The organism is Pontibacter fetidus, from assembly GCF_010119545.1.
Lineage (GTDB): Bacteria > Bacteroidota > Bacteroidia > Cytophagales > Hymenobacteraceae > Pontibacter > Pontibacter fetidus.
The window spans coordinates 114,086-171,756 of the sequence record NZ_JAAEAA010000004.1; the positions used below are offsets into that span (position 1 = coordinate 114,086).

At 45.7% G+C, this 57,671-nt stretch carries 44 protein-coding genes and 1 tRNA gene (1 of these 45 cut by a window edge); 13 read left to right on the forward strand and 32 right to left on the reverse strand.

Going from position 1 to position 57,671, the window contains the following annotated elements; genetic code table 11:
• Positions 1–451: 451 nt before the first annotated feature.
• The 3 genes from GWO68_RS04170 to mutL form a co-directional block, all read right to left on the reverse strand.
• On the reverse strand, positions 452–1,354 hold the full coding sequence (locus GWO68_RS04170) for a rhomboid family protein (RefSeq protein WP_162345163.1): 903 nt from the start codon (positions 1,352–1,354) through the stop codon (positions 452–454).
• Between the two features lie 106 nt (positions 1,355–1,460).
• A complete protein-coding gene (locus GWO68_RS04175; RefSeq protein ID WP_235941926.1) occupies positions 1,461–2,219 on the reverse strand; it encodes a rhomboid family intramembrane serine protease in 759 nt (252 codons plus the stop codon).
• A 123-nt stretch (positions 2,220–2,342) separates the two neighbouring features.
• Positions 2,343–4,169, reverse strand: a complete 1,827-nt coding sequence (mutL, locus tag GWO68_RS04180) for a DNA mismatch repair endonuclease MutL (protein ID WP_162345165.1) — start codon at positions 4,167–4,169, stop codon at positions 2,343–2,345.
• A gap of 429 nt (positions 4,170–4,598) precedes the next feature.
• Here mutL and GWO68_RS04185 point away from each other — a divergent pair, with 429 nt between their 5' ends.
• Both GWO68_RS04185 and bshA read left to right on the forward strand, forming a co-directional pair.
• Positions 4,599–7,550, forward strand: a complete 2,952-nt coding sequence (locus GWO68_RS04185) for a glycoside hydrolase family 3 N-terminal domain-containing protein (RefSeq protein WP_235941927.1) — start codon at positions 4,599–4,601, stop codon at positions 7,548–7,550.
• Between the two features lie 73 nt (positions 7,551–7,623).
• Complete coding sequence (gene bshA / locus GWO68_RS04190) at positions 7,624–8,766, forward strand: N-acetyl-alpha-D-glucosaminyl L-malate synthase BshA (RefSeq protein ID WP_162345166.1); 1,143 nt, start codon at positions 7,624–7,626, stop codon at positions 8,764–8,766.
• Positions 8,767–8,965: 199 nt separating this feature from the next.
• Here bshA and GWO68_RS04195 read toward each other — a convergent pair whose 3' ends face one another.
• Complete coding sequence (locus GWO68_RS04195; protein ID WP_162345167.1) at positions 8,966–9,487, reverse strand: DUF7935 family protein; 522 nt, start codon at positions 9,485–9,487, stop codon at positions 8,966–8,968.
• Positions 9,488–9,643: 156 nt separating this feature from the next.
• On the opposite strand from GWO68_RS04195, the gene GWO68_RS04200 reads away from it, so the two are divergent.
• Complete coding sequence (locus tag GWO68_RS04200; RefSeq protein WP_162345168.1) at positions 9,644–9,991, forward strand: HesB/IscA family protein; 348 nt, start codon at positions 9,644–9,646, stop codon at positions 9,989–9,991.
• 77 nt (positions 9,992–10,068) lie between these two features.
• On the opposite strand, the gene GWO68_RS04205 is transcribed toward GWO68_RS04200, so the two are convergent.
• From GWO68_RS04205 to GWO68_RS04250, 10 genes are all read right to left on the reverse strand, one after another.
• Positions 10,069–10,947, reverse strand: a complete 879-nt coding sequence (locus GWO68_RS04205) for a ChaN family lipoprotein (protein WP_162345169.1) — start codon at positions 10,945–10,947, stop codon at positions 10,069–10,071.
• A gap of 114 nt (positions 10,948–11,061) precedes the next feature.
• Positions 11,062–12,423 carry an ABC transporter permease gene (locus GWO68_RS04210; protein WP_162345170.1) on the reverse strand — a complete coding sequence of 454 codons (1,362 nt, stop codon included), beginning with the start codon at positions 12,421–12,423 and terminating at the stop codon, positions 11,062–11,064.
• A complete protein-coding gene (locus GWO68_RS04215; RefSeq protein WP_162345171.1) occupies positions 12,416–13,327 on the reverse strand; it encodes an ABC transporter ATP-binding protein in 912 nt (303 codons plus the stop codon). Before GWO68_RS04215 ends, GWO68_RS04210 begins: the two co-directional genes overlap by 8 nt.
• Positions 13,328–13,515: 188 nt before the next feature.
• Positions 13,516–14,664 (reverse strand): molecular chaperone DnaJ, encoded by a 1,149-nt coding sequence (dnaJ, locus tag GWO68_RS04220; RefSeq protein ID WP_162345172.1) that lies wholly within the window; start codon positions 14,662–14,664, stop codon positions 13,516–13,518.
• Positions 14,665–14,668: 4 nt separating this feature from the next.
• Positions 14,669–15,238 (reverse strand): nucleotide exchange factor GrpE, encoded by a 570-nt coding sequence (locus GWO68_RS04225; protein WP_162345173.1) that lies wholly within the window; start codon positions 15,236–15,238, stop codon positions 14,669–14,671.
• Between the two features lie 247 nt (positions 15,239–15,485).
• Positions 15,486–16,478 (reverse strand): GTPase ObgE, encoded by a 993-nt coding sequence (gene obgE, locus GWO68_RS04230; RefSeq protein WP_162345174.1) that lies wholly within the window; start codon positions 16,476–16,478, stop codon positions 15,486–15,488.
• Between the two features lie 36 nt (positions 16,479–16,514).
• Positions 16,515–17,120, reverse strand: a complete 606-nt coding sequence (locus GWO68_RS04235; protein WP_162345175.1) for an adenylate kinase — start codon at positions 17,118–17,120, stop codon at positions 16,515–16,517.
• Between the two features lie 114 nt (positions 17,121–17,234).
• Positions 17,235–17,777 carry a hypoxanthine phosphoribosyltransferase gene (gene hpt / locus GWO68_RS04240; protein WP_162345176.1) on the reverse strand — a complete coding sequence of 181 codons (543 nt, stop codon included), beginning with the start codon at positions 17,775–17,777 and terminating at the stop codon, positions 17,235–17,237.
• 106 nt (positions 17,778–17,883) lie between these two features.
• Positions 17,884–20,130 (reverse strand): sodium-translocating pyrophosphatase, encoded by a 2,247-nt coding sequence (locus tag GWO68_RS04245; RefSeq protein ID WP_162345177.1) that lies wholly within the window; start codon positions 20,128–20,130, stop codon positions 17,884–17,886.
• 306 nt (positions 20,131–20,436) lie between these two features.
• Positions 20,437–21,351: a M20/M25/M40 family metallo-hydrolase gene (locus GWO68_RS04250; RefSeq protein ID WP_162345178.1), complete on the reverse strand. Its 915-nt coding sequence runs from the start codon at positions 21,349–21,351 to the stop codon at positions 20,437–20,439.
• A 111-nt stretch (positions 21,352–21,462) separates the two neighbouring features.
• On the opposite strand from GWO68_RS04250, the gene GWO68_RS04255 reads away from it, so the two are divergent.
• Positions 21,463–22,713 (forward strand): tetratricopeptide repeat protein, encoded by a 1,251-nt coding sequence (locus tag GWO68_RS04255; RefSeq protein ID WP_162345179.1) that lies wholly within the window; start codon positions 21,463–21,465, stop codon positions 22,711–22,713.
• On the opposite strand, the gene GWO68_RS04260 is transcribed toward GWO68_RS04255, so the two are convergent.
• From GWO68_RS04260 to GWO68_RS04270, 3 genes are all read right to left on the reverse strand, one after another.
• Positions 22,706–23,770, reverse strand: coding sequence for a glycosyltransferase family protein (locus tag GWO68_RS04260; RefSeq protein ID WP_162345180.1), 1,065 nt, complete (start codon positions 23,768–23,770; stop codon positions 22,706–22,708). The two genes, GWO68_RS04255 and GWO68_RS04260, sit on opposite strands and share 8 nt — an antisense overlap.
• The gene (locus GWO68_RS04265; protein ID WP_235941928.1) at positions 23,767–24,888 is read right to left on the reverse strand and encodes a glycosyltransferase; all 1,122 of its coding nucleotides are present in this window, start codon (positions 24,886–24,888) and stop codon (positions 23,767–23,769) included. Before GWO68_RS04265 ends, GWO68_RS04260 begins: the two co-directional genes overlap by 4 nt.
• A 93-nt stretch (positions 24,889–24,981) precedes the next feature.
• Complete coding sequence (locus GWO68_RS04270) at positions 24,982–26,052, reverse strand: glycosyltransferase (RefSeq protein ID WP_162345182.1); 1,071 nt, start codon at positions 26,050–26,052, stop codon at positions 24,982–24,984.
• A gap of 47 nt (positions 26,053–26,099) precedes the next feature.
• On the opposite strand from GWO68_RS04270, the gene GWO68_RS04275 reads away from it, so the two are divergent.
• A complete protein-coding gene (locus GWO68_RS04275) occupies positions 26,100–27,317 on the forward strand; it encodes a polysialyltransferase family glycosyltransferase (protein ID WP_162345183.1) in 1,218 nt (405 codons plus the stop codon).
• A gap of 55 nt (positions 27,318–27,372) precedes the next feature.
• Here GWO68_RS04275 and GWO68_RS04280 read toward each other — a convergent pair whose 3' ends face one another.
• The 3 genes from GWO68_RS04280 to asnB all read right to left on the reverse strand — a co-directional run bounded on the left by GWO68_RS04280 (position 27,373) and on the right by asnB (position 31,677).
• Positions 27,373–28,329, reverse strand: a complete 957-nt coding sequence (locus GWO68_RS04280) for a UDP-glucuronic acid decarboxylase family protein (protein ID WP_162345184.1) — start codon at positions 28,327–28,329, stop codon at positions 27,373–27,375.
• A gap of 2 nt (positions 28,330–28,331) precedes the next feature.
• Entirely contained in the window at positions 28,332–29,678 is a 1,347-nt protein-coding gene (locus GWO68_RS04285) for a UDP-glucose dehydrogenase family protein (protein ID WP_162345185.1), read from the reverse strand.
• Between the two features lie 85 nt (positions 29,679–29,763).
• Positions 29,764–31,677, reverse strand: coding sequence for an asparagine synthase (glutamine-hydrolyzing) (gene asnB / locus GWO68_RS04290; protein WP_162345186.1), 1,914 nt, complete (start codon positions 31,675–31,677; stop codon positions 29,764–29,766).
• 143 nt (positions 31,678–31,820) lie between these two features.
• On the opposite strand from asnB, the gene GWO68_RS04295 reads away from it, so the two are divergent.
• Positions 31,821–32,711 carry an alpha/beta fold hydrolase gene (locus GWO68_RS04295; RefSeq protein WP_162345187.1) on the forward strand — a complete coding sequence of 297 codons (891 nt, stop codon included), beginning with the start codon at positions 31,821–31,823 and terminating at the stop codon, positions 32,709–32,711.
• A gap of 24 nt (positions 32,712–32,735) precedes the next feature.
• The gene (locus GWO68_RS04300) at positions 32,736–32,978 is read left to right on the forward strand and encodes a hypothetical protein (protein ID WP_162345188.1); all 243 of its coding nucleotides are present in this window, start codon (positions 32,736–32,738) and stop codon (positions 32,976–32,978) included.
• Between the two features lie 679 nt (positions 32,979–33,657).
• Here the strand turns inward: GWO68_RS04300 and GWO68_RS04305 are convergent.
• Positions 33,658–35,064 carry an FAD-binding oxidoreductase gene (locus tag GWO68_RS04305; protein ID WP_162345189.1) on the reverse strand — a complete coding sequence of 469 codons (1,407 nt, stop codon included), beginning with the start codon at positions 35,062–35,064 and terminating at the stop codon, positions 33,658–33,660.
• A 74-nt stretch (positions 35,065–35,138) separates the two neighbouring features.
• Here GWO68_RS04305 and GWO68_RS04310 point away from each other — a divergent pair, with 74 nt between their 5' ends.
• Both GWO68_RS04310 and GWO68_RS04315 read left to right on the forward strand, forming a co-directional pair.
• Positions 35,139–35,771, forward strand: a complete 633-nt coding sequence (locus GWO68_RS04310) for a C40 family peptidase (RefSeq protein ID WP_235941929.1) — start codon at positions 35,139–35,141, stop codon at positions 35,769–35,771.
• A gap of 154 nt (positions 35,772–35,925) precedes the next feature.
• Positions 35,926–39,048, forward strand: a complete 3,123-nt coding sequence (locus GWO68_RS04315) for a TonB-dependent receptor (RefSeq protein ID WP_162345190.1) — start codon at positions 35,926–35,928, stop codon at positions 39,046–39,048.
• A 75-nt stretch (positions 39,049–39,123) separates the two neighbouring features.
• Here the strand turns inward: GWO68_RS04315 and GWO68_RS04320 are convergent, their stop codons facing one another.
• Together GWO68_RS04320 and GWO68_RS04325 are read right to left on the reverse strand one after the other, a co-directional pair.
• Entirely contained in the window at positions 39,124–40,359 is a 1,236-nt protein-coding gene (locus GWO68_RS04320) for a hypothetical protein (protein WP_162345191.1), read from the reverse strand.
• A gap of 11 nt (positions 40,360–40,370) precedes the next feature.
• Positions 40,371–42,941 (reverse strand): TonB-dependent receptor, encoded by a 2,571-nt coding sequence (locus GWO68_RS04325; protein WP_162345192.1) that lies wholly within the window; start codon positions 42,939–42,941, stop codon positions 40,371–40,373.
• A gap of 639 nt (positions 42,942–43,580) precedes the next feature.
• Between GWO68_RS04325 and GWO68_RS04330 the strand changes: the two genes are divergently transcribed.
• From GWO68_RS04330 to GWO68_RS04340, 3 genes are all read left to right on the forward strand, one after another.
• On the forward strand, positions 43,581–46,853 hold the full coding sequence (locus GWO68_RS04330) for a TonB-dependent receptor (RefSeq protein ID WP_162345193.1): 3,273 nt from the start codon (positions 43,581–43,583) through the stop codon (positions 46,851–46,853).
• 117 nt (positions 46,854–46,970) lie between these two features.
• A tRNA-Ala gene (locus GWO68_RS04335) sits at positions 46,971–47,044 on the forward strand.
• Positions 47,045–47,085: 41 nt separating this feature from the next.
• The gene (locus GWO68_RS04340) at positions 47,086–47,337 is read left to right on the forward strand and encodes a GIY-YIG nuclease family protein (RefSeq protein ID WP_162345194.1); all 252 of its coding nucleotides are present in this window, start codon (positions 47,086–47,088) and stop codon (positions 47,335–47,337) included.
• 162 nt (positions 47,338–47,499) lie between these two features.
• Here the strand turns inward: GWO68_RS04340 and cysK are convergent, their stop codons facing one another.
• The 8 genes from cysK to GWO68_RS04380 all read right to left on the reverse strand — a co-directional run bounded on the left by cysK (position 47,500) and on the right by GWO68_RS04380 (position 55,422).
• Positions 47,500–48,414, reverse strand: a complete 915-nt coding sequence (gene cysK, locus GWO68_RS04345; protein WP_162345195.1) for a cysteine synthase A — start codon at positions 48,412–48,414, stop codon at positions 47,500–47,502.
• Positions 48,415–48,431: 17 nt separating this feature from the next.
• On the reverse strand, positions 48,432–49,265 hold the full coding sequence (locus tag GWO68_RS04350) for a serine O-acetyltransferase (RefSeq protein WP_162345196.1): 834 nt from the start codon (positions 49,263–49,265) through the stop codon (positions 48,432–48,434).
• A gap of 114 nt (positions 49,266–49,379) precedes the next feature.
• Positions 49,380–50,432, reverse strand: a complete 1,053-nt coding sequence (locus tag GWO68_RS04355) for a hypothetical protein (RefSeq protein ID WP_162345197.1) — start codon at positions 50,430–50,432, stop codon at positions 49,380–49,382.
• A gap of 301 nt (positions 50,433–50,733) precedes the next feature.
• Complete coding sequence (locus GWO68_RS04360) at positions 50,734–51,438, reverse strand: hypothetical protein (RefSeq protein ID WP_162345198.1); 705 nt, start codon at positions 51,436–51,438, stop codon at positions 50,734–50,736.
• Between the two features lie 424 nt (positions 51,439–51,862).
• Positions 51,863–52,915: a hypothetical protein gene (locus GWO68_RS04365; protein ID WP_162345199.1), complete on the reverse strand. Its 1,053-nt coding sequence runs from the start codon at positions 52,913–52,915 to the stop codon at positions 51,863–51,865.
• A gap of 242 nt (positions 52,916–53,157) precedes the next feature.
• A complete protein-coding gene (locus GWO68_RS04370) occupies positions 53,158–54,333 on the reverse strand; it encodes an MFS transporter (RefSeq protein ID WP_162345200.1) in 1,176 nt (391 codons plus the stop codon).
• A 106-nt stretch (positions 54,334–54,439) separates the two neighbouring features.
• Positions 54,440–54,934, reverse strand: coding sequence for a hypothetical protein (locus GWO68_RS04375; protein ID WP_162345201.1), 495 nt, complete (start codon positions 54,932–54,934; stop codon positions 54,440–54,442).
• Entirely contained in the window at positions 54,934–55,422 is a 489-nt protein-coding gene (locus GWO68_RS04380) for a hypothetical protein (protein WP_162345202.1), read from the reverse strand. The genes GWO68_RS04375 and GWO68_RS04380 overlap by 1 nt, the downstream gene beginning before the upstream one ends.
• A gap of 130 nt (positions 55,423–55,552) precedes the next feature.
• Between GWO68_RS04380 and GWO68_RS04385 the strand changes: the two genes are divergently transcribed.
• Positions 55,553–57,514 carry a peptidylprolyl isomerase gene (locus GWO68_RS04385; RefSeq protein WP_162345203.1) on the forward strand — a complete coding sequence of 654 codons (1,962 nt, stop codon included), beginning with the start codon at positions 55,553–55,555 and terminating at the stop codon, positions 57,512–57,514.
• A 103-nt stretch (positions 57,515–57,617) separates the two neighbouring features.
• On the opposite strand, the gene GWO68_RS04390 is transcribed toward GWO68_RS04385, so the two are convergent.
• A protein-coding gene (locus GWO68_RS04390; RefSeq protein ID WP_162345204.1) for a thioredoxin family protein crosses the window boundary here: on the reverse strand, positions 57,618–57,671 show its end. The gene runs 588 nt beyond the window's last position; only the last 54 of its 642 coding nucleotides appear in the window; its start codon lies beyond the right edge, outside the window; the stop codon is at positions 57,618–57,620.

Here is a 57,671-nt window from a genome sequence, read left to right on the forward strand (position 1 = left end):
TAGTGCGGACAGGTCGCGACCTGTCCCTACGAAAATACTAACACGATAAAGCTATACAACTATAGCTACTCATTCTAACTATAGCAGAAGCTATCGAGAGATCACAGTCTTTGGGTTGAGCGCCTTGTGAATATCTGGTGCCGCAGGCATTGCGACGAAGGAGCAAAAGAGATTCGCGCAGCGCGATGCCCGAAGACGAGGCCTCCCGGCCATGAGGGAGCCAAACTAACTATAGAACTGTAGGTAAGTAAAGCTCCCAGGGTTAAAGGTAACTATAGAAGGTTAGCTGGGTGTGAGTAAGTATAGCCTTCAACCATAGGCACATAAGATCCCTCGACTTCGCTCGGGATGACAAAAGAAAAACTATAGCAATAGACGCTAGCAGGAGCTGCGCACGCTGCCAGGTCTGGAAAACCAATTTCTCAATTTCGCTCGAAATGACAACCTTACCCTACTCTTTCTGACTTGCCTGAAACAACTTCTGCTTCTCTTCTTTAGATAAACTTTCGTAACCGGAGCTGGAAATTTTATCCAGTATCAGATCTATCTCTTTCTGGCTTGGCTTACCTGGAGTGGTAGTTGTTTTACCGTTTGTTTTGCCCGCAAATGTAGTAGTACGATGGGTTACTTTTAGCTTAGGCTTGCGGGTAAATAATCCGGTAACAAAATCAAAGAAAGCATGTAGTGGGCGGCCCATATCGTTGCCGCGTTGTAGTTGCTTAATAAATAGCCATCCCATTAAAGCACCGCCTAAGTGGGCAATGTTACCACCGGCATTATCACCAACAGCGCCCGAAATAGAAAGTATAACCAAAAACAGCGCAATGTATTTGATGCGCACCGGCCCTATCAGCAGTAGATTGAAAGTATAGTTTGGCAACAACGTGGCAGCAGCTACTACTATAGCCAACACACTGGCCGATGCCCCGATCATGACAGAATTGTAAGCGCGATCAGCAAAGTATGGGATAAAGTTGTAGCTCAGCATGTAGAGCACGCCACCGGCAATACCACCGATCACATACAAGCTCAGCAGCTTTTTATCACCCAGGTACTCGCGTACCAGTTGCCCGAACCAGTACAGGTTAAGCATGTTAAAGATGATATGCAGAAACCCCTGGTGTGTAAAGAAATAGGTAATTAATGTCCAGGGGCGGGTGATGAATTTGCCAAGGTCGGAGTGCAGCGCGATAAAGCTCATGGCTACATCGTACACCCCCGAACTACTTAACAGGTGTAGCAGCGTCCGTACCACGATCAGTACCACAAACACGATCACGTTGATCAGAATAAGTTGCTTCAGCGTGTTGTTGGGTTGCCGGAAAGTGTCTTTTATATCTTGAAGTATACTCATGTATCTGGTTACTCTGAAAGCGGTTTATAAAACACAGATGCTATCAGTTATCTATAAATTAACGAAGTATAAAGTTCAGTAGCTGTTGTATTGCAGGGTTCTATACTTAATACTCGCGGTAATCGTTTCGCCCCCACATTTTTATGAGTATATACGCAAACAGCATTCCGCCGAGGTGCGCAAAATGGGCTACGTTATCGCCGGCTACCCGGTTAAAACCGGTATATAGTTCATAAGCTCCATACATTAACACAAAATATTTCGCCTTGATAGGAAAAGGAATGAAGAGCAGCATCAGCTCCAGGTTCGGGAAGAGCATTCCAAAAGCCATCAATATGCCAAAAACGGCTCCGGATGCACCCAGCATCGGACTGTTAAAGATGGTATCGTATACTTCGCGTACTACATCTTTGCTTTCCTTTACATATTCAGGCCTGTCCGGATTTTGCTTCATGGCTATGGCCAACTCACGACCGGAACCTGGTTTCAGGTGCTCATCCATATAGTTATTGAAAGCAACCGGGCTTGGGTTCTCGATGTAAGCTACCGTACTCTGTCTTAACTCTGATAATTCGTAAGCGCGCACACCGGAGTATAATACACTTGCCCCTAAGCCTGTGATCAGATAAAATGCCAGGAAACGCTGTGAACCCCAGAACCGCTCCAGCATAGGCCCAAAAATAAACAAACTAAACATGTTACTGAACAAATGTCCCCAGTCACCATGCAAGAACATATGCGTCAGAAACTGCACAGGATTAAAATAATCGGAGCCGAAGTGGTAAAGCGCAAACTGCCGGGCATCAAACAAATTACCTTGAAGTATAAATACCACCACGTTTATGATCAGGAGGTTCCTGACCATAGGACTTATATTGAACATGTTTTATTTCGTTTTGAAGTATAAATCCAGCTTACGTAAACAGCCAGGAATCTATACTATAGTTGATGCCAGGTTAAAAACTATCAACAATGTAACAATCAGCAATTAATTCTTCTGGAAAAGCTCGTGCAGTTGGTTAAGCTCCATTATCACAAGCGTCTTCTGCCCGGCCGGCGTATAGTTTGGCACCTGGCAGGCAAAGAGTTTATCTACCAACGAATTCATTTCCAGTTCCGACATACGGGTCTGCAACCTGCTGGCCAGTCGTTTAGCCATAGCGCGCGCAAGGTTCTCCCTTCTGTCTAACTTCAGGGTGGCCATATTGTTTTTATACTGCTCTATCAGTTCTTCCAGCAGTTCCTTTTCGTTGGCCGCCTGCACATCGGCAGGTATAGCATTCAGAATAATCGTATTTCCACCAAAATCTTCGAACTGGAAACCCAATTCCAGGAACTCCGCTCTAAGCTCTTTTACAAGTGCTGCATCTGCCGGCGAGAGGTCTATAGTTTGCGGAAAAAGCAAGGCCTGTGAAATAACAGCTTTCTTTTGTAACGACGCCACATACTTTTCATACAGGATCCGCTCCTGGGCTGCGTGTTGGTCTATCACCATAATACCGGACTTTACCTGCACCAACAGGTACTTCTGATGCACCTGCAGTGTTTTGTTAGAAGTAGCCGGGCTATCAGCGAAAGCATCATCCAACAGGTTTATACTTACTGATGACGAAATGCGCTCTTCACCGGTTGGCTGGTTACGGATAGGTTCGTATAGTTGCTCCCACCCCGCTGAGCTCATTCGTTTAGGGGTTGGCGCCGAGAAACCCGAGGAATAGGCAGTTGTGGTACGCTCCTGCTCAAAAGCTTCTTCGTTTTGCTGTATACGGATAGGCTGTAAAGGCGCAAAGTTCACGTCCCCGTCAAAATCCAGCGATGGGGCAATGTTGTGGGTGCCCAGTGATTTACGGACAGCCGAATGAACTATAGCATACACCGTTTTTTCGTCGTCAAACTTGATCTCAGTCTTGGTCGGGTGTACGTTGATGTCGATCTTATCCGGTTCAATATCAATAAAGAGCACATAAAACGGGTAACTCTCTTTTGGTAGCAAGCCTTCAAAAGCCGTCATCACGGCATGGTTCAGGTAGCCGCTTTTTATGAAACGGTTGTTTACGAAGAAGAACTGCTCGCCGCGGGTTTTCTTAGCAAACTCAGGTTTACCGATATAGCCACGTACGCTCAAAAACGGTGTCTCTTCGTCGCAAAGCGCCATCTGCTCTTTATAGTTGTTCCCGAAAATACCAATAATACGCTGGCTCAGCTTAGCCGACGGCAGGTTAAACACTTCCACATCGTTATGGTACAGCGAGAAAGCGATCTCGGGGTAAGCCAGGGCCACACGCTGGAACTCATCCAGGATATGGCGCATCTCCACGGCATTGGTCTTCAGGAAATTGCGGCGGGCCGGTACATTATAAAACAGGTTCTTAACGCATATACTTGTACCTGATGGCGTAACTACAGGCTCCTGAGTAACAACAGCTGAACCTTCCACGAGCAGTTTTGTGCCGGTATCGGCGCCGTGTGGCTTGGTCTTCATCTCAACTTGTGCCACCGCACCTATCGAGGCCATGGCCTCACCCCGAAACCCCATTGTACGTATACGGAATAGGTCTTCGGTATTTTTTATTTTAGAGGTAGCGTGGCGCTCAAAGCACATGCGGGCATCGGTCTCGCTCATGCCAATACCGTTATCCACTACTTGTATTAATTGCTTGCCTGCCTCCTTCACGATCAGCTGCACACTGGTAGCTTTCGCGTCTATGGCGTTCTCCAGTAACTCTTTTACTACAGAAGCTGGCCGTTGCACCACCTCACCGGCAGCTATCTGGTTTGCTAAGTAGTCTGGCAGTAAATTTATAATATCAGGCATCCGCTATCGGGCTAATTAAATCAAACGATTTGCACAAAATCTGAGCAGCTACAAAAAGCGGCCGGATTTTTGACTTTTACTAATTTGTGAAAACAGAACTAATTCTGATTAAAATTTATTACTAATTTACAGACCGATTAAGAAAAGGCATCCGGAAACTTAAACGAAGACCGATTGCTTTTATCCTTAAATTTGCAAAATCAGCATGTACGGATTTGGGGTGTTGGGTCGTTAACGAACAAAAGGCAAAGGCTATTTTTATACTTATGTGCAAAGCAAAGTATAGCCGCCCACTCAGTTCCTCTGAGGTTTCGGGTTGTCTTCCCGAAGTCAATTTGACTCACCGGATTAACCCCCGTTTCCCATAACCGCCTTTTGCAAAAATAGGCTTAATTTCGACTTGTTCCAATTATATAATACCTGCTTAGGATGTTGAAGAGTTTTAGTTTAGGATTGCTTATACTTATTTTTCTCGGGATGGGGCCACTGATGTCTTTAAAGCCATCAGAAGAAATTGTGGTGGGCATTAAAGAGAGAAACTGGGTAGATAGCGTCTTCAATTCTTTATCTCCTGATCAGCGCATCGGGCAGCTGTTTATGGTGGCCGCCTACTCCAACAAAAACGAAAAGCACTTCCGTGAGATAGATACGCTTGTAATGCGCTATGGCATTGGCGGTTTAATGTTTATGCAGGGCGGCCCGGAGCGCCAGGCTCGCCTGAACAACCGTTTCCAGGGCGAAGCAAAAGTACCGATGCTTATTGCGATGGATGCGGAGTGGGGCCTAAGCATGCGTCTGGACAGCAGTATGAATTTTGCCAAGCAAATGACACTTGGCGCCATGAACGACGAAAAGTATGTGTACATGATGGGCCGCGAAATAGCCCTGAAAATGAAACGCCTGGGCGTAAACGTCAGCTTCTCGCCGGTAATGGACGTGAACGTGAACCCTGCCAACCCGGTAATCGGTAACCGCTCGTTCGGCGAATCAAAAGAAGAAGTAACCAAGCGTGGTATAGCTTATATCAAAGGCTTACAGGACCACGGCGTAATGGCTGTAGCCAAGCACTTCCCGGGCCACGGCGACACAGATACTGACTCACACCTTGCTTTGCCTGTTATCAAACACGATATGAAGCGCCTGACAGAGGTGGAGCTCTACCCTTTCAAGAAATCGTTTGAAGCTGGCGTTATGGGCGTTATGGTAGCGCACCTATACATCCCAGGCATCGACAGCACTAAAAACCAGGCTACTACTCTATCCAAGCCACTGGTTACCGGGCTGCTGAAAGATAAAATGAAATATAAGGGACTGGTGTTTACAGATGCCCTGAACATGAAAGGTGTTGCCAGTTTCTATAAGCCCGGCGAAGTTGATTTAAAGGCTCTGATGGCTGGTAACGATGTGTTGCTTTTCCCGGAAGATGTACCTACGGCTGTTGCTAAGATAAAGGAGGCGATTGCAGCAGGCCAGATTGATACGGTAGAGCTTAACCAGCGTGTGCGTAAAATTTTACACGCAAAATACTGGGTTGGCCTGAACAACTATAAGCCGGTGCAACTGGCTAACCTGAAACAGGATATGGCGCGTCCGTTAGCCACTGTTGTGCAGGAGCAACTATACGAGCAGGCTGTAACTGTAGTAGAGAACAAAAACAACCTGTTGCCTTTCCGTAACCTCGATACCTTAAGTATAGCTTCGGTAGCAGTGGGCGTTGCTCCGGATAACAAGTTCCAGGAGATACTGGGCAACTATGCGCCTGTAGCCAAATTCTCAATCTCTGACCGCTTCGCCCCGGATTCTGTTTTCACGAACATCATTCCGCAGCTCGAAGGCCATGACGTGGTGCTGGTAAGTATCCATAACATGAACAGCACACCGGCCAAAGATTTTGGTATTGGTGTAGCAACACGCGCTTTTATACAGTACCTGCAGGACCGCACCGATAAAAAAGTGATCGTGACAGTGATGGGTAATGCCTATAGTTTAAAGTTCTTTGAAAATGTTAGCTGGCTGACCTGTGGCTACGAGGATAACCCGGTTTCGCAGTCGCTGATGGCGCAGGCCTTGTTTGGGGCACGTGCTGCCAAAGGCAAACTTCCTGTAACAGCTTCGGCAAAGTATAAATCCGGCACAGGCATCGAAACACCATCTTTAAACCGTCTGAAGTATGGCGTACCGGAAAGTGTAGGCATGGACTCTAAAGTGCTGGCCCAGATCGATAACATTGCCCTGGAAGCAATTGCTTACGCAGCAACTCCGGGTGCACAGGTAATGGTGGTAAAAGACGGTACCGTTGTGTTCAACAAATCATACGGGTACTATACTTACGACAAAACTAAGCCGGTAACAAGCAACACAGTTTACGATATCGCATCCATCACCAAAGTAGCTGCTACGCTGCAGGCGGTCATGTTCCTGAAAGACCAGGGCAAGATCAACCTGGATGGAAAGATATCAACGTACTTACCGGAGCTAAAAGGCACTAACAAAGAAGGGCTTATACTTCGCGATATCCTTACGCACCAGGCGGGTTTGCAGGCTACGTTGCCGCACTGGCAGAAAACGCTGGACAACCGTACTTTAGCACAAACTTATTATGCCAGCACCCAGACAGATGTATTCCCGAACGAGGTAACACCGGGTATTTATTCTATCAAATCGATGGAGGATTCGTTGTGGGCCTGGACGGTAAGCTCTAAATTGCTGCCCAAGAAAAAGGATACCAAAAGCTACGAGTATAAGTATAGCGACCTTGGCTTTTATATTATGAAGCGTATGGCCGAGCACATGCTTAACCAGCCGATCGATGAGTTTCTGGAGCAGAATATTTACGCGCCACTGGGCATGAGCACTTTAACCTATAACCCGTTACTGAAACACCCGCGCGAAGTAATTGCCCCAACCGAGGATGACAATTATTTCCGGAAGACGCTGGTTTGGGGAACAGTACATGACCAGGGAGCTGCCATGCTGGGTGGTGTTGGTGGCCACGCCGGTTTATTCTCTAACGCCAATGACCTGGCTAAACTAATGCAAATGAACCTGCAGAACGGTGAGTATGGTGGGCACAAGTTCTTTAATACCCACGTGGTTACTGAGTTTGCCAAAAAGCAGTACAAAGAAAGCCGCCGCGGCCTGGGCTGGGATAAGCCTGCCCCTGATGGCAATGGCCCGACCTCCAATATGGCTTCTCCTTCTACTTTTGGCCATACTGGTTTTACAGGTACAGCCGCCTGGGTCGATCCTGAAAACAACCTGATCTACATCTTCTTGTCAAACAGAGTATACCCGGATGCAGGAAATACAAAGCTCGTTAAGTATAATATCCGGACACGTATTCATGATGTGATCTATAAGGCGATTGTTCCTAAAACATAAAATTTACGTAATTTGGCAAGTGCAGCAACAAAAGTAGGCTGCACTTGTTGTTTACAGCAAATCAAAGCAACTTATGAAGATCGGCATCGTCTGTTATCCTACCTTTGGTGGTAGTGGTGTAGTAGCCACAGAACTTGGTAAAGCCCTGGCTCTGAAGGGGCACCAGGTACATTTTATTACCTATAGCCAACCCGCCCGCCTCGACTTTTTTAACGAGAACCTGTTCTACCACGAAGTATATATCCCCTCGTACCCGCTGTTTCAGTATCCGCCTTACGAGCTGGCCTTATCCAGTAAGATGGTAGATATTGTGCAGTTCGAAAAACTGGATCTGCTGCACGTACACTATGCTATTCCGCACGCGTCGGCAGCATACATGGCTAAGCAGATCCTGAAAACGAAAGGTATAAACATCCCGGTTATTACCACGCTGCACGGCACCGATATTACGCTGGTTGGTAAAGATGCTTCATTTGAGCCTGTGGTAACGTTCAGTATCAACCAGTCGGATGGTGTAACAGCGGTATCAGAGAGTTTGCGTACCGAAACGTACGAATTTTTCCCGATAGAGCGCGACATTGAAGTAATTCCTAACTTTATAAATCTCGAGAAATTCCGTCGACAGAAAAAAGAGCACTTCCGCACAGCTATCAGCCCGAATAACGAAAAACTGCTGGTGCATACGTCCAACTTCCGCTCAGTAAAACGTGTGGAAGACGTGATCCAGATATTCAGTAGAGTGCACGACCATATACCAAGCAAACTATTATTGGTAGGTGACGGACCGGAGCGCCCTAAAATGGAGAAGCTTTGCCGCGACCTGGGAATCTACCATGATGTGCGCTTCTTAGGAAAACTTGAAGCCGTAGAGGAAGTACTTTCTATAGCTGATGTTTTCCTGATGCCATCTGAAAAGGAAAGCTTTGGTTTGGCTGCCCTGGAAGCTATGGCCTGCGAAGTGCCCGTGATCTCGACGGATGCCGGCGGTATACCCGAGCTGAACCTGAATGGTGTAACCGGTTTTGTAAGTGCCGTAGGCGACGTAGAAAATATGGTGCAAAATGCGCTGTATGTCCTGGACGATGAGCGCCTGCCGACCTTTAAAGCAAATGCCCTGGCCCGCGCCCACGATTTCGACATCGAAAAGATCGTTCCGCTTTATGAGAACTTTTACCAGAAAACTATAGCTGCGCAGTTAGCTGAAGTGAATAGATAGTATTTTCTTTTCTTTCTGAATCAGAATTTGAAGACCTTGTAGTGTCCGACGGCCCTACGAGTGTATTGCTACGTAGCGAAGGTGCATGTTGTAGACGCTCCGAGGTTTTCCAAACACTCAGAGGTCGTTTTCGGCCTTAGCTATAGTAAAGGTTACAGTTTTATAGTTAGCGATTGACCCGAGGGCTTAAGTTCCTCTTCTAGAACACTTGCGCTATTTCCTGTTTCACAAATGTAATAGCGCGGGCGGTTGGGTCTGTTTCGGTGGCAAGTATAGATTCGAGGACTTTCTTGGCAAGGTCGGTGCCTTTCGATTTGTCGGGCATTTCCTGGTAGGTTCTGTTGATCAGGTTTACCACTTCTTCGCGGGCATGTTTTACCTGCTGCCAGGCCTGCTCGCTCATGTATACCTGCTGTGACATATTATGGCTGAATTCATTACGTATCTCACTCAAAAGCATGCGGTGGTAATCGGAAGCGGTGTGGCCGGAGCCGCTAACGCGCAGTAGCAGGTTACTTGGCGTAATGCGCTCCAGCAACAACACAATGCGCTCATATGCCTGCAACCGGATAGGTATAACCACTTCGCCATTCTTTTGCTTTAGCTCCATCAGGCGTAGCTTATAGTCGCGCTCGGTCTGGTTCTTTACCAGTTGGTACATGGCTATGGCAACTATAAGGCCCGGTATCGTAATTTTCAGAATATCTATGATCAGCTCCATATTATCAGTTTTTAAAATCTAAATATCGTAAAAAATTAATTTAGTATCTCTGAAATCATTTTTACCACTTTACTGTTAGCATAGTAACACACGGTGGTAGTACGAATATATCTCTGGAAATACGTAACTTTGCTACCTATTAGAAACAAAACAACTATGGCAACAGAAGTAAGAATAGCCCCTATAACTATAACAGACAGAGCATTAGCTGAAGTTAAAAATATACTGGCAGAGAAAAATGTACCGGCAGAGTACGGTTTGCGCATTGGCGTGCAGGGTGGTGGTTGCTCTGGTATGTCTTACCTGCTTGGCTTCGATAAGCCGAAAGAATCTGATGAAACGTTCCAACTGGATGGTGTAACCCTGATTATGGACAAGAAGCACGGCATGTATGTAATGGGCATGGAAGTTGATTTCCAGGATGGCCTGAACGCACGTGGCTTTGTATTTAATAACCCACAGGCTAAGAGCACCTGCGGTTGCGGAAGCTCATTTTCCGCTTAAGTAGTTACCTTTTTTCTCTTTATATAGCAAAAGCCCGGCTCACCCGCCGGGCTTTTGCATTTTTATACTTTGTCGGTTTAGTAAGTTTTGGTCATGGAGGCCGGTACCACAAGTATAAAATCAGCCTTTTTCTTATTCTCGTCGGTCAGCTTTTCTAAGCTCTCTTGAGTAACAGTGGTTATAGTTGCTATTTTTAAGTTGGGCTGCTTTTGTTTCAGGTACCAGCCAATGCCTTCGTAATTATCAGAGTGGTAAGAACCGTTTAGGTGGAGCACTTTGTTTTGTTTTGCTAATTGCCTAAGTATAAAATGCGCCATGGTGGCATCTTTCAGGGCCTGGGCCTGCACAATGTTTTCGCCTTTGGTATTGCCGTGGGTACTGCTGCCAAACATAGCCAGCATGTTTTTATAACCCGGCAGGTTCATATCTACAACTATAGGCAGCGGCGCCATAAACTTTTTTGCATCCGGGCTTACGTTGTCCAGTGCTTTTAAACTTCCTGCAGCAACTATAGCGGCATAGCGGCGTGGCACATTAGTAGCTATAAACGGTATACCCGCTTCCTTTGTAAAAGTAACTACGGGTTTATAGTCAGTTTTATAGTTGTTCCATGGCCGCGACTCCTGTTCAAAGTTATTCTCTGCTACCTTTCCGCTCAGGTATTCATCAAGCACCAGTTGCACATCCGCTTCAAACATCTCGGCACCTATACTTAGCTTTTGCCCATGAGCTTTATGCAGGTCTTTGGCCACTTCCAGTTGCAGCCAGTGCGCGATCGGGTCGTTGTGCTGTTCGCCGAAGAGGACCACATCAGCCTTTTTAAGCTCGTCCAGCATTTTGCTATACTTTACATCTTTGCCATTGGCAGTAAAAAGCTGGTAAGCCGGTTTGTCCTGGGCCATAGCAGTTATAGTTAGAAGTATAAAAAAGCAGAGTAGGCGTATTGTCTTTTCCATGTTCGGGATTTATGAGGGACAAGTATAGATTTAAAAGTCTTCTATGTTTGCTAACTAAATATACAAAAAGAGCCGGCACTTTGCAGCACCGGCTCTTATACTTTTAACTATAGTTTACACTCTATAAAACAACCACTTAGAGAGCTCCTTATAGTTTATCTTTTTGCCATACATCAGTATGCCTACACGGTAAATGCGTGCTGCAATCCAGGTGGTAAATATGAAACCAAGTATAAGCAGGCCCATCGATAATAGCAGCTCCCAGGCAGGCACACCAAACGGCACACGCACCATCATAACTATAGGCGACGTGAATGGAATGATCGACATCCAGAACGCTACTGCCCCATCAGGGTTTTTAAGCACTACCGAGTACGACATGATAAAGGAGATAACCAGCGGAATCGTGATCGGCATCATGAACTGCTGGGTATCGGTTTCGTTATCTACCGCTGCCCCAATGGCGCCGAAAAGCGAACCATACAACAGGTAACCGCCCAGGAAGTAGAACAGGAAGCAACCAAAAATCAGCAGCAAGGGCAGGTTGGCAAAGCTTTGTTTTACATCCTTAATAGTGTTCGCAAATTCGTCGCTGTTGGCAGCAGCCTGCTCAGGTGCTTCATCGTCCTGGCTAGCTATACTTTCGCCTTCTGCTGCCACTTTACCGGCCTGGTATTGCTCCATCGGCGAAGGCGCGGCATCTATCCCAAACGCAGCCGAAACTGCCGTTACAGCCACAAACGAAAGGATGATCCAAAGCAGGAACTGCGTTAAACCTACCGCGGCTATACCTATAATCTTGCCCATCATCAGCTGAAAAGGCTTCACCGACGAGATAATGACTTCTACAATCCTGTTCGTCTTTTCTTCAATAACGCCGCGCATGATTTGTACTCCATACAAAAAGATAAAGAAATAGATGATAACCGCTGCGGCCACACCGGCTGCAGAAGTTATAACAGCATTGTTATCTTTTTCGCCTTCTTCGCTCAGGTTAATGGTGTTCAGCTTTACGTTGGCTTCTATTTTATCTAAAGTCGCTCTGTCCAGACCGGATGCTATAAAACGCTGATTCTCTATCTCTTTCTCCAGGGCTTCTTCCAGTCGAATCTGAGTTTGCAGGCTGGTGTTTTTCTTCCCGTAAACGGTTATACCTTTCGGGTCATCAATCGAAATCTTCGGGATATAAAGCAGGGCTGTGTTGTCGGTTTCCTGGTAAACAGTTTTAGCCTGCTCCAGGCTACCGGCCAGGGGCACGAATTTCAGGTCCTTTTTATTTTCCAGCTTATCAGCAAACAGGCCGCTCTCGTCCAGCACCATTATCGTTTCTTCGTCGCCAGACATTGTTATCAGCAAGCCGGGCAAAATCATGAACGTAGCCAGCAACAATGGTGTCAGCAAGGTCATGATGATAAAGCTCTTTTTGCGAACACGGGTCAGGTACTCGCGCTGTATGATCAACCAGATTTTATGCATGGTGTGTTTCGGTTACTTTACGGATGAAAATGTCGTTTATACTTGGTACCAGCTCTACAAAAGAGTGTACCTCTACCCGCTCAATCAGGTAACGCAGCAGGTTATTTGGCGTAGCACCATTCAGTAGCTTCACGTTTGCCCGGAACACGCCATGGTTCTCGTGCTGCTCCAACACTTCAAAATCCGGAGATGTGATAAGCAGATGCCCATTCCCGATAACCTGGTACGTATCTGTTTTATAAGCATTCCGGATTTCGCGCACCGGGCCGTCCAATACTTTTTTAGAGCGATTGATGAGGGCAATATTATCGCAAAGCTCTTCCACAGACTCCATGCGGTGCGTAGAGAAAATGATAGTTGCTCCGTTATCGCGCAGGCGCAGTATCTCGTCTTTTATAAGGTTGGCATTGATCGGGTCAAAGCCAGAGAAAGGCTCATCCAGGATGATGAGCGATGGCTCGTGCAGCACAGTTGCAATAAACTGTACTTTCTGCTGCATCCCTTTCGAGAGGTCTTCGATGTTCTTTCCCAGCCAGTCGCGTATTTCCAGTCGGTCTATCCAACCTTTTATACGAGCCGTGGCATCAGGTTTAGAAAGTCCTTTTAGTTGCGCCAAGTATAGCAACTGCTCCCCTACTTTCATTTTTTTGTAAAGCCCACGTTCTTCGGGCAGGTAACCCATATCCTTTATGTGGTGTGGCTTCAGGCGTTCGCCCCGGAAGTATATTTCACCTTCGTCGGCACCTGTTATCTGGGTAATAATTCGGATAAGCGATGTTTTACCGGCTCCGTTGGGGCCAAGCAAGCCAAAAATGCAGCCTGTAGGTATGGTAAAACTTACATTATCAAGGGCGGTGTGGCTGGCATAACGTTTAGTAACGCTATCAATCTTTAGAATACTCAATGCTGAAATCCATTTGATGTAATCAAAAATAGCTTTATCTCTTCAAAACGACAACTTTATATCAGCTTTATACTATACTTTTCGACAAACTATAGCTATAGTCTGATAAAGCAGTTCTACTTACGGATAAAAGCAAAAAGAGCCGGCCCTTGTAACAAGAACCGGCTCTTTTTATAGATTATACTTCCTTATTGAAAGTAGTCTTTCACTTTCTCGAAGAAGCCTTTATCGTTTTTGCCTGGGTGCGGCGCAAAGTTATCCGAATCGCGCAGGCGCTCTAACGTAGCTCTTTCTTCTGAGCTCAGGTGCTTTGGTGTCCAGACGTTGATATGGATCAGCTGATCGCCCTTGCCATAGCCGTTAATGTCTTTTATACCTTTGCCACGCAGCCTGAAAATCTCGCCGCTTTGCGTACCTGGTTTAATGTTGATCTTTACTTTACCACCTATAGTTGGCACTTCAATATCAGCACCAAGCGCAGCATCCATAAAGCTGATGTACTGATCAAAAATAACATTATTGCCATCACGCTTAAGGGTTGGGTGCGCTTCCTCCTCAATCTGAATTAACAGATCACCTGGCACGCCGCCGCGTTCCGGAACGTTACCTTTACCGCCCATAGACAGCTGCATGCCATCCATTACGCCAGCCGGTACATTTATAGTTATTACCTCTTCCTGTAGTTCTCTTCCGCTACCATGGCATAAATCGCAATTCTTGGTTACAATGCGACCTTCGCCATTACAGGTAGGGCAGGTTGCCGTGCTTACCATCTGGCCCAGCATGGTGTTTACCACCTTACGTACCTGGCCAGAGCCTTGGCAAGAGTTACAGGTTTGCATTTCAGTACCGTTTTTGGCACCGTTACCACCACAGGTACTGCAGGCTACATAACGTTTAACCTTTATCTTTTTCTCAACGCCGTTGGCAATTTCTTCCAGGTTCAGCTTTAGCTTAATGCGCAGGTTGCTGCCTTTACGCTGACGACGGCCACCGCCTGAACGTCCGCCTCCGCCACCAAAGAAACTCTCGAACGGACTGCCACCTCCAAAAATATCTCCGAACTGAGAGAAGATATCTTCCATGTTCATGCCGCCGCCGCCAAAGCCGCCATTCATGCCCTGGTGACCGAACTGGTCGTAGCGCTGACGTTTTTGCTGGTCGCTCAGTACTTCGTAAGCTTCCGCAGCCTCCTTAAACTTATCTTCTGCGGTATGGTCGTCCGGATTTTTATCCGGATGGTATTTAATGGCTAGTTTGCGGTAAGCTTTCTTAATCTCCTCCTGCGAGGCGCTTTTGCTTACCTCCAGCACCTCATAATAATCTCTTTTGGCCATTTGCTTACGCTCCTATTATAACTTTTGCAAAACGGATCACCTTGTCATTCAATGTATAGCCTTTCTCGATCACGTCTACAATTTTGCCTTTCAGCTCATCTGATGGCGCAGGAATCTGCGTTACTGCTTCATGCATATCCGCATCAAAATCAGAACCAGCAGGTATATCCATTGCCTTAAGACCTTTCTGGCCGGTTACATGCTTCAGTTTATGAAAAACCAGTTCCAGGCCCTGCAACATCGCATCCGTATCTTTGGTTTCTTCCATCGACTGGCGCGCACGTTCCATATCATCCAGTACAGGCAGTAAATCGCCCATCAGGTCCTGGTTGGCTGTTTTAAGTAAATCCTGGCGCTCTTTGGCGGTTCTGCGTCTGAAGTTCTCAAACTCGGCCATCAAGCGGATGTACTTGTCTTTCATTTCTGCCAATTCTGCAGCAGGGCCTTGCTCTTGTTCTGTTGCAGTTTCTTCTGTTTCGTCTACCTGGTTCAGGTTTTCTTCTGTTTCAGCACTGGCAGTGTTCTCTTGCAATTCCTCGTGCTCCTGTTCTTTTTTAATATCTTTATCTGACATAATGCCTTAAAAAAGTTAGATGGTTAGGTCTACTTTGTATTTTCAATTGTCTTGCCAAATCGGCGCTTGTGCCATTCTGACACAGGTTGATTGTTGAATTGCTAAATTGTTGATTGCTGTCTTTCTAAAATCTTAACAATTTAACCATCCAGCCATTTAACAATTTGCGTCAGAGACGCTTCAAAAAAAATCGGTAGACAGCCTGGGAGCTTCTACCGATCTGTAACTATAAGTATAGAATTCTGGCTTAGCTGTTCAGCGCGTTCCAGATCATGTCTTTCAGTTGAGGTATATTCTTACCTGTTACACTGGAAATGAAAACTGTTGGCAAGCCATCTGGTAGTGTTTTACGCATTTCATTTTCAAGTTCCTCATCCAGCATATCCGATTTCGTGATAGCCAGCAGACGCTTTTTATCCAGCAGTTCCGGGTTAAACGTTTGTAACTCGTTCAACAGAATATCATACTCCTTAGCGATGTCGGCGCTCTCACAGGAAACCATAAATAATAAGATGGAGTTCCGTTCGATGTGGCGCAGGAAACGCAATCCAAGGCCTTTTCCTTCAGATGCCCCTTCAATAATACCCGGGATATCAGCCATCACAAAAGAGCGGTAATCGCGGTAAGCAACTACGCCCAGGTTAGGCTCCAGGGTTGTAAAAGCATAGTTGGCAATTTTTGGCTTGGCTGCCGATACCACAGAAAGCAACGTAGACTTACCTGCATTCGGGAAACCAACCAGACCAACGTCTGCCAGTAGCTTCAATTCAAGTATAACCCACTCTTCGCGGCCTTCTTCGCCGGGTTGGGCGTAGCGTGGCGTCTGGTTCGTAGGAGATTTAAAGTGTGCGTTACCTAAACCACCGCGACCACCAGGGGTAAGTATAATTTCCTGACCGTCTTCGGTTATTTCACACATCAGCTCACCAGTTTCGGCGTTTCTGGCAACTGTACCAAGTGGTACTTCCAGTATCTGGTCTTCGCCTTGCGCACCGCTTGAGTGGCTTGGTCCGCCATTATGACCGTTCTCAGCTATAATGTGCTTGCGGTACTGCAGGTGCAGCAATGTCCAAAGTTGCGAATTGCCTTTAAGTATAACATGACCGCCACGACCGCCGTCGCCACCATCAGGACCACCTTTTGCCGTTTTCTTATCGCGGTGCAGGTGGGCAGATCCTCCGCCACCGTGTCCGGAGCGTGAGTTGATCTTAACGTAATCTATAAAATTCGATGATGCCAAATCAGGTAATGTGTGGGGTTTATCCCGGTGTAATGCTTACTTCTCTTCTTTCTCTTCTTTTTTCTCCGCTTTCAGCGAATCAATTTGCTCACAGATGTTACTGAAGATCTCTTCTATCTCGCCGATGCCATCTACTGCAAAATACTTGCCCTGCCCTGAGTAATAGTCTGCAACAGGTGTAGTTTTAGTGTTATACTCATCCACACGCTTTCTGATCAGTTCTTCGTTCTGGTCATCCGGGCGGCCAGATGTTTTACCGCGAAGCAATAAACGCTTGGTAAGCTCTTCATCATCCACTTTAAGCGCGATCATGCACGAAATTTCAGTTCCGTAGTCTAACAGCAACTTGTCAAGGCCCTGGGCTTGTGGCACCGTGCGCGGGAAACCGTCGAAAATGAATCCACCTGCACTTCTGTTTTCCTGCACTTTGTTAGAGATCATTCCGATCACAACTTCATCCGGAACCAGTACGCCATTGTCCATCAGGGATTTAGCTTTCAGGCCCAGCTCTGTACCGGCGGCAATTTCTGAACGTAGCAGATCACCTGTAGAAAGATGGATCAGGTTATATTTATCGATCAGCTTCTGACTTTGGGTACCTTTTCCAGCACCTGGAGGACCGAACAAAACGATGTTAAGCATATCTTAGGTTATAATAAAAAGCAAAAATAGGTATAAAATTCCTGAAGTGCTTATTTTTTTAGACAGCGCTGCACCCCACCTTGCTGCAAGTATAATATGGTAAGTATAAATCTTTTAGGATACGATCTTGTAAATATCGCGCAGGTTGCGGCCAAGTCCGTTATAGTCCAGCCCGTAGCCGACCACAAAATCGTTTGGTATAGCTTTGGCTACATACTTAACTTCGAGCTTATGCTGCAGGCAATCCGGCTTCAGTAACAACGATGCCACCTCAACCGACGCAGGTCCTTTTGCCTGTAACTGGTTTATCAGGTTATGCACGGTATGGCCGGTATCTACAATGTCTTCCAGCACTACTATGTGGCGGCCCTCAACATCTTCGGTCAGGCCCAGAACTTCTTTCACGTTGCCCGTGCTTTCCATATCCCTGTAAGACGAAAGGCGGATAAACGCGATCTCGCAAGGTACGGTTACCCGTTTCATCAGGTCAGAAGCAAACATGAATGACCCGTTCAGCACAGCCAGGAAAAGCGGGTTTTTGCCTTCATAATCCTGGTTGATCTGCTCCGCAAGTATCGTTATACGGGCAATAATTTCTTCTTCGTACAGGTAAGTGCTAAAGTCGCAATCGTGCAGCGTAATAGTACGGGGGCTCATAGTTTGCTTTTTGGTGAGTTGTACAAAGGTAGCATTTTAGAATATGATAAAAAAAGAAGCCCGGCGCAAAGGCCGGGCTTCTTTATACTTATAACTATGGTTGAGGTTACTTTGCAGCAATACCAGTTATAGTTACCGTGTTTTCAGAATTTATTGTTTGATCCGCTGATGGCGTAACTTTTACTTCACCAGGTGTCAGTTTTGGTTCTTCAGGTATGTCCGGCGTTCTTTCTGTAGCAATATGTGGTGCTATTACCAGCGACACGATCGACATTAGCTTGATCAGGATGTTCATGGATGGACCTGAAGTATCTTTGAACGGATCACCTACGGTATCGCCGGTTACAGATGCTTTGTGCGGATCAGAGCCTTTGTATTCCATTACGCCGTTGATCATCACACCTTTCTCAAATGACTTTTTAGCGTTATCCCAGGCGCCACCGGCGTTAGACTGGAACATAGCCATCAGCACACCAGAAACCGTAACACCGGCCAGCAAACCACCCAGAATCTCAGCAGAAGGGGTATCTTCAAACACACCTTTCAGGCCGAAACCAACTATAAGCGGAACAATTAGGGCAATAGCGCCCGGTAACATCATTTCGCGGATAGCTGCTTTTGTAGAGATGGCCACGCATTTTTCATACTCCGGTTTGCCTGTACCTTCCATAATGCCCGGAATTTCGCGGAACTGACGACGTACTTCGTGTACCATGGCCATCGCTGCACGACCTACCGCCGCAATTGCCAGCGCCGAGAAGATGAACGGAATCATGGCACCAATGAACAGACCAGCCAACACAGGCGCTTTGTAAAGGTCAATAGAGTCGATGCCAGCAATACCAACGAAGGCTGCAAACAGGGCCAGGGAAGTTAACGCAGCAGACGCAATGGCAAAGCCTTTACCGGTTGCAGCTGTGGTGTTACCTACCGCATCCAGGATATCTGTTCTTTCGCGTACTTCTTTCGGCAGTTCGCTCATTTCGGCAATACCACCGGCGTTATCGGCAATTGGTCCGAATGCATCGATAGCAAGCTGCATGGCTGTAGTTGCCATCATACCTGCGGCTGCAATTGCCACCCCGTATAAACCAGCTGCTGCATAAGAAAGAACGATACCTGCAGCTAGAACTATAATTGGTAACACAGTGGAGTGCATACCTACCGCCAGACCTGCAATAATATTGGTAGCATGGCCTGTAGAAGATTGCTGCACGATAGAGTTAACCGGGCCTTTGCCCATAGCTGTATAGTACTCCGTGATAATACTCATAAGTGTACCAACCACCAGACCAACTATAACCGCCAGGAATACATCATTTGCAGAGAAATCGAAGTTACGCAGGTTCATCTGCTCCGGCAGCATCCAGTGGATCACAAAGTATGCACCAACGGCTGTAAGGATAACTGAGATCCAGTTGCCACGGTTAAGGGCAGCCTGTACATCGCCACCTTCGCTCACACGAATGAACAGCATACCAATAAGCGAGAAAACAATACCCAGACCAGCGATCAGCATCGGAAGTATAACCGGCGATAATCCACCGAAATTATCAGTTGCAATCACTTCGCGGCCAAGCACCATTGTGGCCAGTATAGTTGCTACATAAGAACCGAAAAGGTCGGCGCCCATACCAGCAACATCGCCTACGTTATCACCTACGTTATCAGCTATAGTTGCAGGGTTGCGTGGGTCATCTTCCGGGATACCGGCTTCTACTTTACCCACAAGGTCAGCGCCAACGTCAGCAGCTTTGGTATAAATACCACCGCCTACACGGGCAAACAGGGCAATACTTTCAGCACCCAACGAGAAACCTGTCAATACTTCCAGGGCTACTTCCATTTCGTGGCCGTTAATATCGCCGTTCACGCTATATACAAAGTAGTAGTATAAAACTATAAACAGGGAGCCAAGACCAAGTACAGCCAGACCAGCTACACCCATACCCATTACCGAACCACCTGCAAAAGAAACGTTAAGCGCGCGGGAAAGGCTGGTACGAGCTGCTTCGGCGGTGCGCACGTTTGCTTTAGTGGCAATACGCATGCCTATAAAACCGGCTGTAGCCGAGAAAACTGCACCAATAATAAAGGCTATCACGATGGACCAGTGCGATTTTTCGCCGGTGGCACCCAGATAGCCTAAGAATATAGAAGCAATCACTACAAAATAAAAGAGCACTTTGTACTCTGCTTTTAAGAAAGCCATCGCACCATCTGCAATGTGGCGCGCAATCTCTGTCATGCGCTCGTTACCTGCCGGTTGCTTCGTTACCCACGCCGACCGTATAAAAGTATACAGTAAGGCCGCCAGTCCAAGAGCAGGAATCGCGTAAAGAATATTTTCCATTTAAAAGGGTTAAGAGTGTTAAGGTTAAAGAATATTTGAATATAGCTATTAAAGAAATGAGTTTGGCTTGAATATTCCAAATATTTTTAAAGTAAACCGCATTTTCAGCGCAGCAGCTATACTTCTTATTCTGAACAGGTTGAAGCTATAGTTGGAAATTAACCCACCCCTACCCCTCCCAAGAGGGAAATTTTTACCATAACTATAGTTTAAAAGCAAAAAAACGCAGCTTTTGGGCTGCGCTTTTTGTATTTTACATCAACTTTCTAACTCCTACATTCTCTAACTCATAAACTCTCAAACTAACTATAGTTTCTCCATCAACACCTGGTATAACTTTACCATACTGTCGATGTCTTTTTTGTTCACGATCTCGTCGGGGGTGTGTACATTGTCTTCGGGGGCGCCCACAAAACACCAGTCCCAGGGATAAGCGGCTTTTTGTAGTTCTTTGGCATCGCTGCCTCCTGCTCCTTCTACTTCCAGTTGGTAAGGCACTCCGGATTCCTTTGCTATGTTGATGATCTTCTGTACATAGGATCGACGCGGTATCAGGCTGTCGCGCATCGAAATAACGACGCCTTTGCCGGGCTGTACGCCTTCTGTAACCCAGGTAATATCTGCGATCAGGGCCTGACGCACGTGGTAATGCTCGTAAATATACTTGGCCAGGTAAGCTACCGAGCCACCGCCATGTTCTTCCCAGCAGCTAAAGGCTATAATACCATTTTCTAACGTCTCCGCTAACCTTAACGCAGCCCAAACGCCTAGTCGGTTATCTATGTAGCAACTTTGCACTGTCTCATCTGTTTCCCTGAAATCACATGCAAAAACCAGTTCGGTACCGCGATCTATTTCACGATGATAGTCATAGCTAAGTTCACCTTCTTCCTCATCATATTTTAAAGTACAGGTAATTTCGCCCTGGCTATCGGCACCGGTTAAAGTATAACCTGTTTTAGTGGCAGGCCCGCCAATCGGTACAAGTTGTTTGCCATAGCGCACTGTAAACCCAATCGAATCCATGTGTGCAAATACGGCTGCACGGGGCTCCCCGAAAACGAGCAAAATACAATCCTGGAAATCTTCGTTATTTACTATAACGGGTTGTACCTTCCACTGAACTTTATGTGTTTCGATATAGTTTAGCAGGAAGTCAGTCATATTTTTTTCATTGCCTGACGGAGCATGTATCTGGCAGAGTTGTTTCAGGAGTTTCATGTTCGTAGATTTGGGTTTATGCTCAAATTTAGCACAAAAGTTGCACTTTCATTTGCTACACTTAACGAGCAGCAGGCGGCGCACTTTAAAAATAGAATATTCCTATTTCTCATGAAAAAATATTTATACATCGCCTTTGGTTTATTTTTACCTGTTCTGGTTTCGGCACAGAACCGTGAAGGACTGGGCGATACTACTGCCATGCGCCAGGTTACCATGGAAACAGTTGATGTAATTCCGGCTGCTGTAAAAGTAAAGGGCATGTTGCTGCTTAATAAAGAAGTGCAGTACGAGCTTGAAGGTGCAGTAGATAACATGTATAACTTTAAGTATGAGCGTGCCGAAAAGCAGTTTAAATCGCTGCGTCGCCGTTACCCGGAGCACCCACTACCATACTTTCTGATGGGTTTGAGCCAGTGGTGGAAGATTGTACCTACCAACATCCAGACAAAAAAATACGATGACCTTTTCTTTGCTTACATGGATACAACCATGGAAAAAGCAGAAGAACTATACGACAAGAACGAAAACAATACCGAAGCAGCTTTTTTCCTGGCAGCTGCCAATGGTTTTTCGGCCCGCCTGCACTCGGAGCGCAGCAACTGGCGTAAAGCTACGGTGCATAGCAAGCGCGCCATCGAGTATATGGAAATTGCCAAAGCCGGTAACGGTCTGAGTCCTGAATTCCTTTTCGGTGAGGCGCTTTTCAATTACTATGCTATCTGGATACACGAGAACTATAAAATGCTGCGCCCGGTACTGGCGTTTTTCCCGGATGGTGATAAGCGCCTAGGTTTAAAGCAGCTGCGCCATGTCTCAAACAGCGGTTTTTATACAGGTACCGAAGCAAAATTCTTCCTGATGAAGATCTATGCGAATGAAGAGGGCAACCTGGATGAATCGATGAAGATTGCGCAATCGTTGGCGACCAAATACCCTGACAATGCCTATTTCCAGCGTTTTTATGCCCGATTACTGTTCGTACAAGGTCATTTCTCGATGGCGGAGCGTGTATCGTTAGATATCCTGCACAAGCTTGACCAGAAAATGCCGGGCTATGAAGCCGTAAGTGGCCGCTATGCTTCTTATATACTTGGCTACGTAAACCAGAACAAATACCGTGACCTGGACAAAGCCAAGCAGTATTACCTGGAATCTATTATGTATGCAGAGATGAGCGATGAGCGGGATTCGGGTTACTTTATAAATTCTTACCTCAACCTGGCACGTATCAGCGACCAACTGAAGAACAAATCACAGGCAAAACGCTACTATACCATCGTGCTTAACGCAAGTGAAAAGAAATCTCCGGCATTTAAAGAAGCGCGGACTTTCCTGAAGGCTAATAAGAAAGTTAAGTAAATAGGGATAGAAAAGTAGCTTTGTGCGCCTGAACAGAATAATGTTGCACCACATGGTTGTGCCCGGCTATACCTTGTTGGGTTCTTAGTTCAGCGTTTTGTAGCAGTAATTCTAGCTTTTCGTACCAGTCCTGTTCGGTTTTACAAGTATAGCCAACTATACCGTTTGGCACAGCTATAACATTTGCTCCTACTTCCGAAACTATAGCCGGAATACCCAGCGCCATATACTGCAAAGCTTTAAAAGCGCACTTCCCTTTTGACCACTCCGTGTCAGGTAAAGGCATTACACCTATATTAAACAGCTGCAGACTTTCTATTTCTGTGGCTTCAGACCAAACTATAAACTTTAGCGATTTCAGATTTATATCCGGTTTTCGGTCTGCCACCACTACAAAGTCGAAACTATAGTTTTGCTCCAGTTGCTGCAAAACTGGTTCTATCAATTTTAAATAAGGCAACGTAGAATGCGACCCGATCCAGCCTATAGTTACCTTCTGTGTTTGCTGCGCTTTTACTTGGCTATAGTTTATAGTTGTGTTTAAAACGGTAGGCAGATAAACCGTATTTGTGTTGTAATTTAAAGCATATTGCTGCAGAAAATGATTGCCGGCGCTTACCTTATAGCTCCATTTACAGATCCGGGCAGTTTTACCGTGCCATTTATAGTTTGATGCAATGCTATTATCATCAGTTGTATTCGGCATCCAGATAGCATCATCAAAATCTAAAATAAGCTTTTTGCGAAATACCTTTGCTGCCAGCCATTCAAACCACGGAGGCCCGACAGGTGTAGCCTCGCGATGTATGAAAATATAATCGTATGTTGCCAGCCTGCTTAACAGTAATAGCCTTCTGAACATACCTTCCGCTAAACCGAGCAGTTTCTGCAAACCATAGCCTTTTTTATAGAGTATCGCCCAGGTGGCCATATCCCAAAAAGGAGCCAGCTTATAGGTTATACTTTGCTCCTGCAAAACCGGCAACCATTGCTCAACCCTATACCTCTGCGATGCAGCTTTACCAACCGGATAAGGTACTACAAAAAGCACTTTCATGTCGCCTTCTGTTGGTTAAAGAAATATTCGTAAGCCTCCCGGATCTTTTCAGGTGACCTATACTTTGCAGCAAGCTTTGGAATTTCCTGTCGGTGAATTGGGTCTTTAAGTATAGCCTGTATTTGCTGAATAGCCTGTGCTACACTTCCTTTTTGCTTTAAATTGAAAAGCGCCCCGCCGCCTTCTTTTTTAATGATATCGCTTTCGTCGCCGACACTTTCTGTAAGCAATACCGGCAGTCCGTTTGCCCAGTACTCGCCTATTTTAACCGGGGAAAGATATCTTTTAGATGGCCCTTGTTTATAAGTAGCAAAAGCAAAATCAGCTGCAGATAGGTAAGCAGGGACCTCCGTATGTCCTACAGCAGAGATGTATACTTTGCTTAGGTCTATACTATAGTATTGTAGCTGCCGTAAAATTTCCTCTTTAGGCTGGGGTGAGAGTATGATCAACCTGAAATCAGCAATATGTTCAAAGCACTGCCGGTAGATCTGAAAAGCTTCATCGCTATAGTATAGCCCGCCATATTTGCCAACGTAAATACCGATGGTCATAAACTCCCAACCCAGCGCTCTGCGTACATCAGTTCTCAATTCCAGATCAAACCTGAAAGATGTCACTTCTACTGAGCAGGGAGCCACAGCTATTTTGTTCACATTTAATCCTTCACTCAAAAGTCTTTGCTTATAGCCTTCAGTAACAGGCATAAGCCCGGCAGCATTGTCTTTCTGCAGCTTTTCCCATTGTCGCTGCATTATATACTTTAAACCTAACTTGCACCAAACCCCTGATTCCAGCATATAATCTGCGTGTGGTTCAAACAATGTTACCAGATATGGGATATTTGAGCCTTTCAAAGCTTTCGAAGCCATAGCTCCTGCCGGAGCGCCGTGGGCAATCAGGAGGTCTATTTTTTCATGCTTTAAAACCGTTCTTAAAAATTTAACTCCTTTCCTGAATTCTCCTATCTGGTTGAGCAACCTGATGTTATAGTTAGGTGACAACAGTGGAAGCCATTTCATTTTTTTATGTCCTAAGATAGGATCACTCTTTGCCAGCTCAGAAGTCTGTAGGCCTTCTTCAAAGGATATAAACACGATGCGCTGAATGAAGGGCATACTTACCAACACTCTTAAGTGTGGCAAAACTGTTGATACAGTAAGTCCATCTTTCAATTTCCAGCGACAAATGAAAAGTATGTTCAAAGCAACCTAGGATAAATATTGTCGATACAGCGCTTCTATTTTATGGAGATAAACTTCTTTCTTAAATTCTTGCGCTCTTGTCTTACCCGACAAGGAAAGCTTATACCTTAGCTCAGCATTATTTTTCAATTTAAGTATCTGTTTAGCACAATTTGCTGGTGAGCTTAGGTCGAAAAATAGCTCATTATTTGCTGTAACTTCCCTGTGAGCCTCAATATCTGACAATATGCATGGCAAACCTATAGCCATAGCTTCAACCATCGCAATACCAAATCCTTCATGGGTTGAAGCAAGTATAAATCCATCATACAGCTGCAGCAATTCATATATTTTCTGATGTTCGCCTTGTAGTTTTACTTTCGTTAAGCCTTTATTAGTAATAGCTCTTTGCAACTCATCCCTCAAAGGCCCTTCTCCAATTATATCAAGGTAAATTTCCTCCTGCTTTAAAAGCTCAAAAGCTTCCAATAAAAAAGCATGGTTTTTAGCCACTTTTAAAGTCCCTACCGCAACCAACCGGAAGGTTTTCTGGTCAACCTTTCCTTGGCCAGCATATTCCGGAAGGTAAAAATCATCCTTAACAAAATTGTAGCAAACAGAGCATTCGGGACCTACACTTACATATTTCTTATAATCATGCGCTACGGCTTCTGACACAAAAACCAGATGGGATTTTTTGCTGTATGTTAATTGCTCCAGGTATAAACTTAACCGATTAGACTGAAATGCATCTTTACTAAGCAAGCCATGCACCGTACTAATTAGTTTAATATTTTTAGGTTTGGCAAGCCGAGCAACTATAGTTGGCCAGTAGTGATGCGCATGTATTAACCTTACATTCTCATCTTTCAGAATTTTTCTTAACCTATATACGCATTTCAGAAGGCTATACTTTCCGGAATAATTCAGGCAGTATATCTTATCGGCTTTGACCTCAGGGAGTAAAGTTGCAGGCTCTCTCATGTAGACTACAACATGCCTGTATTCGTTAGAAATATCTTTAAGCGACTCCGTCAATAATACCTCAGCGCCACCAATTACAAGCGATTCTATAATATGTAGTACAGTAGCTTTCAAGTTAACTTTGCTGATAGTAAATTACCTCTTCACAATTTAAGTTTAAGGTGGGCAAACCAAAAATACTATTTATCGGCGACTATTGCAGAACAGATTACTTAAGTATGCTGGATGTGGCGCGGGGTGCCTGCGAATTCTGGTTTCTTTATTTTACTTCGCCTGATGAAGAACAAGGTAAGTCGTATCTGGAGTATGGAAAGGCTATTTACTGGTCAGATTACGGCAGTGCGCAGGATTTACTTAAAGCTATAGCTCCGCATAAAGTCCTTTTCTTATACATTGATACGTACCACGCGGTGGTATTGAATATAGCCTGTAAAGCTACCAACATATTTACCTATCACCTGGAGCATGGTATGCGCGCTGATTACGGAATAGCTGACGAGGCAACTATAAGGCCGCAACTATACCCCAACTATAAACTCAGAACATTACTATATAACCTGGGAAGCCGGATAAGAGCCAGACTTTTTTTAAGGAATAGTATCCGGAAGTTTGGCAAAGAAGATGCTGCTTTTGCCAAGTCATATATTTCGGTCAGGGGCAAGCATAATTATTTTCAAACTTTTAAGTTAATAGCATCACCTAAACGCACTGCAGACTGTTACATTAGCTTCAGTCCAAAAGTTTATCAGGTGCACCAGCAATACGATCACCTACCATCTAACCAGAAAGTACACTTTATAGGTGTGCCATATTTCGATAAGTTAGCCAAGGTAAAATCTTCAACTCCTGAGCGCTCCATCCTTTTTATAGATCAACCGTTAGCGGAAAAGCAATTATTGCAGTGGTCTCTTGATTACAAAAGTGATTTTGCCAAAGCATTAGCAACTAAAGCCCAACAACACAACTATAAGCTTTATGTAAAGTTACATCCCAAACAGGATGGTTTCATTTGGAAGAGTATTTCTACTACAGAGATTATAGATGACGCTAAGCTGGAAGAGAAGTGTGGAAGCATACCTATAGTTTTAGGCTTTTACTCTACCTACCTCATGCCTTTAGCAGCCATGCCCCACACCACGCTTATTACCCTGGAAAATCACCCTATAGGAAAACTGGATGTTTCTAAATCATGGATTGATGCTGCCGTAGCTCACCCTATCTATAGTTTAGATGAACTGCCTTGGGCTCTGGAAAATATCGAGGTGTTACACCAAAAACAACTCCCTAATAAAAAGCAGTTTGCAGAGGATTGGCTGTATAAATTCGATGGTAAAGCGGGGGAAAGGCTACGGGATATACTGTTAAGCGACGAACTATAAAAACAGAAGCGGCACCCAACTATAGTTAGATGCCGCTTCTGTTTTATCTGTAAAGTTATACTGTTTCAGGTGTCTGGATCTTCTCTTTAAAGTATTCAAGCGTAATGCGTAAACCTTCTTCTCTACCTACTTTTGGTTCCCAGCCTAAAATTTCTTTCGCCCTGGTAATATCTGGTTGGCGTTTCTGAGGGTCATCTTGTGGTAACGGCTGGTATTCTACTTTCAGCTCCACGCCTGTCAGTTTACATATCTCTTCAGCAAACTCCTTTATAGTTATCTCTGATGGGTTTCCTACGTTAACAGGCAGTGCGTAATCGCTTAGCAGTAGGCGATAAATTCCTTCTACCAGGTCATCCACATAGCAGAAAGAGCGGGTCTGCGAACCATCACCAAAAATACTTAACGGTTCGCCACGCAATGCCTGGCTCAGGAATGCAGGTAATACACGGCCATCATCCAGTCGCATGCGCGGGCCATAGGTGTTAAAGATACGAACTATACGCGTCTCTAAACCGTGGTGCATGTGGTAGGCCATTGTCATAGCTTCCTGAAAGCGCTTGGCTTCGTCGTAGCAGCCACGTGGGCCTACGGGGTTTACATTCCCCCAATAGTCTTCGTTCTGTGGGTGAACCAACGGGTCGCCGTATACTTCAGAAGTGGAAGCAATCAGCATACGGGCACCTTTTGCCTTTGCTAAACCCAGCAGGTTATGTGTACCCAACGAGCCAACTTTAAGTGTCTGGATCGGGATCTTCAGGTAATCTATCGGGCTGGCCGGAGATGCGAAGTGCAGGATATAGTCAAGTTTACCAGGCACGTGTACAAACTTAGATACATCGTGATGATAGAACTCAAAATCCTTCAGTTTAAAAAGGTGCTCGATGTTTTCCAGGTTACCCGTGATCAGGTTATCCATGGCAATTACATGATAGCCTTCTTTAATAAATCTATCGCAAAGGTGGGAGCCCAGGAAACCGGCCCCGCCTGTGATGAGTACTCGTTTCTTACCCATTGTTATACAGTTGCATTTAGTTCAGAAACCGGCTGTTTTACCCCGATGCCATAGTAGGTAAAGCCTTTTTCGTTCAGGTCTTTGGCATCGTAAATGTTTCGGCCGTCAAATACCACTTTGTCTTTCATCAGCTTGCTGGCCACGGTAAAGTTTGGCGAACGGAACTCCGGCCACTCGGTTACCAGTAGCAGCGCATCGGCATCGATCAGGGTTTCGTATTCGTCTTTGCCGTACTGGATGGTGTCGCCCAGCGAGTGCTTGGCTTCTTCCATAGCCACAGGGTCATAAGCTTTTACCTGTGCGCCCTGCTCCAGCAGTTTCTTGATAATCACCAGCGAGGGTGCTTCACGCATGTCGTCTGTTTTTGGCTTGAACGACAGGCCCCAGATAGCAAAGGTCTTACCAGCCAGGTTGCCATTAAAGTGGGCACTGATCTTGTTAAAAAGTACCGACTTCTGGTGTTCGTTCACTTCTTCCACTGACTTCAGTACGCGCATCTCGTAGCCGTTCTCACCAGCTGTACGGATCAGCGCTTTCACGTCTTTCGGGAAGCAGGAGCCACCGTAACCAATGCCCGGGTAAATGAACTTGTTACCGATACGGGCATCCGAGCCGATCCCTCTGCGCACCATGTTCACATCCGCACCCATAATTTCGCACAGGTTGGCAATGTCGTTCATAAACGAGATCTTGGTCGCCAGCATGGCGTTAGCTGCATACTTGGTCATCTCTGCCGACGGAATATCCATAAAGATAAGCGGGTGACCGTTCATCAAAAATGGCTTGTAGAGCTTGGTCATCACGTCTTCTGCTTTTTCAGACGCTACGCCTACTACTATTCTGTCCGGCTTTAGAAAGTCTTCTATCGCAGCACCTTCTTTCAGGAATTCCGGGTTAGAGGCCACGTCGAACGGGATATCTGCGCCGCGGGCAGCCAGTTCTTCTTCAATGGCCTGGCGTACTTTTTGGGCTGTACCCACCGGCACGGTGCTTTTGGTAACTACTACCAGGTAGTCGTTCATGTGATGGCCAATCGCGCGGGCCACGGCCAGCACATATTTCAGGTCAGCCGAGCCGTCTTCGCCCGGAGGCGTGCCTACGGCTATAAAAGCGGCATCGCAACCCTGGATACTACTGGCAAGGTCTGTGGAAAAAGAAAGGCGTTCTTTCTGCGTATTGCGCAGCACCATTTCTTCCAGTCCCGGTTCATATATTGGCAGAATGCCTTTTTTTAAGTTTTCAATTTTGGTGGTATCGATATCGATACAGGTAACATCTATACCTACTTCCGAAAAACAGGTGCCTGTTACCAGGCCAACATATCCCGTACCAACTACTGCTATTCTCATACGTCTGTAATTATTTCAAATGCAAATTTATACTTTTTATCTTAAGACATATAACATGTCTAATATCCTGCTTATAGTTGTTTTGCTAGCCAACTGCTTGAAAGGTGTTTTTCCACCAGTATTGAAAGACAAGTAACATCCATACTTGTGTTTGCAATGTTCCTGCCGCATTACTTTTAAACGTCTGCCGGAGCTGTCTTATTTGGGCTACATCAAATATCTGTTGTCGCTCCACCAGTTCATCCGAAAGATATTCGTTTATAAGGCCTCTGCCTTCTGTTTGCAAGAAAGACAGCAATGGTATCTCAAATCCTTTTTTGGGCCGCTTATAAAGCTCGGCTGGCAACATATGCCGGAAACTATCCTGCAATATTTTTTTTTGATACGATTTATCAATTTTAGATGCTACTGGTAGCGAAAATGCGAATTTTACAAGCCTGTGGTCTAAAAACGGACTTCTGATTTCGAGGCCGTTTGCCATGCCCATCAAGTCTGTTTTCGGAAGCATATCGTTTGCCAGCACCAGTTGCCAGTCGGCACACAGTACGTTGTTCAAATCGTAATGGTTTCTGGTTAAACATTCTAATAACCGGCTTTTTCGTGCTGTATATAAACGGTTGGCTGCTTTAGTGCGATTTTCGGGTTTTAACCAGTTTAGTGCCTGTTGTTCCTGCTGCCAGGTGGCCCAAAGCCAGTAACGATCTGCTGCCGGTAATTTTGCCCCTGCTGCAAAGCGATGTAACTGTCTTACTTTGTTTGCCAAAAAAGAGTTTCTTGATTTTGGTAGATTTTCCCACAAAAAATCCAAAGAAGTAGTAAGTGTTGCTGTAGTGCCTTTTGAGAGTGCCTGCAACTCCGCACGGTGCTTGTTATATCCAGCAAATAATTCATCTGCCCCATCGCCCGACAACACTACTTTTACCTGTTTACCAGCTTGTTTGCTTAAACTATAAACTGCCAGTGCCGATGAATCTGCAAATGGCTCACTTAACCCATCAAGCATCCCGAATAAATTCCCGTACAGGTCTTGTGTTGTAAGTTTAACCTCTGTGTGATTAGTGTTATACTTTTTAGCTACTAAGCGTGCATAGTTGGTCTCATCAAAAAATGGCTGATCCGGGAACCCGACTGAAAAAGTCTGTAAACCCGGCAATTGCCCGGCTGCCAGTGCTACAACTATAGATGAATCAATACCGCCACTCAGAAATGCCCCAACAGGTACATCAGCTACCAGGCGCTCGGTTACAGCCTGTTGCAGCAGTTGTTTTAACTGCAGTTGCTGTTGTTTATAAGTCAATGTATTGGCAGCAGCTTTTTCGCCATCAAACGGGAGCTTATACCAGTTACTATCGTGTACTTTATTGTTTCTGACTACTAAGTAATGTCCCGGAAGCAGCTTTTTAACACCTTTAAGTATAGTTGCTGGCGCCGGAATATAAGTTAACTGCAGGTACTGGAAGAGCGACGTATAGTCCAGCTCGCGTGGCACACCAAATTCCATCAACGCTTTTAACTCGGAGCCAAACAGGAATTTATCGCTGTCCTTATAGTATAGCAATGGTTTTTCGCCGAAACGGTCACGTGCTACAAACAAGCTATGTTCAAGGACATCATAAATGGCAAAGGCAAAAAAACCATGTAAGCGCTTCAGGCAGCCTGGCCCCTCTTTAATGTATAGTTGCAGAATAACTTCCGTATCGGAATCGGTGGTGAGCGGAATACCGTTTGCTGCCAGTTTACTTTGCAAAGACTTATAGTTTAAAATCTCGCCGTTATAAACTATAGTATACCTACCGCTAGGGTCGGTTAATGGCTGGTTAGCGTTAGTTGAGGGAGCAATTACAGAAAGCCGGTGATGTGCCAGGGCTATATTTTCGCGCACAAACGTACCCGATGCATCCGGCCCGCGATGCTGAAGCGCGTCGCTGGCCAAAGGCAAGTGTGCTATAGTTTTACACCCGGTTTCAGAAAAGGCAACAACTCCTGTTATTCCACACATATACCTGTAAAGTTAAACTTTTATAGTTCAGGCTGCAGTAAAAACGCGACTTCGAAACTTAAAAAGTGATCCCTAATTACCCAATATTAACAACCCGCGCTCTTAAACAAAGTATAGCCTAAGTAATACCACCCTGTTTTACTATGAAACCAGACTGGCTAGATAGAGAAGAGTATCCCTTCGAATCTAATTACTTGCAACTTGACTGTGGCAGAATGCATTACATAGACGAAGGCGAAGGACCTGTTATTGTAATGGTACACGGTACCCCTGCCTGGTCTTTTATTTACCGCAATCTTATAAAGCTGTTGCGGCCGCGTTACCGTTGTGTGGCTATGGATATGCTTGGTTTCGGCTTATCTGATAAACCCGATGACTTTAGTTACAAGCCAAGGGCACACGCCGAGAACTTCGAGAAATTAATGGAGCACCTGCAACTGAAAGACATTACGCTGGTGGTACACGATTTTGGCGCACCTATAGGACTGGCTTATGCCCTGAACCACCCGGAAAATGTGCGCAGCATTGTGATGCTAAACACCTGGACCTGGTCTTTATCAAAGCATAACACCTTTTCGAAGGCTAGTAAATACCTGGTAGGCCCGCTGGGCAAATTCCTGCACTCCAAGCTAAACGTATCTACCGGCGACCTGGTGAAAGAACTCTTCGGAGATGCCGAGAACATGCCTGAATCTATACGGGGCCAGTATGTAAATGCGCTTGGCACCCCCGAGCAACAGGTACGCTCGCTGGCCTGCGCCCGGGAACTGGTAGGTGTAAGCCGCTGGTACGAGGAACTATGGCAGAAACGCAAAAGCATACAGGATATACCTACCCTTATACTTTGGGGAGAACGCGACAGGCTTGTAAAGATTGAGGCGCTACAGACCTGGAAGAAATTTTTCCATGAGTGTTATGTAATCCATTTTGAAGACAGCGGTCACTTTTTGCAGGAAGAGAACGCAGAAGAATTGGCTGGCTATGTTAGTAACTTTATAAAAGAAGAGCGAAAAAAACGTGAACTGACCTGCTAGCCTGAAAATTAAGAATCCATTTTTATGAAAGCCAATAAACCACTTAAAGAAGCCATACTTCGCGCACCCGAGTCAACGCAAGAAAACCAACAGCCGCAGCAGGAAAAACTATTTCATTTAGGGTCTGGATCTTCAAAGTCAGAAACAGAACCTCACCAGCCACAGGATTTAGTAAATGAAAAGCCCCGCAACCGCATAGAGTCGCTACAAACCCTGAGAGAGTTGGAATATGATGTAGAGAAGATAGAGAAAGGGAGTAAGAAATAAGAGGTTTTGCTGAATAAACTATAGTTTAATGTCATCCTGTGCCAAGTCGAGGGATCTTATGCGTCCTATAGTTTGAGCATTTACTTCCTTGAATCAAGCCTTCCTTCCAAAGTTCCTATCTTCCTGGGAGCTTTACTTACCCATAGTTGTCATAGCTTGTTTGGCTCCCTCACGGCCGGGAGGCCCCGTCTTCGGGCATCGCGCTGCTGCCTTCTTGCTATCCTCGTTCCTCGGGTTGCCTATCGGCACCACAACAAGTCAAAGGCGCTCAACCCAAAGACTCATATTTTTCTACTATTCCACGCTAACTATAGTTTACACCGGTAAGCTTCGACTTTTATCATGGCTGTAGTTCCGTAGGGACAGGTCGCGACCTGTCCGATTCGTAGGCTTTGCCTATAGAACTATACTGCAAACTATAGAAAAGGCAGAAGCTCCCTCTCCTGTTAGGAGAGGGCTGGGGTGAGGTAAAACAGCACCTATGAAACTATAACTTCAACTATAGCCAAAGCAGGAAATTCCCCTCTCAAGAGGGGCAGGGGTGGGTAAACGCTACCAGACCTCTCCCGCTGGTCGAAATGACATTTGGAAAATATCAGCTGTTGCCCCCTCTCCTTTTAGGAGAGTGCCGAGGTGAGGTAAATACTTCTCCCCAGTTTGTATCAGAAATAGTATTGCCCTAAGCAAAAATCTTCCCCGGGTTAAGTATACCATTTGGGTCGAAGAGTTGCTTTATACCTTGCATAAGCCTTAGCTGTACCTCATTCAGCGCAATGTTAATGTATGGCCGTTGTACCAGACCAATACCATGCTCTCCGGAGATAGTGCCTCCTAATTGTACTACCAACCTGAAAATCTCTTTTATACCTTCCGGTAACTTATGTTGCCAGTCCTCATCAGGCATATCGGCTTTAATAATGTTTACGTGCAGGTTGCCATCTCCTGCATGGCCGTAGCAAACCGATTTAAAATTATACCTCGCTCCTATTTCTTTTACGCCGTGCAACAACCTGGGTAGTTCGGCGCGGGGCACTACTGTATCTTCTTCTTTATAAACGGAGTTGGCTTTAACGGCATGGGCTACATTCCGGCGCAGGCGCCACAGGTCTTCTTTCTGCTTTTCAGTATCGGCTACCAATATCTCATCTATGTCGAATTGCTCCAGAACACTATAGACTTGCTCTGCTTCTTTAAACAGCTGATCCATATCGTTGCCATCCAGTTCTATCAACAAGTGCGCTTGTATATCTTCAGGCAGGTTTACCTCTATGCCTAAATACCTCCCCGACCACTCAATGGCGTCGCGCTCCATAAACTCCAAAGCCGATGGCACAATGCCCGCCATAAACAATTTGGATACGGCTTCGCAGGCCTGCTCCTCGTTGCGGAAAGGTACCAGCATCACAATATTCTGCGGCGGGTAAGGGATTAGCTTAAATACTATTTTGGTAATAATGCCTAACGTCCCTTCGCTACCTACCATTAACTGTGTAAGGTTATAGCCTGTGGCATTTTTAAGCACGTTGGCGCCAGTCCAGGTAATTTCGCCGGTGGGTAGCACCACTTCCATGTTCAGTACATAGTCCTTGGTAACACCGTATTTCACTGCTCGTGGTCCGCCACTACTTTCACTCAGGTTACCTCCCAAAAAACAACTCCCTCGGCTCGATGGATCGGGTGGATAATATAAACCTTTGGCTATAACTGCTTCCTGAAAAACCTGGGTAATTACGCCCGGCTCCACTGTAGCCTGCAGGTTACGCTCATCTATAGTTACAATTTTATTCAGCCGCTCCGTAGACAGTATAACCCCCTGATGCACAGCCAGTGCGCCGCCACTAAGCCCGGTACCTGCACCACGTGGTGTAACTGGTATCAGGTTTTTGTTGCAATACTGCATAATAAGGCTGATCTCAGAAGCGTTGGCAGGTTTAAGTACTACTTCCGGCGTGTAGCGCAGGTCTTCTGTTTCGTCGTGGGTATAGCGGAGCATATCATCCGCAGATGTCGGTAAAATTACATTGGCATCGCCAACTATAGCAGTAAAGGCAGCGACGGCTTCCGGAGTAACTGGGTTAAATTTCATTTTTAAAAAGAAGGGTTATTGGCTATATTAGCAGACCCTATTATTTTATTTACTTACCTCGCTAAAGTAACGTTTTGAAAACAGCTTTTACAACTTCAGCCTTATTTATCTTTTTTATACTGCTGATGGCCTCCTGTCAGTCGTCTCAGCCAGTGTTTAGTAAGCGTGGCGAAACCTACAAGTCGGCCAGGGAAATAGCTGCCGAAAAACGGCAGGAACGCAAAGCCCGCAAACTTGCCCGCCGCAACGGAAACGATGAACCCAAAATAACTTCAAAAGACCGCACCAGCCGTACCAAAGTGCGTCGTAGCGTTGATAAAGATATTGAACAGGTTATCAAAACTGCCCGCTCTTATACAGGTGTGCCTTACCGTTGGGGTGGCACTACACGAGTTGGTATGGATTGCTCCGGCCTGCTTTGCACCTCCTTCGAGACGATAGATGTAAAATTGCCACGCACCTCGGATGAGCAAAGCCGTTTTGGCAAGGAAGTAAGATTAAAAGACCTGCAGGAAGGCGACCTGGTGTTTTTCGGGGCAAATAAGTATAGCAACCAGATTACACACGTAGGTTTGGTTACAGAAGTAATAGATGACCAGAATATCCGGTTTATACATTCCTCTACCTCGTTGGGCGTAATCGAAAACAACCTTTTTTCGGAGCATTACCAGAAAATTTTCATAAAAGCGGTTCGCCCGGCCATTTAACTATAGCCGCCATATTTATCAGAACATCACACTATACTTATACTTATATAGTTACTTACAATCCAAAAAAAATACAGTAATTTAATATTCAATTAAAGCAACATACGTACTATAGGTAGTTACAACTTATTGCCCACTAACCACTTATAGTTCTATGAAACATTTTTACACTTTCATACTCCTATGCGGGTGTGTACTGCTGCAAGCACAATTAGCATGGGGACAGGGCGCCACTACTGCTGCCATGAATGGTACCATAAAAGACCAGTCCGGAACTCCGCTTCCGGGTGCCACCATTATTGCAGTTCATACGCCAACCAACACACAATATGTAGCCACCACTAACTCCGATGGGTATTATAATATCCAAAACATGCGCGTGGGCGGGCCTTATACAGTGCGCACCTCTTATGTAGGCTACCAGGAACAACGATCCGAAAATGTAAACCTGGCTTTAGGCCAATCTGCTCGCGTTGATTTTACACTTTCGGAAAGCAGCCGCGAACTGGGTGAGGTGGAAATAGTTGGTGAGCGGAACGACGTTTTTAACCAGGACCGCACCGGTGCTGCTACTAACGTATCCAGAGAGCAAATTGAGCGCCTGCCAACCCTAAGCCGCAGCCTCCAGGATTTCACACGACTTACTCCACAAGCATCAGGTAACTCCATAGGGGGTTCCAGTAACCGTTATAACAATATAACTATAGATGGCGCTGTAAACAACGACGTATTTGGTTTATCAGGCAGCGGTACTCCTGGTGGCTCGGCCGGCACGCAGCCCATATCGTTAGATGCCATACAGGAGATACAGGTAGTTATTGCGCCTTACGATGTTAAACAGGGTAATTTTACCGGAGGTGGTATAAATGCTGTTACCCGCTCGGGTACCAATAAATTTTCTGGTTCGGTGTATGGTTTTGGTCGTAACGAAGACATTATAGGCAAAGCCGTGGAAGGCCCGCGTGTTAAAGCAGATGAATTTAAGAACTACCAGTATGGTGTCAGAATTGGCGGCCCGATCATCCCGGATAAGCTCTTCTTTTTCACTAACTATGATGCTACCCGCATAACGGAGCCTGTCCGGTTTGCACCTGGCTCTTCTGAGTCGCAGATACCACTTAGTGCTGCACAGCAAATTGCAGAGTTTGTTCAGGAAACATATGGGTATGATGTAGGCTCCTTCGGTGGGTTTGACAGAGATACAGAAAGCGACAAACTTTTTGCACGCCTCGATTGGAACATAACTGATAAACACTCACTAACCTTACGCCATAATTATGTAGATGCTTTCCAGGTATCTTTCTCCAGGAGCCGCAACGAAGCTCGATTTGGCAATAATGCATACCAGTTTAACAGCAAAACCAATTCTACAGTAGCCGAACTCAACAGCCGTATCTCAAACGAATTTTCAAATAACCTCATTATTGGTTACTCCCGAATACGTGAAAACCGCGATACCTTCGGCCAGCTTTTCCCACAAGTTACCATCTTCGACCCGGTAGGCACATTGGTATTTGGTTCTGAGCGCTCCTCTACGGCAAACGAACTGGACCAGGATATCTTCGAATTCACCGATAACCTGTCATACTTACTTGGCAAGCACAACTTTACTGTCGGTACGCACAACGAGTTCTTTAAATTCCGGAACCTGTTCATCAATAACCTGAATGGCCGTTGGGATTTCAGTACCATCGAAGATTTCATCAACAATAATCCGTCGCGGGTGCGGGCAGGTTATTCGCTTTCAGATGATCCAAGACCAGCTGCCAGGTTTAATGCGGCCCAGCTTGGCTTTTATGTGCAGGATGAATACACTGCCTCCGAGCAATTGAAATTAACACTGGGCTTAAGAGTAGATATCCCTGTTTTCCCGGATGAACCTGAGCGCAACACAAAACTCGAGAATGACTTTGCTGAACTATATCCGGGACTGAGAACCGACCGTACGCCGAGTGGTCAGCTGCTCTGGGCGCCAAGGCTTGGCTTTAACTATACCCCTACCGCCGACAGGTCTTTCCAGATACGGGGTGGTACTGGTATTTTCACTGGCCGTGTGCCGTTTGTCTGGATGTCGAACCAGTTTGTAAACACAGGTACTATACTTGGAACTATAGATGTTCGTAACCCGGATGAATTTATAGCAGACCCCAACCAACAAACAGAAGCAGGACCACCGGTACAAACAGTTGAAGTGAACGTTATAAACGAGGATTTTAAATTACCACGTGTATGGCGCAGCAATCTTGCCTTCGACTATACTTTGCCATTAGGCATAATTGCCACTGTAGAGGGTATTTATTCTAAAACGCTGAATGATGTCGTGTACCGCGATCTTAACTTAGTAGACCCGATCGGTACTCTTTCAGGTCCTGATAACCGAAACATATTCTCGGATGCCGACAACAGCCGCCGCCGCAACGAAGATTATACCAACATTATTCTTCTGGACAACACAGATAAAGGCTATCGCTATAGTTTAACCGGGCAGTTGCGAAAGGATTTTGAAAACGGCTTGAACACTTCTATTGCCTATACTTATGGAAAGTCGAAGGATGTGAACAGTGGCACCAGTTCTACTGCCTTATCTAACTATGAGTTTAACCAGATCGTCAATAACCCGAATGATCCGGAACTTGAATACTCCCGATATGATGTAAGGCACAGAATTGTTGGTACAGGCGGCTATACTTTCAAGTTCGGCGAAAGCCTTGCCACCGGTATTTCCTTGTTCTACCAGGGGCAATCCGGCCTGCCAATTACTTTCGTTTATTCGCAGGACCTGAACGGCGACGGCAATATTGCTAACGACCTGATCTACGTGCCGCGCGACCAAAGTGAAATAAACCTGGTTCCGTTAACTGTAAGCGGCACTACCTATACTCCCGATCAACAATGGGAAGCCCTGGATGCACTGATCAGAAGTGATGATTACCTAAGCGACAGACGTGGCCAGTATGTAGAGCGTTATGGTGGCCGCATGCCCTGGACGCACCAGTTTGACCTGCGTCTGTTCCAGGATTTTTACATTAATGCCGGAGAGAATAAACACACCTTCCAGTTAACTTTTGATGTGTTCAATATCGGTAACCTGCTTAACAAAGACTGGGGACGACAGTATTTTGTAAGTAACAATGCCAACGAGATCATCCGTTTTGGAGGCCGTGATGCAAACAACGTTCCTCGCTTTACTTTTAATCCAAACAACAGGATCTATAACGTTTCGCAGTTTGATTCGAGATGGCAGGGGCAATTAGGTCTGAGGTATATTTTTAACTAAAGTATAAGATTGTATAAAAGCAAAAAGCCCGCAGGTAAATTACCTGCGGGCTTTTTAGTTAGATTTTAAGCTTAATTATGGCTTATATACTTCATACTCACCGTTCTCATTCTTCTTGAAGAAAGTTGACTGGCTTACAGTAGAACCGTTATAAACTTTGTAGTTCATTTCAAACTTAATACCCTCTTTTGGAGTTGGGAATCTATGTTTGATAAGCGCAATCATCGCTTTGTTTATATCATCCTGTGTCCAGTAACGTGTATCAGTTGGGAACTGCGTGAAGAAGCTACCAAACTGGGCTACGTTTGCTCTGTTTGTAGCTGTACCATAGTTAGGGTTCGGATTATCAATACCGATCCAGTTATAGTCTGCCCTTGGCAGTACATACGTTAGTGTCAGGTCTACTACCCAAACGCCTTTTGTTTTCTTAAACTTAAGCGTATTGGTTTTCATCTGCGCAGGGTTCTCTACCCAAGACGGACCATCAACCCAGTTTGTACCATCAAAGATCATGGTAGCTAATCTCTGGCTTGTGCTTCCGTTGTAGTAAGTGTAGCTTACATATTGTACATCACCTATTTTAGCTGCCAGGTTGTTAGTTCTGTAATAGTTAGCCAGGAACTGGTTGAAGTAGCTTAACAGAACTGCATTGCTGTTCGTCTCATCAAAGTTCTTGAACTGGCCATTACCTGTAGAAGTATAATCAGCATCAGATACGTGATAGATGTTTTTCCAAGCACCGTTCAGATATAGAAAAGACTTCTTAGCTGTAATTGACTTTGTGTTATCAGCAGGATCTGGCAACTTATAAGTAATTGCTACCAATTGTCTCTCTACAGGAGGATTTGCAGGTGTGTTAGTAGCTGAATATTTATAAGCAAGATACGCAGCAAGATCAGTCGCTTCGTTGTCAAATCGGTTTCCTGTTTCGCCTAAAGCAGTGTATTCAGCGTTTGATACTGTGATACGGGCATTAGTAGATACTGCGCTGCTAAGCGATGGGTAAAGCGTTTGGCTGAAGGTAACGTTTACAGCTGCACCTTCGCCAAGTTGCGGAAACTTGCTGTCTACGAATGCTGGCAACAACTCTACTGCTTGGTCTTCTGAAGCAAAAGCTGCTCTTGTAGCTACTGCAGGAGCAGCAGTTTTAAAGAACTGGTAATCTGCTGCTACAAGTGTTTTGTTTACAACCAAACCATCATCTTTCTTACCTTCTGCAATTGCATCCAGTTCAGCATTCACATCTTCCATTGGGTCACATGCCGTGAAAACCAACGTAAGAGCTGATAATAGATATAAAACCTTTTTCATCTAAGTAATTATTAGAAGTTAATTTTTAAGCCTGTAGTCCAGGTTCTGCCTGTACCGAAATAAACAGTTGAGTTAGAAGCGTTACTGATTCTAGTCTCATTTTCCTGTCCAACATTTACTTTCTCAAACGTAGCATAACCATCTGAAATGTACTCAGTACCCAATACGTTGTTCACGTTTGCATAAAGAGAAGCATTAAGACCAGCTATCTTCATTTTGAAAGATGCATTCAGGTCAAGCAGTGAGTAGTTAGGAACTTTCCAAGGCGTAAGGCCTGGCTTATCAAGTGTGGTTGGGTCGAAATCAGAGTTGAAGTCAGCATAGTAGTTATAGTCTACACCTACTTTCAGCTCGTCGATAACTTTATAGTCTACACCAATAGAAGCTGTAGTCTGGGCGGCATCACCAACTTTAAGGCCTTTCATGTAAACAGGGCCGATTGAGTTTGTCTTGGTCTGGGTTTCGTCAGTGAAATCTACTTTTTCAAGATCATTCATCCAAGTCCAGTCGCCAACAGAAGCCATACCACGGATAGTTAAAGCATTGATTGGCTGGTAAGCGAAGTCTACTTCAACACCCTGGTGAAGAGCATCTACACCTAAGAAGTTTGCAAAGTATACGCTACCTGGCTCAGCACCCTGGAACTGTCTTGTGAAAGATCTGTCTTTCCAGGTAGTTCTGTAAAGGTTCAGGTTAGCGCTAAGTGCACGGGTTCTGTAACCATAACCTAATTCGTAGCTAAGAATCTTCTCGTTTACAGCATCAGGGTTTGGTACGTTCTGGTTGTTTACGAATACAGCGTTAAAGAAAGGAGCTTTCTCGAAATAACCTACGTTGGCAAACACGTTGTGTACTTCGCTCAGGTTATAGTTAGCACCACCTTTTGCCTGGTATCCAAAGAAATGCTGGAAATCAGTTGTCTGGATTGGGTTATCATCTGACAGGAAGTGGTCAATTCTTCTGTAAGAAGTATTAGAGGCAGCAACTGAAATGAAAGATGACAGTGGGCCTGAAGTATATTCACCTTGTAAGAAACCACCTTCCCAAAGCACTACGCCATCGTTGTTGTAGCTGATCTTATCGCCAACTTTAGCTCGCTTGTTCGGGTTGTTTTTGTCTGAGTTATCAAGAACGTACTGTGAACCTAACAGATCAGTAACTTCTGTAAAGTGCTTACCATAGTAGTAACGCATATCAAGACCTGCTAACAGGTTGATGTTTTCGTTGATTTTTTTCTGATAAGTTGAAAGAGCACCATACCACAAATGGTCGTTGCGTGAAGCACGCAGGTAAGTAAGTGCACGGCCATCTTCAGATTTAACGTTAGCGTCTACGGCTGCATCCATATCATATGGAGAGTAGAAATCACCAGTTCTGTTTAGTGTACCAGTATAGTTACCGCCACCACCAGTACCGATAGAAGCATAAACAGCAGTAGAAAGGAATGAAGTCTCATCTATAGTCCAGTAGTGGTTAAGAGAGAACTGTGGTTTGTGGTAGAAGTTGTTACGAACGCTTACCATCTGGCCATTCTGGTAGCCAAAGTCTGAGTTCCACTTCAGGCCCTGAGGAGCATTTCTGTAGTCCTGGATTTTCTGACGTGTAGAACGCTGACCGTGTACCTGAGGAGCACCGAAACCAGTTAAAGAGATCGTGTGCTTGTCGTTGATCAGCTTAGAGATGTTGAAGAAGTAGTTATACGCCTCGAACTGCAGACCATCAGCCCAGCCGTTACCTTCTGTTTTAGAACCAGAAGCAGCAAAAGCCCAACCTTTGTCAGTTAAGCCAGTTGAGTAAGTAAAACCTATTTTGTTGTAACCATCGTTACCGATACCATAGAAAAGTGAACCACCTTTAACTGCATCAGTAGTTTTAGTGATGATGTTGATAGTACCACCAACAGATGGAACAGCTACTTTAGAAGCACCTAAACCTCTCTGAACCTGCATTGATTTGGTAACATCAGTTAAACCAGCCCAGTTAGACCAGTATACACTACCATTTTCCATATCGTTTACAGGCACACCGTTGATCATAACGGCAACGTTTGCGTTCTTAAAACCACGAAGGTTGATACGGGAGTCACCGAAACCACCACCTGCTTTAGTAGCATAAACACCTGGCGTTGATTTTAGCAATTCAGGGAATTCCTGGTTACCAACTTTCTCAACTATAAGCTCGCTGCTGATAGTAGAGATCGCAACTGGTGTCTGTCTGTCGATAGCGTAGCTGTTTGCTGTTACAAGAATTTCACCAAGAGAAGACTCGCTTGGCTGAAGTGAGATTGTACCTAAATTTTTTGTACCATTCAGGCCAGCGATGGAAATCTCTTTCTGAGTAAATCCAACGAAGTTGATAAGGATAGCGCTTGCATTCGGATCATCTACTTTTAAAGTAAACGTACCATCTGCAGTTGCAGGAACAGCAATGCTGGTTCCCTTAAGAATTACTGTTGCTCCTGGAAGAGGATCTTTTGTAGTACCATCTACAATTTTACCTTTTACAGTTCCCTGAGCAAAAGCACTTACCACAGTAGTAAAGCTAATTACTAATGTAATAAGGAAAAGTAAACACTTTTTCATGTAACTAATTTTGGTTGGTTGATTTAATTTGGCGCGAAGATACAACCAGTTACCAATACCTTACAACTATTCAGTGTTAAATAATATTAAATTAACATTCTCATTTATAGCAGTTACCTGAATACTATAAGCAATTTCAAAATCGGCCAAATTAACCCCTTGCTAGGCCGTTTAAAGCACATTTAACCTTGTACACCGGCTATTTATTTGTTTCCTGGTTTAGCTGTGCAGCCCCTGTTATTCCTAATTCGCACCTATAATTCAGGCAAAATCCGGAGGCCGGTTATCTATATTAAATTTAATGTTTAGCCATTGGTTTGAACCTGACACAGGTTATGTTACGGAAGCCTTCAAACTATAGCCTTTATCAAAACTTAAACATGGTTTGATAGCACCCAACTTTCACGTTCTTACTTAACTCTGCTCCAAGGCCCGAACCATGCTTACTTGCTGGCAATTTTAACTATAGTTTTATAGTAAATAAACGGCCTCAAAGCAACTATAAATGCGCCATTTACAAGTACATGCTATGTTATACTTCAAGGCCCGGATTAAATAATAATAATTTAATATATACGCAGTTGAAATCTCTGAAAACTCCGCTACTTTTGCGCCCAAAATCAATACAAAATAAACCCTATGAAACATTTTTATAGTACATTGTGCCTGATGCTGGCACTAGTGCTGACTGTTCAGCTGAGCTGGGCACAAGGAAGTACCACTTCCGCAATGAATGGTAGAATTACCGACGAGAGCGGAATGGCTTTACCGGGCGCTACGGTTGTAGCCGTTCACACCCCCACCAATACCCAGTATGTAGCAAGCACCAACGCTGATGGCCGCTACAATTTCCAGAACATGCGTGTTGGCGGACCTTACACCATTAAAACAAGTTATGTGGGTTACCAGGAGCAACGCCTTGGCAACATTCAGTTAAAACTTGGCCAGAACCTGAGCCTGGACCTTAAATTAAAATCAAGTGATGTTAGCCTGTCAGAGGTAGAGGTAGTAAGCCAGCGCAACAGCGTAATAAATGCCGACCGCACAGGTGCAGCCACCAACGTTGCCCGCGAGCAGATCGAGAAGCTTCCGACACTTAGCAGAAGCATACAGGACTTTACGCGTTTAACGCCACAGGCTAACGGCAACTCATTTGCCGGCCGTAACAGTGGTTACAATAACACAACTATAGATGGTGCGCTTTTCAACAACTCTTTTGGTCTGCAGTCAAACGTAGGTTCCCAGACAAGTGCACAGCCTATCTCGCTTGACGCGATTGAGCAGATTCAGGTAAACCTTGCGCCTTACGATGTGCGCCAGGGTGGCTTTACAGGAGCAGGTATCAATGCCATTACCCGCAGCGGTACCAACGATTTCAGCGGATCTGTTTACTGGTTCGGTCGTGATGAGCGTTTGGTAGGCCGTAACGTAGGCGATACGGAGATGCCAAAACAGGCTTTCACGCTGTCGCAAAGAGGTGCCCGCATAGGTGGCCCGATCCTGAAAGACAAAGTATTCTTTTTTGCTAACTATGAGCAGGAAAGAGTTTCTTCTCCGGGTTCAAGCTTTATTGCTTCCCGTCCCGGCTTAACAGGTTCTAACGTTTCTGCTGCTGATGCGGCACAACTGGAAGAGCTTAGCAAGTTCCTGAAAGACAAATTCAATTACGATGCAGGTCCGTTCGAGAACTATAACATGGACACCTGGAACAACAAGATCAACACCAAGATCGACTGGAACATCAACAAGAACCATACTTTCTCTTTCAAGTATAACTACCTGAAATCATGGAAAGACATTCCGGCTTCTAACTCTGGTGCGCCAAGCAACAACCGTCAGCCAAGCGCTACAGGCCTTCCATTCAAATCTTCGGCTTACGTAATCAACAACAACCTTAACTCGTTTATTGCTGAGTTAAACAGCCGCTTCGGTGATAAGTTTGCCAACAATTTTATTGCCGGCTTTACAGCTTTCCGCGATTTCCGTGAGAGCCGTGGCGGTATTTTCCCGCTTGTTGATATCGAGAACGGTAATGGTGCTACACTAACATCATTCGGTTACGAGCCATTCTCTGCTAACAACATCCTTAACTCTGATGTATACCAGCTGAGCAACAACTTCTCTATTTTTGCTGGTAAGCACATTATTACCTTAGGTACATCAAACGAAGCCTACAAGTTTACAAATGGTTTTGCACCAAATTACTTTGGCCGTTACCGTTACAAAACCCTGCAGGATTTTTATGATGACGTAAACACCGGAACTTCTAAAGCTTCAGAATACCAGTTACAATACTCTGCTCAGCCAGGTGGTTTCCCGTTTGCCGTTATCAAAGCAATGCAGGTTGGTTTATATGCACAGGATGAGTGGTCTGCTACCAACAACCTGAAACTAACGTTCGGTTTACGCGCCGATATGCCAATCTTTAACACAGACCTGCTTCGTAACGAACAGGTAGAAGGCCTGACTTTCCGTGATGGTGAAAAGATCGATGTAAGCAAAATGCCTGATACTAAAGTTCTTTGGTCTCCGCGTTTCGGCTTTAACTGGGATGTGAAAGGCGACCAGACAACGCAGGTGCGTGGTGGTACAGGTATATTTACCGGCCGTGTTCCTTTTGTTTGGATCTCTAACCAGGCTTCTAATAATGGGGTATTGTTTGGCTCATTCACTGAGAAGAATCCAACCAACCGTCCGTTTACTTCTGATGTCACTGCTTACATTCCTGCAGATGCAGCGGCAGCTTCGCGTTACAACCTGGCTGTTACTGCCGAAGACTTCAAATTTCCGCAGGTATTCCGCAGTAACTTTGCTGTAGACCACCAGCTTCCGTTTGGTGTTGTTGGTACCCTTGAAGGTATTTACACAAGAGATGTTAATGCAGTTTACCACCAGAACGTAAACCTGCCAAACAGCACAAGAGAAGCTAATGGCGCAGACAACCGTCCTATCTTCTACAAAACTGATGCTACAACTGGTGATATCGTATTTGACGCTAAAGGTAACCCGATCGCTGTTAACAAGATCTACTCCAGCAACCCGGACATTACGGATGCTATAGTTATGGAGAACACCAACAAAGGTTACTCTTATACTTTAACAGGCCAGTTACAGAAGTCGTTTGCAAATGGTTTCTATGGTAGCATTGCCTATACTTACACTGATGCCCGTTCTGTAAACGATGGCGGTTCTATTGCACAGTCTATCTGGAGAGACAGACAGATCTCCGGTGACCCTAACGCAAACGTACTTGGCTACTCTAACTACCTGACCAGGCACAGAGCTATTATGGCCCTGTCTTACAGAAAAGAGTATTTAGGTAAATTAGGAACCTCTATCTCTACTTTCTTCGAGATCGCTTCCGGTAGCCCGTTCTCTTATACTTACTCAGGCGATATCAACGGCGATGGTCAGACATCTAACGACCTGATCTATATCCCAAGAGATGCCAGCGAAATTAACCTGGTACCATCTGATGCAACTGATACCCGTGATGCCGGTACTATGTGGTCACAACTGGATGCGTACATTTCTCAGGATGAGTACCTGAACTCAAGAAGAGGCCAGTATGCAGAGCGTAACGGTGCAACTACACCTTACACCACCCGTATGGACGTGCGTTTGCTACAGGATATTTTCGCGAATGTAGGTGGCAAAAAGAACACGTTACAGCTTAGCTTCGATATCTTCAACTTCGGTAACATGCTGAACAAAGACTGGGGTATTGTACAGTCTGTGAACAGAGCTACCCTGTTAAACTACATGGGTTACGAAGCAAACGGCACACCGAAAGTAACGTTCCCATACCTGAACAGCGCGAAAGCAACTCCGTTAAGCGAGTCTTTCAGAGATAACACAAGTGAAATTTCTCGTTGGAGAGCACAGATCGGTATACGTTATATCTTTAACTAAACTATCCTGATATACCAGTAAAAAAGGGGCAGCTAAAGCTGTCCCTTTTCTTTTATGCTATTTTATACCTGGTAAATTTTGCAATTAATAAAAAACACCTATTTTTGTACCACACAAGGGGGATTAGCTCAGCTGGCTAGAGCGCTTGCATGGCATGCAAGAGGTCATCGGTTCGACTCCGATATTCTCCACTAAAACGGCAACTATTTCTATAGTTGTCGTTTTTTGTTTTATGGCATTTTATACTTGCATACATTATTCTGAAACTATAGACCGCTATTATGTGGGTAGCTGCGAGGATATAAAAGACAGGCTTAGCAGGCATAATGCCAAGTACAGTAAGTCGACAAAAGCTGGCGCTCCCTGGGAATTAAAGTATACCGAGTTTTTTGAAACACGCTCCGATGCTGTTACCCGTGAGTTAGAAATCAAGAACAAGAAGAGCCGAAAGTATATTGAATGGTTAATTAGCACTGCTGGCTAAAGCGTCCCGAATGCTTTCGTGAAGGTCATCGGTTCGACTCCGATATTCTCTCCACTAAATGAAACGGCAACTATAGTTTAGTCGCCGTTTTTTTTATTTTATGGCTAACCACAAAAAAGGCCACAGCAACCGCTGTGGCCTTTACTTTTATAGTTCTATAGTTTACACAAACAGTCCTTCTACAGACAGGTAGCGTTCGCCGGTATCATAACAGAAAGTTAGTACGCGGGCACCTTCCGGTAGTTCTTTCAGTTTTTGGGCCACTGCTGCCAGCGAACCTCCTGAGGAGACACCGATAAAAATACCTTCTTCGCGGGCAGCGCGACGGGCGTAATCAAAAGCATCACTTGCTTCTACCTGTATTACACCATCCAGCAGCGACGTATCCATAATGGCAGGTATAAAGCCGGCTCCCACGCCTTGTATCGGGTGCGGCCCGGGCTGGCCGCCGCTTAGCACAGCCGAGGCAGATGGTTCTACGGCAAATACTTTTATATCGGGGTTACGGGCTTTTAACACACGCGCTACTCCCGTTATATGCCCGCCTGTGCCTACGCCTGTTATCAGGTAGTCAAACCCTTCCGGAAAATCCTGTAAAATCTCTTCGGCTGTAGTTTCGATATGTACCTGGGTGTTGGCTTCGTTCTCAAACTGCATGGGCATCCAGGAGTTCTCGTGTTCGGTGAGGATTTCTTTGGCCCGTTCAATAGCGCCTTTCATGCCTTTTTCGCGTGGGGTCAGTTCCAGCCTGGCGCCGTAGGCTGTCATTAACCGGCGCCGCTCCACCGACATCGATTCCGGCATAACCAATATAAGCTCGTACCCTTTAACAGCTGCTACCATGGCCAGCCCTACCCCAGTGTTGCCCGAGGTTGGCTCTACAATTACACTTCCTTTTTTAAGTATGCCTTTCTGCTCGGCATCTTCTATCATAGATAATGCAATGCGGTCTTTTATACTCCCGCCGGGGTTGCTGCGCTCCAGCTTCATCCAGACCTGGGCTTTGTCTCCAAACAGTTTGTTAATGCGCACGTGCGGCGTCCGGCCTATCGTTTCCAGGATAGAGTTTGCTTTCATAGTTTATAGTTTAGTGGTTATATAGAGTAATTGAGTACATTTTCGGGTTCGGGGGCTTTGCGCACTTTTATCTGCGGATAGTGGTATACGCGAGAGTAAGGCGGAACACTTTCTGTAAGCCACACATTACCCCCTATTATACTTCGGGTACCCACCACCGTGTTGCCGCCAAGTATAGTTGCCCCGGCATAAATTACCACATGATCTTCTATAGTTGGGTGCCGTTTAATGTTGGCCATTGCTTTCTCTACACTGATAGCGCCCAGCGTTACGCCCTGGTATACTTTCACACAGTTCCCGATCACAGTTGTCTCCCCTATTACTACGCCGGTGCCATGGTCTATGCAGAAATACTCACCTATAGTTGCTCCCGGGTTTATATCGATACCGGTGCGGGCGTGTGCGAAAGCCGAAATTACGCGGGGCAGCAACGGAATGCCCAGCCTGCGCATGGTGTTTGCCAACCGGTAAAGGGCAACTGCTTTAAAGCCAGGGTACGTCCGGATCACTTCTTCTACGCTTTGGGCAGCCGGGTCGCCCTGTGTAATGGCTTCTGCGTCGCCGGATAGCCTGGCATGTAGCTGTGGCAACCGATCCATAACCTCTGCAGCTAACTGTGCAGGTGTGCCAGGCAGCGTGCTGGCCATACCCTCCAGTATGCGTTGCAGTGTTTGTTGCAACTGGTGGGCGTGCTGCTCAAAATCAGCAAAGGAAGTATAGCGCTTTTCGGACAGAGGCGGAAACAAAAGCTGTATAACAGACTCAGCGAAATGGCAGGTAGCCGAAGCCGGTACCATGTGCTGTGTGTGGGTGTGCTCTTTGTACAATCGTTCTGTAAATCCCTGATCCATAAGCTATGTACGGTAATGCAAACTGCTAGGTATACGCGGCTAACAAAAAAAGGGAGCCCACTAGTTGAGCTCCCTTTTTGCAAACTATAGGTTAAACTATAGCTATTGGTAATACTAGTCGCAGTGGCCAGGGCCAACTATGCCATTGTTATAATCGTCAAGCAGCTCGGCCCAGGCTAGCAATTCGCTTCTTGATGGTGAGGTCTCGCCTTTAAAGTAAGCAGTGGCAGCGTTCCAGGCAGCAAGTACATCCTGCGGAATAGAAGCACCTGAAGCAACATTCAGTTCTGCAGCAATATACTGGTGTGCCAGGATGATGTAGGCATCGCCTTTAGGAGATGTGTTCAGCACTGCCAGGTAGTTCATGCCGCTGTTATAGAAGGTTTTGTTCAGGTAGTTGTCCCAGGTGGTGTCGTACTGTTTTTTCTTCGGATCGGCGTGGTTTTTCCAGTAGCCTTGTGTGCGGGTACAGCCTTTGTCTTCGTAAGTTGGCGGGGTTACAGGTGATACGCAGAACATGATATCATCTATTGCACCAGAACCAACATATCCATCATTTCCGGCTAACACTACTTTTAGCATCATTACACCTTCAGTATTACCTAAATCAACAGTTTGCTTGCTGTTGTTGCCCAGCGGCTGCAGCATTACTTTGTATAGTTCATTTCCTGCGCCGTCGTACAGGTATACCCATGAATTGTCTTCGTATTCATCTATATCCAGCACTTTCATAGATTCCAGGGTAACAGCTTCCGGGAAAGTCAGCAGCATTTCGCCACCCCACCGGTTATCATTAGGCTCGTTCTCGATGCCCAGTTCCTGAATGATAAGTGCTTTACCCCAGTCTGTGGTGTACAGGTCGTCATCGTCGCCGGTAGGGGCTTCGGTGTTAAACAGCATTGCTCTGTTGCCGCCTTCCATTTCGCCGTTGCTGTTGCGGGCTGTGTTCTCTACCATAACCGGACCCCAGCCGTGCATCGAGTTAACCTGCGCTACGTATCCGTCTTCTGATACATTTTCAAAATTGATCACATCGCAACCGTCTTCAGCCAACAAATTATTTGTGTTACTTGGGTTTACGTCCTGCAGTGCTTCGTCCTGGTCGCATGCTGTAAAAGTTAAAAGGGTCATACAAAACACCCCAATCTTCCATAAATTTCTTTTCATAGCAGTTAATAATTTTAGAGTTTCAAAAAGTGCACAACATACAAATAATGCAAACTACCACTTTAATATACTAATACTGACATGAACTATTATGGTTCTATTAAACTATAGCCAAATTGAAAACCAACATCAAAAAAGAAATAACACCCTATAAAAGAATGCTATCCTACAAATCGTTATCGTATTCGCTTTTAAAAATAAAATCCTAAAATATAGCAAACAAAAAAGCCTTTTAAAGCACAGCTATAGTTGCGCTTTAAAAGGCTTTTTTGTGCGGCAGTTTTACTGCGTGGTTATAGCATTATCTGCAAACAGAGCCTGGGCAGAACTGGATTACGTCGATAGCGCCTGAGCCCCCTTTGCCGTTTGTAGTTTTAAAGTTTACACGAAGCTTGGCAACACCTGCTACGCCCGGGCCAAGCACAAGCGGCTGGTAGGCATAAGCACCGGTTACTGGTAGTTCCTGCTTGTAGATAACCTGGCCTGAAGCATCCAACAGCTCCAATGTTGAGCCACGCTCGTTTTCATCGATGTCCACGATGTACAGGCCGCGCATTACAACTGTACCAAAGCTTGCAAAGTCCAGCTCTATGCTTCCGCCTTTATCGTTTATAGTGGCGCTATTACCGCGTGGTGCACCTACCGTAAGCACATTACCCAACCTGAACGGGCCCTGGTTAACGGCAGTGTAGCCGGCATTTTTCTTATCTGGTTTAGAGGTATCGTACAGCAGGGCTGCGTTCTCAGACATAGACCTGTCGTTGGTCATGCGGGTTGCCTTTATCTTAACAGGCAGTGTGGTATAGCTGTCTTTCTTTACTTTAACTTCATTAACGAAGCCTGTAGTTTCAGAGAAATTGATGATGGTTGTGCCCGGAACGGTACCGAAGTTTTTAGTAGCCGAAGCAGTCATTGGTTTAACTTCTGCTTCAATTTCCTGGTCGCAGGAAGCAAATATGAACGATACTAATGAAAGTGTCAGGGCTTTGTAGAGGAATGTTTTCATGTCGCAACTTTTTGTAAAGGGTTAAAAACAAAATGCAGTTGCCACCGGTGATCTCAACAGTAGTTGAAATGCGTTTTTAAAATTGTATCTTTTAATGTCCTTTGGCAAAAACATTTCACCCTTGTACGGGCAGTTATTTTAAAAAGATGACCTGAAAACGAAAATTCCCAATATTTTTTTAAACATAAACAAATGGCTATTTTTTCATAATTGCACAAAACAACGACACACCCCGCTTTAAATCTTTTAAACGCACTTTTTATAGCAGCTATGTTCTGATATATTTTTTAGCCTATGTTATAAAAAAATTTAGCCGCCGGAAACAAAAATCAGTACTATTGAAAAGTATAGAACTATAGCTATAGAAACGTATTCAACAAAAAAGGGAAGCTCACGCTCCCCTTATTTCTCTTAAAATCTATAGTTAGTCTTTGCAACGCCCCGGACCAATTTCGCCTTCGTTATAGGCATCCAGCAAGGCGGCCCACATCAGCAGTTGCGCCATAGTTGGTTTTGTTTCGCCTTTAAAGTAAGCAGTAGCTCCTGCCAGCGCTTCGTCTACTTCAGGAGTAGTGGAGGCCCCGCTTTTAACGTTTAACTTAGCAGTAATGTATGGTTGCGCCAGTTCTGAATAGTTGCTTCCTTTCATCATGGTTCGCTTCAGCACATCGAGGTAAGTGGACCCGCTACCATAAAATTCAACGGTACGGTAGGCATTCCAGGCGGGGTTATAGCCTTCTTTAGTTGGGTCGGCGTGCTCTTCCCAGTACGATTGCAGGCGTGTGCAGCCATACTTTTCTTCAGTATCCTCCCCGTCTTTTGGTGCACAGAATTCGATGTTATCGATGGCAGCAGAACCAACTATACCTTCGCCGGCCAGCACTACTTTTAGGGCAACAACGCCGCTGGTATTGCCCAAGTCTACGGTCTGTTTGCTGTTATTTCCCAATGGCACCAGTTGCTTTTTGTACAGCTCTTTTCCGTTGCCATCATAAAGTATAACCCACGAGTTGTTTTCGTTGTCATCTTCGCGGTTGTCTATATCCAGCGCCCGCAACGATTTTACAGTTACCGGCTCCGGAAAAGTGAGTACCATTTCGCCGCCCCAACGGTTGTCGTTCGGTTCGCCTTCTTCGCCCAGTTCCTGTATGATCAGCACTTTTCCCCAGTCGGCATTCAGGTCCTCGTCGTCGCCGGTCCAGTTCTCCGAATCAAATATCATGGCCCTGTTGTCCTCGTCCAGGTTGCCGTCGCTGTTGCGGGCTTTGCTATATACTTTTATAGGCCCGTAGCCGCTTTCGGTATTTATCTGATAGATGTAGTTGCCGGCATTCTCGGTTTCAAAGGTCAGGTTATCGCATTCCAGGGCTGTTCCGTTGTCGCTTTTTCCGCTGTTGCTAAAAATGTCCTCGTCTTTGTCGCAGCTGTATAAAAATAAGGTAAGCACACTTATTATCAGGAGTTGAGTTCTTTTCATAGTTTTTCGCTTTCGTTAATAACTCTTTTCTGTGGCCAGCTATAGTTACCGGGCACCCTTCTCACTAAAAAACAAACTATAGCTATACATAGCCATAGCTGCTTACATTACGAAAAAGAAACTATAAAAGTCGCGGTGCAGCGTACAGGCAGTGTTATAGTTAACTGACAGAAATGGCTTCGTGATTGAAAACCGAATCGGGCAGCCAGAAAATTTGGCGAAAGATTTACTTAAACTATAGTTTAGAATTTGTGGGAACGCGCTTTTACAAACAGCAGCAAGTACAGAAAGGAAACCATTACCACGGCAGCACCGGTCCAGAAGACGAGCCTGAAATTATCCGGATTGTTATTATAAAGCCAGCCTGAGCAAAGTGCCCCAATGCCGATACCGGCCTCAAGGGCAATGTACATGGTAGCCATAGCTCGCCCGCGGTGTGCTTCGTGGCTCAGGTCTATCGTCCAGGCGAAAACGGTGGGCGAGTTCATGCCCTGCCCTATCCCGAAAAGCACACCGGCCAGCATTAGCCCGCTTAAGGAGGTAGAGAAACCAACCGCCACCATTGCCAGCACCAGTACCAACGTACTGATACGCAGAACATTTACCCGGCCATACTTATCCGAAACCCGGCCAGCTATAAAACGGATAGCCAAAGACGACAAGGTAAAGCTCATAAAAAAGAGTCCCTTGTTTTTGATCCCCAGAAACTCGCTAAAATCGGGAACAACAGTAAGGATAGTACCAAACGAGAATACAGTAAAGAAAAGCACTACAGAAGGTGGCAGCACCCGCGGCTCAAACAATTCACTCCGAGCAATCCGAAGCAAGCCCATCCTGAACCGGTGCGTGTCCTGTACGGTTTCCTGCATGCGGGCAACAACTGCCACCGATAAGAATGCAGCCAGCGACGAGGTATAAAACATGGTATTAAGCGAGAATTGATTGGCAATGGCACCACCCAGCGCCGGCCCTGCCGCCATGCCCAGGCTACCAGCCAAACCCAGTAAGCCCGTAGCTTCGCCGCGACGGTGCACCGGAATAATATCGGCTACATAGGCTGCAGTGCCCGTTGGCGTAAACCCGGTAGAGAAACCATGCACAAATCGTAGCAACAGAAATGCGGCCACACTGCCTGTTATGGGGTACAAAAATCCGCAAACTATACACACAGCCCCACCTACTACCATTACCGGAATGCGCCCTACCTTATCGGCAAGTTGACCGCTAAATGGCCTGGATAAACCCGCCGTAAGTGTAAAAAGGGAAATGATGAGGCCTTTGTATGCTTCTCCCCCCAGGCTGGTGAGGTAATTGGGCAGCTCCGGGATGATCATGTTGAAGCTGGCAAAGAACAGGAACGAGCTCAGGCAAAGAAGCCAGAACTGAAGACCATATACACGCGTTTCCTGGTGTTGCATTTGGCCTGCAAGTTGGCAAAGTATAGCTTACAAAACTATAGGTGCCCTAATAAATGATACCAGTTAAACTATAGTAATGCTGGTCAGGTAACTATAGCAAGCAGGTTCAGGCGATAACTCCTTTGCCCTGGGCGGGTACGTTGTTTACCTGTATATTTTGCTGCATAGCAGCCAGGCCAATGCTGGCTCTTATGTGACGGGCCACCTGTTCGTCGGGGATATTGCTTAAGCGCAGCGTTACGGTTTTATGATGCTGCAATTCAAAAACTATGCTGTTTTCGGTAACGCGCACAGCGGTTAACTGGCTCCAGGGCAACACATACTCTCTACTAAAAAAAGTAAGCCTGAAACTAAGCCGGTTCGGATTCATCGAAAAGTAAGCTTCGTGCAGTAAGATATAGTCTTTAGCTATAGCGATACACACCAAACCAGTAATTACCAGCAGCACAGCCGCATATAGCCACTCCCTGTAAAACGGGTCAGGCAACTGCAGCTCGCGAAACAAGGCATACGCACCACCCAGTACAAGAAATGCACCCGCAATCAGGATATTTGTTTTCAGCTGCTTCAGCTTTTTTTCAGAGTACAGGGAGATGAACATTACTTCTGACTTTCGGTTAGGTGGATCTTTTTTTGCTGTACTATTTGGCGTATTTCGTGCCGGGCACGGCGGAGGGCTTCAGGACTTTGAACCATGGTAAACGGCACCACATGGTACTCGTCGTTTTTCAGCATAAAGCGCACATTTTCGGGACTTAAGGTTACTTCATCTACTTCGTCCCAGTCAAATTCCTGTTCTTTTACAAGGAAACCGGTACGGTAAACTATCGTTTGGCTGTTAAAGCTAAGATGCCTGCTATACTCGGGATGCAGCTCCAGCCAAACCTGCGCTACCAACACCGAAAAAGCCAGCAAATGCAGCAGGTAAATACCCACGAAACTATAGGCAAAACCTTTGGTAAGCACCAGGTACAAAAGCAACCCAACCTGCAGCAACACAAGGAACACCGCCAGCATGGTGGTGCGCTGCTCTGCTTTCGGGTTACCTGCGTAAGCGCCGCTGAATAGCCTGATGTTTATTTCCTGCATAGTTACGATGCGTGTGTACTTTAAATTTACTGATTTTTCAGGTTAATGCAAACAGTTTGTATAGCCAGGCTGCACAAGGCTGCGCATTTCGGTTGATTTTAGTATCTTCAGCCACCGAACTATAGCTACCATGAAAAAAATACATACCCTTGGCCTTAGCCTGCTTTTGTTAAGTGCCTGCCAGTACCTGCCCCAAAAAAGTGAGCAAGCCGCCGGCCTGAACAAATTCTCAGACCAGCAACTGCAACGCATCTATACGTTGCAGGACGAGCGCAAAACCGCCGAACTATTGCCTTACCTGCAACATGGTAAACATACCTATCGCCAGGAAGCAGCACTGGCTTTTGCCTCGGTACAGGATACGCTGGCCATTCCGCAGCTCTTAAGTTTGTTAACAGACACTTCGTCGGTAGTGAGAACGGCAGCGGCCTACGCCATTGGCCAGATCGGACATAAAAAAGCAGAAGACGCCCTGATACGCCACATTACCCAGGAAACACGCCCGCAAGTGCAGGCCGAATTGCTGGAAGCACTGGGCAAAATAGCAACACCGGCCGGAGTTAATTTTCTGGCAACCTATAAGGCACAAAACCCGGTAGCACTGGGCGGCCAGGCCTGGGGCTTGTACCGCGCCGGGTTACGCCAGCAGTTCTCAGAGCAAAGTATAGCCAAGGGAGTCGCGTTGTTAAACGCTCAGAACCCGTACGAAGCTCGCCTGGGCGCTGCACAGTTTTTATCGCGCACCGGCAAAGCCGACCTTACAGCACATCGCCAGCAATTACTTACCACAGCCACCTCTGATGTTGCCCCGGAGGTACGCATTGCTGCCACACACGCCCTGGGCAAAGTAAGAGCCAGTGATAAAGCTAAGTTCTTATCGGGCATTGCACAAAGCGACCCCGATTACCGTGTGCGTTTAAGCGCCATCCGGTCCATGACAGGGCTGGAATATGAAGAGATCAAAACAGCTATACTTGCCGGTTTACTGGATAAGAACATTAACACGGCGGTGGCAACATCGGAGTTTTTGCAGGCTAACCCGCAGGGTGTGGATGTGGCAGACATGCAGCAGGTGTTGCTGAAACTACAGGATGCCCGCGTGCGCTCTAATGTGCTTTGGGTTATACTAAAGAACAGCCCTGCTCGTGAGTTTTTAAGCAACCGGTATAAGCAATATTTTGAGAACGCGAATAACCCATACGACAAAGCACAGTTTCTGAAAGCACTTTCCGGGGACTTTAACAATTATACCTACATTGCCAACGCTACCTTTGCGGCACAACAGCCTGTAATTGCCACTACCGGCATGGATGCCCTGCTGCTGATGCGCACACAACCCGATTTCCCGAAAGCAGCTGCCGCAGACTTTGCCGAGATATTCAAGAAAGCAGTTGGCTCCGGCGACGTGGCTTTGGTAGGCATGGGCGCCGGCGCTATCCGCGACCCGAAGCTAAACCTGCGCAGCTATTACAAAGACTATAGTTTCCTGGCACAGGCACAGCAAAAACTACAGTTGCCCCGCGACATGGAAACCAACATAGAATTGCAGCGCACGTTAGATTACCTGAACAACAAAGAAAATGTAACTCCCGAAACACCGTTTACACACCCGATAGACTGGAACCTGGTAGCCACTATACCAACCAACCAGCAGGTAGAGATAAGAACCGAGAAAGGGTTAGTGGTACTGCAACTGTTTGTTGAGGATGCACCGGGCTCTGTAGCCAATTTTGTAGAGCTGGCCAAGGCTAACTTTTTTGATGGACTATACTTCCACAGGGTGGTACCGAATTTTGTAGCGCAGGGCGGTGACAAGCGTGGTGATGGCTGGGGCAGTTCCGAATACTCTATCCGGTCAGAGTTTGCGCCCTTGCATTACCGCGAAGGCTATGTAGGCATGGCATCAGCTGGCAAAGACACCGAGAGTAACCAATGGTTTATTACCCACTCTCCGGCCCCGCACCTGGATGGCCGCTATACTATTTTCGCGAAAGTGGTGGAAGGTATGGAGGTTGTTCACCAGCTGGAAGTTGGCGACCGGATACACTATGTAAAACTGCGTGAGACTTCAGTAAATACAGCTAATAAGTAAGTGGAGGTGCATCTATAGTTCGGTATATGCCAGGGCGCCCGAGCCATTTTTAAAACTATAAAGGCGACACCAACGTGTCGCCTTTTTTTATGATTACGGAAGTTTAATTACGCTCAACTATAGTTTCCTCTTTTATAGTTGCCCATGTTGTAAGTAA

Coding starts and splice junctions, on each gene's coding strand:
- GWO68_RS04225 (WP_162345173.1), bottom strand. CDS start 15,238: ATGTCAGATAAAGATATTAAAAAAGAACAGGAGCACGAGGAATTGCAA.
- GWO68_RS04235 (WP_162345175.1), bottom strand. CDS start 17,120: ATGCTTAACATCGTTTTGTTCGGTCCTCCAGGTGCTGGAAAAGGTACC.
- GWO68_RS04365 (WP_162345199.1), bottom strand. CDS start 52,915: ATGAAAAGAACTCAACTCCTGATAATAAGTGTGCTTACCTTATTTTTA.
- GWO68_RS04340 (WP_162345194.1), top strand. CDS start 47,086: ATGGCATTTTATACTTGCATACATTATTCTGAAACTATAGACCGCTAT.
- bshA (WP_162345166.1), top strand. CDS start 7,624: ATGAAGATCGGCATCGTCTGTTATCCTACCTTTGGTGGTAGTGGTGTA.
- GWO68_RS04255 (WP_162345179.1), top strand. CDS start 21,463: ATGAAAAAATATTTATACATCGCCTTTGGTTTATTTTTACCTGTTCTG.
- GWO68_RS04315 (WP_162345190.1), top strand. CDS start 35,926: ATGAAACATTTTTACACTTTCATACTCCTATGCGGGTGTGTACTGCTG.
- GWO68_RS04260 (WP_162345180.1), bottom strand. CDS start 23,770: ATGAAAGTGCTTTTTGTAGTACCTTATCCGGTTGGTAAAGCTGCATCG.
- GWO68_RS04245 (WP_162345177.1), bottom strand. CDS start 20,130: ATGGAAAATATTCTTTACGCGATTCCTGCTCTTGGACTGGCGGCCTTA.
- GWO68_RS04205 (WP_162345169.1), bottom strand. CDS start 10,947: ATGGAAAAGACAATACGCCTACTCTGCTTTTTTATACTTCTAACTATA.
- GWO68_RS04375 (WP_162345201.1), bottom strand. CDS start 54,934: ATGTTCATCTCCCTGTACTCTGAAAAAAAGCTGAAGCAGCTGAAAACA.
- GWO68_RS04330 (WP_162345193.1), top strand. CDS start 43,581: ATGAAACATTTTTATAGTACATTGTGCCTGATGCTGGCACTAGTGCTG.
- cysK (WP_162345195.1), bottom strand. CDS start 48,414: ATGAAAGCAAACTCTATCCTGGAAACGATAGGCCGGACGCCGCACGTG.
- GWO68_RS04320 (WP_162345191.1), bottom strand. CDS start 40,359: ATGAAAAAGGTTTTATATCTATTATCAGCTCTTACGTTGGTTTTCACG.
- GWO68_RS04360 (WP_162345198.1), bottom strand. CDS start 51,438: ATGAAAACATTCCTCTACAAAGCCCTGACACTTTCATTAGTATCGTTC.
- GWO68_RS04300 (WP_162345188.1), top strand. CDS start 32,736: ATGAAAGCCAATAAACCACTTAAAGAAGCCATACTTCGCGCACCCGAG.
- hpt (WP_162345176.1), bottom strand. CDS start 17,777: ATGAGCCCCCGTACTATTACGCTGCACGATTGCGACTTTAGCACTTAC.
- GWO68_RS04250 (WP_162345178.1), bottom strand. CDS start 21,351: ATGAAACTCCTGAAACAACTCTGCCAGATACATGCTCCGTCAGGCAAT.
- GWO68_RS04265 (WP_235941928.1), bottom strand. CDS start 24,888: ATGCCCTTCATTCAGCGCATCGTGTTTATATCCTTTGAAGAAGGCCTA.
- GWO68_RS04350 (WP_162345196.1), bottom strand. CDS start 49,265: ATGGATCAGGGATTTACAGAACGATTGTACAAAGAGCACACCCACACA.
- GWO68_RS04380 (WP_162345202.1), bottom strand. CDS start 55,422: ATGCAGGAAATAAACATCAGGCTATTCAGCGGCGCTTACGCAGGTAAC.
- GWO68_RS04280 (WP_162345184.1), bottom strand. CDS start 28,329: ATGGGTAAGAAACGAGTACTCATCACAGGCGGGGCCGGTTTCCTGGGC.
- GWO68_RS04175 (WP_235941926.1), bottom strand. CDS start 2,219: ATGGTCAGGAACCTCCTGATCATAAACGTGGTGGTATTTATACTTCAA.
- GWO68_RS04370 (WP_162345200.1), bottom strand. CDS start 54,333: ATGCAACACCAGGAAACGCGTGTATATGGTCTTCAGTTCTGGCTTCTT.
- GWO68_RS04185 (WP_235941927.1), top strand. CDS start 4,599: ATGTTGAAGAGTTTTAGTTTAGGATTGCTTATACTTATTTTTCTCGGG.
- GWO68_RS04305 (WP_162345189.1), bottom strand. CDS start 35,064: ATGAAATTTAACCCAGTTACTCCGGAAGCCGTCGCTGCCTTTACTGCT.
- GWO68_RS04285 (WP_162345185.1), bottom strand. CDS start 29,678: ATGAGAATAGCAGTAGTTGGTACGGGATATGTTGGCCTGGTAACAGGC.
- mutL (WP_162345165.1), bottom strand. CDS start 4,169: ATGCCTGATATTATAAATTTACTGCCAGACTACTTAGCAAACCAGATA.
- GWO68_RS04295 (WP_162345187.1), top strand. CDS start 31,821: ATGAAACCAGACTGGCTAGATAGAGAAGAGTATCCCTTCGAATCTAAT.
- asnB (WP_162345186.1), bottom strand. CDS start 31,677: ATGTGTGGAATAACAGGAGTTGTTGCCTTTTCTGAAACCGGGTGTAAA.
- dnaJ (WP_162345172.1), bottom strand. CDS start 14,664: ATGGCCAAAAGAGATTATTATGAGGTGCTGGAGGTAAGCAAAAGCGCC.
- GWO68_RS04355 (WP_162345197.1), bottom strand. CDS start 50,432: ATGAAAAGAAATTTATGGAAGATTGGGGTGTTTTGTATGACCCTTTTA.
- GWO68_RS04210 (WP_162345170.1), bottom strand. CDS start 12,423: ATGCATAAAATCTGGTTGATCATACAGCGCGAGTACCTGACCCGTGTT.
- GWO68_RS04195 (WP_162345167.1), bottom strand. CDS start 9,487: ATGGAGCTGATCATAGATATTCTGAAAATTACGATACCGGGCCTTATA.
- GWO68_RS04325 (WP_162345192.1), bottom strand. CDS start 42,941: ATGAAAAAGTGTTTACTTTTCCTTATTACATTAGTAATTAGCTTTACT.
- GWO68_RS04385 (WP_162345203.1), top strand. CDS start 55,553: ATGAAAAAAATACATACCCTTGGCCTTAGCCTGCTTTTGTTAAGTGCC.
- GWO68_RS04170 (WP_162345163.1), bottom strand. CDS start 1,354: ATGAGTATACTTCAAGATATAAAAGACACTTTCCGGCAACCCAACAAC.
- GWO68_RS04200 (WP_162345168.1), top strand. CDS start 9,644: ATGGCAACAGAAGTAAGAATAGCCCCTATAACTATAACAGACAGAGCA.